General features: G+C 72.2%; 48 protein-coding genes and 1 pseudogene (1 of these 49 only partly in view). 26 read left to right on the forward strand and 23 right to left on the reverse strand.

What is annotated here, in order from left to right:
* Positions 1-148: 148 nt before the first annotated feature.
* Positions 149-1,549: a cation:dicarboxylate symporter family transporter gene (locus tag ACFWEE_RS21250; protein WP_386891167.1), complete on the reverse strand. Its 1,401-nt coding sequence runs from the start codon at positions 1,547-1,549 to the stop codon at positions 149-151.
* A gap of 297 nt (positions 1,550-1,846) precedes the next feature.
* Here ACFWEE_RS21250 and ACFWEE_RS21255 point away from each other — a divergent pair, with 297 nt between their 5' ends.
* Complete coding sequence (locus ACFWEE_RS21255; RefSeq protein ID WP_386891168.1) at positions 1,847-2,488, forward strand: GNAT family N-acetyltransferase; 642 nt, start codon at positions 1,847-1,849, stop codon at positions 2,486-2,488.
* Positions 2,489-2,530: 42 nt separating this feature from the next.
* On the opposite strand, the gene ACFWEE_RS21260 is transcribed toward ACFWEE_RS21255, so the two are convergent.
* Positions 2,531-3,244 carry an alpha/beta fold hydrolase gene (locus ACFWEE_RS21260; protein WP_386891170.1) on the reverse strand — a complete coding sequence of 238 codons (714 nt, stop codon included), beginning with the start codon at positions 3,242-3,244 and terminating at the stop codon, positions 2,531-2,533.
* Positions 3,245-3,361: 117 nt separating this feature from the next.
* On the opposite strand from ACFWEE_RS21260, the gene ACFWEE_RS21265 reads away from it, so the two are divergent.
* Positions 3,362-5,143 carry an ATP-binding protein gene (locus tag ACFWEE_RS21265; protein ID WP_386891172.1) on the forward strand — a complete coding sequence of 594 codons (1,782 nt, stop codon included), beginning with the start codon at positions 3,362-3,364 and terminating at the stop codon, positions 5,141-5,143.
* The gene (locus ACFWEE_RS21270) at positions 5,140-5,814 is read left to right on the forward strand and encodes a response regulator (RefSeq protein WP_386891174.1); all 675 of its coding nucleotides are present in this window, start codon (positions 5,140-5,142) and stop codon (positions 5,812-5,814) included. The genes ACFWEE_RS21265 and ACFWEE_RS21270 overlap by 4 nt, the downstream gene beginning before the upstream one ends.
* A gap of 109 nt (positions 5,815-5,923) precedes the next feature.
* Here the strand turns inward: ACFWEE_RS21270 and ACFWEE_RS21275 are convergent.
* A pseudogene (locus ACFWEE_RS21275) lies at positions 5,924-6,238 on the reverse strand (cellulose-binding protein); the annotation flags it as partial.
* 1,056 nt (positions 6,239-7,294) lie between these two features.
* On the opposite strand from ACFWEE_RS21275, the gene ACFWEE_RS21280 reads away from it, so the two are divergent.
* The gene (locus ACFWEE_RS21280; protein WP_386891176.1) at positions 7,295-7,471 is read left to right on the forward strand and encodes a hypothetical protein; all 177 of its coding nucleotides are present in this window, start codon (positions 7,295-7,297) and stop codon (positions 7,469-7,471) included.
* 167 nt (positions 7,472-7,638) lie between these two features.
* On the opposite strand, the gene ACFWEE_RS21285 is transcribed toward ACFWEE_RS21280, so the two are convergent.
* Complete coding sequence (locus tag ACFWEE_RS21285) at positions 7,639-8,664, reverse strand: ATP-dependent 6-phosphofructokinase (RefSeq protein WP_386891178.1); 1,026 nt, start codon at positions 8,662-8,664, stop codon at positions 7,639-7,641.
* Positions 8,665-9,089: 425 nt separating this feature from the next.
* Between ACFWEE_RS21285 and pta the strand changes: the two genes are divergently transcribed.
* The 3 genes from pta to pyk all read left to right on the forward strand — a co-directional run bounded on the left by pta (position 9,090) and on the right by pyk (position 14,015).
* Positions 9,090-11,162 carry a phosphate acetyltransferase gene (gene pta / locus ACFWEE_RS21290; RefSeq protein WP_386891179.1) on the forward strand — a complete coding sequence of 691 codons (2,073 nt, stop codon included), beginning with the start codon at positions 9,090-9,092 and terminating at the stop codon, positions 11,160-11,162.
* Positions 11,163-11,167: 5 nt separating this feature from the next.
* Complete coding sequence (locus ACFWEE_RS21295; protein ID WP_386891181.1) at positions 11,168-12,496, forward strand: acetate kinase; 1,329 nt, start codon at positions 11,168-11,170, stop codon at positions 12,494-12,496.
* An 88-nt stretch (positions 12,497-12,584) separates the two neighbouring features.
* Entirely contained in the window at positions 12,585-14,015 is a 1,431-nt protein-coding gene (gene pyk / locus ACFWEE_RS21300) for a pyruvate kinase (protein WP_386891183.1), read from the forward strand.
* A 212-nt stretch (positions 14,016-14,227) separates the two neighbouring features.
* Here the strand turns inward: pyk and ACFWEE_RS21305 are convergent, their stop codons facing one another.
* From ACFWEE_RS21305 to ACFWEE_RS21320, 4 genes are all read right to left on the reverse strand, one after another.
* Complete coding sequence (locus ACFWEE_RS21305; protein ID WP_386891185.1) at positions 14,228-15,589, reverse strand: hypothetical protein; 1,362 nt, start codon at positions 15,587-15,589, stop codon at positions 14,228-14,230.
* Positions 15,582-16,187 (reverse strand): DUF6114 domain-containing protein, encoded by a 606-nt coding sequence (locus ACFWEE_RS21310; RefSeq protein WP_386891187.1) that lies wholly within the window; start codon positions 16,185-16,187, stop codon positions 15,582-15,584. Before ACFWEE_RS21310 ends, ACFWEE_RS21305 begins: the two co-directional genes overlap by 8 nt.
* 94 nt (positions 16,188-16,281) lie before the next feature.
* A complete protein-coding gene (locus tag ACFWEE_RS21315; protein ID WP_386891189.1) occupies positions 16,282-16,908 on the reverse strand; it encodes a DUF6230 family protein in 627 nt (208 codons plus the stop codon).
* 651 nt (positions 16,909-17,559) lie between these two features.
* On the reverse strand, positions 17,560-18,531 hold the full coding sequence (locus ACFWEE_RS21320) for a tetratricopeptide repeat protein (RefSeq protein WP_386891190.1): 972 nt from the start codon (positions 18,529-18,531) through the stop codon (positions 17,560-17,562).
* Positions 18,532-18,892: 361 nt separating this feature from the next.
* On the opposite strand from ACFWEE_RS21320, the gene ACFWEE_RS21325 reads away from it, so the two are divergent.
* Positions 18,893-19,516 (forward strand): TetR/AcrR family transcriptional regulator, encoded by a 624-nt coding sequence (locus tag ACFWEE_RS21325; RefSeq protein WP_386891192.1) that lies wholly within the window; start codon positions 18,893-18,895, stop codon positions 19,514-19,516.
* A gap of 19 nt (positions 19,517-19,535) precedes the next feature.
* On the opposite strand, the gene ACFWEE_RS21330 is transcribed toward ACFWEE_RS21325, so the two are convergent.
* The 3 genes from ACFWEE_RS21330 to ACFWEE_RS21340 form a co-directional block, all read right to left on the reverse strand.
* Positions 19,536-21,236, reverse strand: a complete 1,701-nt coding sequence (locus ACFWEE_RS21330) for a methylmalonyl-CoA mutase (RefSeq protein ID WP_386891193.1) — start codon at positions 21,234-21,236, stop codon at positions 19,536-19,538.
* A 127-nt stretch (positions 21,237-21,363) separates the two neighbouring features.
* A complete protein-coding gene (locus ACFWEE_RS21335) occupies positions 21,364-21,723 on the reverse strand; it encodes a DUF3817 domain-containing protein (protein ID WP_386891195.1) in 360 nt (119 codons plus the stop codon).
* 98 nt (positions 21,724-21,821) lie between these two features.
* Positions 21,822-22,331, reverse strand: a complete 510-nt coding sequence (locus ACFWEE_RS21340) for a MarR family winged helix-turn-helix transcriptional regulator (RefSeq protein ID WP_386891197.1) — start codon at positions 22,329-22,331, stop codon at positions 21,822-21,824.
* A gap of 288 nt (positions 22,332-22,619) precedes the next feature.
* On the opposite strand from ACFWEE_RS21340, the gene ACFWEE_RS21345 reads away from it, so the two are divergent.
* A complete protein-coding gene (locus tag ACFWEE_RS21345; RefSeq protein ID WP_386891199.1) occupies positions 22,620-23,660 on the forward strand; it encodes a glycoside hydrolase family 6 protein in 1,041 nt (346 codons plus the stop codon).
* 72 nt (positions 23,661-23,732) lie between these two features.
* Here the strand turns inward: ACFWEE_RS21345 and ACFWEE_RS21350 are convergent, their stop codons facing one another.
* The 4 genes from ACFWEE_RS21350 to ACFWEE_RS21365 all read right to left on the reverse strand — a co-directional run bounded on the left by ACFWEE_RS21350 (position 23,733) and on the right by ACFWEE_RS21365 (position 28,415).
* Complete coding sequence (locus tag ACFWEE_RS21350; protein WP_386891201.1) at positions 23,733-25,691, reverse strand: galactose oxidase-like domain-containing protein; 1,959 nt, start codon at positions 25,689-25,691, stop codon at positions 23,733-23,735.
* 3 nt (positions 25,692-25,694) lie between these two features.
* Positions 25,695-27,569, reverse strand: coding sequence for a glycosyltransferase family 2 protein (locus ACFWEE_RS21355; protein ID WP_386891203.1), 1,875 nt, complete (start codon positions 27,567-27,569; stop codon positions 25,695-25,697).
* 205 nt (positions 27,570-27,774) lie between these two features.
* Positions 27,775-28,068, reverse strand: coding sequence for an MTH1187 family thiamine-binding protein (locus ACFWEE_RS21360; RefSeq protein WP_266709201.1), 294 nt, complete (start codon positions 28,066-28,068; stop codon positions 27,775-27,777).
* Complete coding sequence (locus ACFWEE_RS21365; RefSeq protein ID WP_386891204.1) at positions 28,065-28,415, reverse strand: DUF3817 domain-containing protein; 351 nt, start codon at positions 28,413-28,415, stop codon at positions 28,065-28,067. The genes ACFWEE_RS21360 and ACFWEE_RS21365 overlap by 4 nt, the downstream gene beginning before the upstream one ends.
* A 209-nt stretch (positions 28,416-28,624) precedes the next feature.
* Here ACFWEE_RS21365 and ACFWEE_RS21370 point away from each other — a divergent pair, with 209 nt between their 5' ends.
* From ACFWEE_RS21370 to ACFWEE_RS21385, 4 genes are all read left to right on the forward strand, one after another.
* Complete coding sequence (locus ACFWEE_RS21370) at positions 28,625-29,257, forward strand: AIM24 family protein (RefSeq protein ID WP_386891277.1); 633 nt, start codon at positions 28,625-28,627, stop codon at positions 29,255-29,257.
* Complete coding sequence (locus tag ACFWEE_RS21375; protein ID WP_327178021.1) at positions 29,257-29,907, forward strand: AIM24 family protein; 651 nt, start codon at positions 29,257-29,259, stop codon at positions 29,905-29,907. Before ACFWEE_RS21370 ends, ACFWEE_RS21375 begins: the two co-directional genes overlap by 1 nt.
* A complete protein-coding gene (locus tag ACFWEE_RS21380; protein ID WP_386891205.1) occupies positions 29,904-30,689 on the forward strand; it encodes an AIM24 family protein in 786 nt (261 codons plus the stop codon). Before ACFWEE_RS21375 ends, ACFWEE_RS21380 begins: the two co-directional genes overlap by 4 nt.
* 188 nt (positions 30,690-30,877) lie before the next feature.
* On the forward strand, positions 30,878-31,354 hold the full coding sequence (locus ACFWEE_RS21385) for a MarR family winged helix-turn-helix transcriptional regulator (RefSeq protein ID WP_386891206.1): 477 nt from the start codon (positions 30,878-30,880) through the stop codon (positions 31,352-31,354).
* Between the two features lie 54 nt (positions 31,355-31,408).
* On the opposite strand, the gene meaB is transcribed toward ACFWEE_RS21385, so the two are convergent.
* The gene (meaB, locus tag ACFWEE_RS21390; RefSeq protein WP_386891208.1) at positions 31,409-32,371 is read right to left on the reverse strand and encodes a methylmalonyl Co-A mutase-associated GTPase MeaB; all 963 of its coding nucleotides are present in this window, start codon (positions 32,369-32,371) and stop codon (positions 31,409-31,411) included.
* 61 nt (positions 32,372-32,432) lie between these two features.
* Positions 32,433-33,638 carry an acetyl-CoA C-acetyltransferase gene (locus ACFWEE_RS21395; protein WP_386891209.1) on the reverse strand — a complete coding sequence of 402 codons (1,206 nt, stop codon included), beginning with the start codon at positions 33,636-33,638 and terminating at the stop codon, positions 32,433-32,435.
* Positions 33,639-33,777: 139 nt separating this feature from the next.
* Between ACFWEE_RS21395 and mce the strand changes: the two genes are divergently transcribed.
* From mce to ACFWEE_RS21430, 7 genes are all read left to right on the forward strand, one after another.
* Positions 33,778-34,206, forward strand: a complete 429-nt coding sequence (gene mce / locus ACFWEE_RS21400; RefSeq protein WP_386891211.1) for a methylmalonyl-CoA epimerase — start codon at positions 33,778-33,780, stop codon at positions 34,204-34,206.
* 164 nt (positions 34,207-34,370) lie between these two features.
* Positions 34,371-38,171: a polarized growth protein Scy gene (gene scy / locus ACFWEE_RS21405; protein WP_386891212.1), complete on the forward strand. Its 3,801-nt coding sequence runs from the start codon at positions 34,371-34,373 to the stop codon at positions 38,169-38,171.
* A gap of 241 nt (positions 38,172-38,412) precedes the next feature.
* Complete coding sequence (locus ACFWEE_RS21410; protein ID WP_266709183.1) at positions 38,413-39,351, forward strand: cellulose-binding protein; 939 nt, start codon at positions 38,413-38,415, stop codon at positions 39,349-39,351.
* A gap of 88 nt (positions 39,352-39,439) precedes the next feature.
* Positions 39,440-40,483: an ATP-binding cassette domain-containing protein gene (locus ACFWEE_RS21415; protein ID WP_386891214.1), complete on the forward strand. Its 1,044-nt coding sequence runs from the start codon at positions 39,440-39,442 to the stop codon at positions 40,481-40,483.
* 3 nt (positions 40,484-40,486) lie between these two features.
* Positions 40,487-41,266: an ABC transporter permease gene (locus tag ACFWEE_RS21420; RefSeq protein ID WP_386891216.1), complete on the forward strand. Its 780-nt coding sequence runs from the start codon at positions 40,487-40,489 to the stop codon at positions 41,264-41,266.
* 203 nt (positions 41,267-41,469) lie between these two features.
* Positions 41,470-42,678, forward strand: a complete 1,209-nt coding sequence (locus ACFWEE_RS21425) for an ABC transporter ATP-binding protein (protein WP_386891217.1) — start codon at positions 41,470-41,472, stop codon at positions 42,676-42,678.
* Positions 42,675-43,565, forward strand: coding sequence for an ABC transporter permease subunit (locus ACFWEE_RS21430; protein ID WP_386891219.1), 891 nt, complete (start codon positions 42,675-42,677; stop codon positions 43,563-43,565). The genes ACFWEE_RS21425 and ACFWEE_RS21430 overlap by 4 nt, the downstream gene beginning before the upstream one ends.
* A 28-nt stretch (positions 43,566-43,593) precedes the next feature.
* Here the strand turns inward: ACFWEE_RS21430 and ACFWEE_RS21435 are convergent, their stop codons facing one another.
* Positions 43,594-43,923 carry an ATP/GTP-binding protein gene (locus ACFWEE_RS21435; protein ID WP_327178010.1) on the reverse strand — a complete coding sequence of 110 codons (330 nt, stop codon included), beginning with the start codon at positions 43,921-43,923 and terminating at the stop codon, positions 43,594-43,596.
* Between the two features lie 282 nt (positions 43,924-44,205).
* Between ACFWEE_RS21435 and ACFWEE_RS21440 the strand changes: the two genes are divergently transcribed.
* Positions 44,206-45,246, forward strand: coding sequence for an LLM class flavin-dependent oxidoreductase (locus ACFWEE_RS21440; RefSeq protein WP_386891220.1), 1,041 nt, complete (start codon positions 44,206-44,208; stop codon positions 45,244-45,246).
* Between the two features lie 107 nt (positions 45,247-45,353).
* On the opposite strand, the gene ACFWEE_RS21445 is transcribed toward ACFWEE_RS21440, so the two are convergent.
* Positions 45,354-45,746 (reverse strand): SCO5389 family protein, encoded by a 393-nt coding sequence (locus tag ACFWEE_RS21445; RefSeq protein ID WP_266709169.1) that lies wholly within the window; start codon positions 45,744-45,746, stop codon positions 45,354-45,356.
* Between the two features lie 262 nt (positions 45,747-46,008).
* On the opposite strand from ACFWEE_RS21445, the gene nucS reads away from it, so the two are divergent.
* Complete coding sequence (gene nucS / locus ACFWEE_RS21450; RefSeq protein ID WP_386891221.1) at positions 46,009-46,680, forward strand: endonuclease NucS; 672 nt, start codon at positions 46,009-46,011, stop codon at positions 46,678-46,680.
* A gap of 300 nt (positions 46,681-46,980) precedes the next feature.
* Here the strand turns inward: nucS and ACFWEE_RS21455 are convergent, their stop codons facing one another.
* The 3 genes from ACFWEE_RS21455 to ACFWEE_RS21465 form a co-directional block, all read right to left on the reverse strand.
* Entirely contained in the window at positions 46,981-49,566 is a 2,586-nt protein-coding gene (locus ACFWEE_RS21455; RefSeq protein ID WP_386891223.1) for an ATP-binding protein, read from the reverse strand.
* Between the two features lie 300 nt (positions 49,567-49,866).
* Positions 49,867-50,190, reverse strand: a complete 324-nt coding sequence (locus ACFWEE_RS21460; RefSeq protein ID WP_386891224.1) for an STAS domain-containing protein — start codon at positions 50,188-50,190, stop codon at positions 49,867-49,869.
* A 274-nt stretch (positions 50,191-50,464) separates the two neighbouring features.
* Positions 50,465-51,313: a 3-hydroxyacyl-CoA dehydrogenase family protein gene (locus ACFWEE_RS21465; RefSeq protein WP_386891225.1), complete on the reverse strand. Its 849-nt coding sequence runs from the start codon at positions 51,311-51,313 to the stop codon at positions 50,465-50,467.
* A gap of 253 nt (positions 51,314-51,566) precedes the next feature.
* Between ACFWEE_RS21465 and ACFWEE_RS21470 the strand changes: the two genes are divergently transcribed.
* Positions 51,567-52,139 (forward strand): cob(I)yrinic acid a,c-diamide adenosyltransferase, encoded by a 573-nt coding sequence (locus ACFWEE_RS21470; protein WP_386891226.1) that lies wholly within the window; start codon positions 51,567-51,569, stop codon positions 52,137-52,139.
* A 63-nt stretch (positions 52,140-52,202) separates the two neighbouring features.
* Here ACFWEE_RS21470 and ACFWEE_RS21475 read toward each other — a convergent pair whose 3' ends face one another.
* Positions 52,203-52,796 (reverse strand): hypothetical protein, encoded by a 594-nt coding sequence (locus ACFWEE_RS21475; protein WP_386891227.1) that lies wholly within the window; start codon positions 52,794-52,796, stop codon positions 52,203-52,205.
* Between the two features lie 212 nt (positions 52,797-53,008).
* On the opposite strand from ACFWEE_RS21475, the gene ACFWEE_RS21480 reads away from it, so the two are divergent.
* From ACFWEE_RS21480 to ACFWEE_RS21490, 3 genes are all read left to right on the forward strand, one after another.
* A complete protein-coding gene (locus ACFWEE_RS21480; protein WP_386891228.1) occupies positions 53,009-54,208 on the forward strand; it encodes a sensor histidine kinase in 1,200 nt (399 codons plus the stop codon).
* Positions 54,209-54,212: 4 nt separating this feature from the next.
* Positions 54,213-54,866, forward strand: a complete 654-nt coding sequence (locus tag ACFWEE_RS21485; RefSeq protein ID WP_386891230.1) for a response regulator — start codon at positions 54,213-54,215, stop codon at positions 54,864-54,866.
* 183 nt (positions 54,867-55,049) lie between these two features.
* Positions 55,050-56,664, forward strand: the 5' portion of a protein-coding gene (locus ACFWEE_RS21490) for a glycosyl hydrolase family 18 protein (protein WP_386891232.1). 266 nt of this gene lie beyond the right edge of the window; only the first 1,615 of its 1,881 coding nucleotides appear in the window; the start codon lies at positions 55,050-55,052; the stop codon falls past the right edge of the window.

Genomic DNA, 56,664 nt, shown 5'->3' on the forward strand with positions numbered 1-56,664 from the left:
CGCCCGCACCTCCCGGTGCGGGCGTTCCCGGCGAGACGGCCGAGGCAGTGGTGGGGAGCTCGGCGGAGGTCTCGAGTCCGTGGGGACTCCGGGCACGTCACGTCCTCGCGGGAACGCGCGGCCCGGAGCCGGTCGGCGTACCGCCGGGTCAGACCTTCGCCGGGACCCCGCCCCCGTCACGCTGGTCCGGCACCTCTTCGGCACCCGGATCTTCGGCCCCCGGAGAACCGGCCTTCGTGACCGGGTCGGACGGTGCGTCGTCCTCCAGCATCCGCTCGTCGAAGGGCAGGTTGCCGGCCAGGACCTCGTCCACGCGGGCCCGGTCGATCTCCTTCGTCCAGGTGCCGACGAGGATGGTGGCGACGGCGTTCCCGGCGAAGTTGGTCAGGGCGCGGGCCTCGCTCATGAAGCGGTCGATGCCGACGATCAGGCCGACGCCGTCCACGAGTCCGGGGCGGTGCGACTGGAGGCCGCCCGCGAGGGTGGCGAGTCCGGCGCCGGTGACTCCGGCGGCGCCCTTGGAGGCGATGACCATGAAGACGAGGAGGGAGATCTGCTCGCCCGCGCTCAGCGGGTCGCCCATGGCGTTGGCGATGAAGAGGGACGACATCGTGAGGTAGATGGCGGTGCCGTCGAGGTTGAAGGAGTAGCCGGTCGGCACGGTGATGCCGACGACCGGCTTGCTGACGCCGAGGTGCTCCATCTTCGCGATGAGGCGCGGCAGGGCGGACTCGGAGGACGAGGTGGAGAGGATCAGCAGGAATTCGCGGCCGAGGTACTTCAGCAGCAGGAAGAGGTTCACCCCGGCGACCAGGCGCAGGATGCTCCCGAGGACGACGATGACGAAGAGTCCGCAGGTGAGGTAGAAGCCGACCATGATGATGGCGAGCGACTTCAGCGCGTCCACGCCGGTCTCGCCGACGACCGCCGCCATCGCGCCGAACGCGCCGACCGGGGCCGCCCACATGATCATGGCGAGGATGCGGAAGACGAGCTTCTGGATGTGGCCGATGCCGCGCAGGACGGGTTCACCGGCGGAGCCCAGGGCCTGGACGGCGAAGCCCGCGAGCAGCGCGATCAGCAGGGTCTGGAGGACCTCGCCCTCGGTGAAGGCCGAGACCATGGTCTTCGGGATGATGCCGAGCAGGAAGTCCGCGGTGGACTCGCTCGCCCCCTCCGCCTGCTTCTCGCCCGCCGCGCGGACGGTCTCGGTGAGGTGCAGCCCGGAGCCGGGCTCCAGGATGTTGCCAACGATCAGGCCGATGGCGAGGGCGACGGTCGACATGACCAGGAAGTAGCCGAGAGCCAGCCCGCCCACCGCGCCGACCTTGGCGGCCTTGCGCACCGAGCCGACGCCCAGCACGATCGTGCAGAAGATGATCGGCGAGATCATCATCTTGATGAGGTTGACGAAGCCGGTGCCGATGGGCTTCAGCTCGACGGCGACCCCGGGGGCGGCGAAGCCCACGACGATGCCGAGCACCACGGCCCCGATGACGGCGAGGTACAGGTACTGGGTGCGGTCCCGCTGTCGGGCTGTCCCTGCCACGGGTGCCTCCTGGGTTCGGTCTCGGCTCGGTGGCGCACGAGTCCCGGACCCCGGGCGCGTACGAGTCACCCGGGCGGTGTCCGGGGCACGTACGGGTCCCGTCGTCGGGGCGCGTACCGGCCCCCGTCCCTGGGGGCCCCGGCGACTATCCACCGAGCGGTGACGCGGGTCACCCTTGCGTTCATAACGTTCATGCGCCCGGTGGCGTGCACACCGTTCCTGAGCGCGTGGCGCGGGCCAGAGCGGCGGGGCCGAAAACGCCTGGCCACCGGTGCGCGGCGCCATTAGCCTCCGCTCATGATCGAAACCGGAACAGCGACGGAAGCAGACGCGGCCGGCGCAGAGTCGGAGAACGGACACACCGAGCGGCTCCGGACCGTCTGCTGGCGGGGTCGGGGCGTCGCCTTCACGCCGCTGGACCCCGACGACGCCGAGCTGATCCACGCCTGGCGCTCCGACCCCGTCATCGCCCGCGAGGTCGGTACGTGGCCGCGTTCGCCGTCGGCGGTACGCGAGCGCGTCGAGAGCGACCAGGAAGACGGGGACCGCGACGATTTCCTCGTCCTGCTCCCCGACGGCACTCCCATCGGTCACATCGCCCTGACCGAACAGAACCTCATCGACGGATCGGCCGCGATCACGCTGATGCTGGACCCCGGTCACCGCGGGCAGGGGCACGGCACCGCCGCCGTGGACGCGCTGGTCGACCTCGGCTTCGGTGAACTGCCGCTGCACCGCGTCGAGGCGGAGACCCACACCACGAACACCGCGGCACTGGGCGCCCTGGCCGGGGCCGGTTTCGTCCACGAGGGGGTACGCCGCTCCACCTGCCTGCACCAGGGGCGTCGGCACGACCTGGCGGTGCACGCGCTGCTCCGGGAGGAGTGGGAGGCCCTCGACCGACCCCGGTCGTGGGACCTGCCGGCCGGCACCGGCTGAGGCCCGGACCGGAAGGGCGGCTCGCGCACACCGGGCCACGGGTCAGGCTCGCGGCCCGGGGTCCACTCCCTCCTCCGGCCACAGGAACTCCACGACGGTCCTCGTGAACTCCTCCGGCTCCGCCCGGTGGACCAGGTGCCCGGCCGGGATGGTGACGACCCGCCCGTGCGGGACGCGGCGGGCCAGTTCGGTCACGCCCTCCTGAGGTATGTGGCTGTCCGGTCCGCCCGCCACCACGAGGGTCTCGGCGGTGATCCGGTCGAGGCGCTCCAGCCATTTTGCTTCCGGGGTGTCGAGTTCCGGTTTGACGGCCAGGACCATGTCCCAGTCGAACGCCAACTCCCCCTCCGGTCTGGCCGGTACGGACCGCTCCCGGGAGCGCGGGGCGGGGACGTCCTCCAGGACGAGCCGGTGCACCCGCCGCGGGTGCTCCTCGGCGAGGAGGTAGGCGACGATCCCGCCCAGCGAGTGCCCCACCAGGTCCACCCGGTCGAGTGCCAGCGCGTCCAGGAAGCCGAGCACGTCGTCCCGCATCAGGCTCAGGGAGTAGGCGCCGGGCCACTCGCTCCGGCCGTGACCGCGCAGGTCGAGGGCGTGGACGCGTCTGCGCCGGGCGAGGGCGGGCGCCACGGCGTCCCAGTCCGAGGAGTCCATGCCGAGCGCGTGCAGCAGGACGAGTGGCGGGGCGTCCGGCGGCCCGGAGACCTGGTAGGCCAGGCGGATGCCGCCGACGTCGACGGTGCGGTGATCGTTCATACCGGGGATGTGTCCCGGCGCCCGCACCACGAAAACTTCTTTCGCCACTGGCCGAACCAACCCGTCGCCGCTCCCCTCACCGCACCCCCGCACCGCACCCCGGGCAGACTGGTCGCCATGCGTTCCTTCCGTCCCCGTCCCCGCAGCCTGGCCGGTCAGCTCTTCGCCATGCAGGTCGTCCTCATCGCCGCCGTGGTGGCCGGGGGCGCCTTCTTCGCGTACGTCTCCGGTTCGGCGCGGGCCGAGGAGACCGCGCGGCGGCAGGTGCGGGCGGCGGCGGTGGCCATCGCCGGGTCGCCCTCCGTACGGGAGGCGATCCGCACCCCGGACCCGTCCTCGGTGCTCCAGCCGTACGCGGAGCAGGTCCGCGCGGACACCGGGATCGCGTTCGTGACGATCATGGACCCGCGGGGCGTCCGCTGGACGCACCCGGACCGGTCGCGCATCGGCGAGACCTTCCTCGGGCACACCGCGCGGGCGCTGAGGGGCGAGACGTTCGAGGAGACGTACACGGGCACGCTCGGCCCGTCGATCCGCGTGGTCACCCCGGTCCGCGACGGGGGCCGGATCACCGGGCTGGTCAGCGCGGGCATCACGGTGGAACGGGTCTCCTCCCAGGTGCGGGCGCAGTTGCGGGCGCTGAGCCTGGGGGCGGCGGGCGCGCTGGCGCTCGGCGGGATCGGTACGTACGTGATCAACGCCCGGCTGCGCCGCCACACGCACGGGATGAACGCGGCCGAGCTGAGCCGGCTGCACGACTACCACGAGGCGGCCCTGCACGCCGTGCGCGAGGGGCTGCTGATGCTGGACGGGCAGCGGAGGATCGCGCTGATCAACGACGCGGGCCGGGAGCTGCTGGGGCTGGGGCCCGAGGCGGTCGGCCGGAAGGTGGACGCGCTGGCGCTGCCGCCCTCGCTGACCGGGGCGCTGCTGGCGTCCGAGCCGCGCGGGGACGAGCTCCATCTGACGGCGGACCGGGTGATCGTGCTGAACTCCCGTCCGGTGGTGGGCGGTGAGCAGCGGGGCACCGTGGTGACCTTGCGGGACCACACCGAACTACAGGCTTTGTCGGGCGAGTTGGACTCGGAGCGTGGTTTCTCGCAGGCGCTCCGCGCGCAGGCGCACGAGGCGGCGAACCGGCTGCACACGGTGGTGTCGCTCATCGAACTCGGCCGCGCCGAGGAGGCGGTGGGCTTCGCGACCGCCGAGCTGGAGCTCGCCCAGGTGCTGACGGACCGGGTGGTGGGCGCGGTCGCCGAACCGGTGCTCGCGGCGCTGCTGCTCGGCAAGGCGGCCCAGGCGAACGAGCGCGGGGTGGAGCTGGTGCTGGCCGAGGACAGCCGGATCGACGACGGGGTGCTGCCCGACACCCTGGCGCAGCGGGATCTGGTGACGGTGCTGGGCAATCTGATCGACAACGCGATGGACGCGGCGGCCGAGGGCCCCGGCGCCCCGGTTGCCGTCGCTCCCTCCCCCGACGGCGGGCCGATGGCCGCGCACGCACCCGCCCGCCCCCGGGTCACGGTGACGGCCGTCGCCGAGGCCGACGCCCGGGAGCTGCTGCTGAAGGTGGCGGACAACGGCCCCGGCATCGGGCGGGACGACGCCGAGGCGGTGTTCCGTACCGGCTGGTCGACGCACGGCAGCGGGCGGGGGCTCGGCCTCGCGCTGGTCCGCCAGACCGTGCGGCGCAACGGCGGGACGGTGGAGCTGGGGCGGGGTCCGGACGGGGGCGCGGAGTTCTCCGTACGCCTGCCGATCGGGGACCGTACGGGCCGCGGAAACGGCGCCACGCGCGCTACGGGCGCCACCGGCACGGGAGCCGGCACGAGCACCGCGGCCACCACCAGCACCACGGGCACGAGGACCACCGCGAGCACGACAGGAGAGCGCGCATGATCCGGGTCCTGGTGGTGGAGGACGACCCGGTGGCCGCCGACGCCCACCGGATGTACGTGTCGCGGGTGGAGGGCTTCGAGGTGGCGGCGGTGGCGCACACCCGGGCGGAGGCGGTACGGGCGCTGGACCGGGAGCCCGTCGATCTGCTGCTGCTCGACCTCTACCTCCCCGACGGCCACGGGCTCCAGCTGTTGCGCGCGCTGCGGGCGGCCGGGCACGGCGCCGACGTGATCGCGGTGACCTCGGCGAGGGACCTCGCGGTGGTGCGGGAGGGTGTCTCGCTGGGGGTGGTGCAGTACGTGCTGAAGCCGTTCACCTACCCGACGCTGCGGGACCGGCTGGTGCGGTACGCGGAGTTCCGGGCGGCGGCCGGGGAGGCGAGCGGCCAGGAGGAGGTGGACCGGGCGCTCGGGGTGCTGCGCGCCCCGCACCCGGCCGCGCTGCCGAAGGGGCTGAGCGCGCCGACGCTGGAGGCGGTCACCCGTGAGCTGCGCGGGGCGCCGGACGGGGTGACGGCGGCGGCCACCGGCGAGGCGCTGGGCATCTCCCGCATCACCGCGCGGCGTTACCTCGAACATCTCGTCGGCCTCGGCCGGGCCGCCCGCCGGCCGCACTACGGCCAGGTCGGACGGCCGGAGCTGCACTACCGGTGGGTGCCGGAGGCGCACTGAGGGTTCCTTCCCCGTCCGCGTCGTCGGCGCGGGTGCGGGACCGTCTTCCGTCCGGTACCGGGAATCAGAACGGCTCGACGGCACCGAGGGCCGAGGTCCCCGGCCCGCCGCGGATGCGGTCGGCCTTGGCGTTCGCGTCGGCCACGATGTCCTCGGACTGGCGCTGCGCGGTCTCCAGCGTCTGACGGGCCCGGCGTTCGGAATCCGTGCGGAGCTTCTCGGCCTCCAGGCGGAGCTGCTCGGCGCGGTGCTCGATCTCCGCCAGGCGCTTCTCGGCCTTGGCCTGACGGGACGCGAGGTCGCGCTCCGACTGCTCGCGGCGCTCCGCCAGGTTGGTCTCGAAGTCCGCGGCGGCCCGGGCGGCCTTGGCGCGGGTCTCCTCAAAGAGGGCGTCCGCCTCCTCGCGCTTCTGCTGCGCTTCGTGGACGGCCTTGTCCCGGAGGAGCTGGGCCTGATCCGCCGCGTCCTGCAACTCCTTGAGGCGGTCCTCGGCGAGCCCGGAAGCCGCCGTCATCTCCTGCCGCGCTTCTCTGGCCCTCGCTTCGAGTGCCTCGCGCTCGGCCCCCTCCTCGACCTCGGCGATCTCCGCCTCCAGCTCGACGCAGCGGGCCCGGGCCTCGTCACGATCGCGCTCCGCCTCGCCGAGTTCCGCTTCGAGCCGGTCGATCTCCTCACGCAGTTCGTCGCACTGCTCCTCCAGATCGCGTTCCCTTCCGCGATAGACCTCGATCTCCGCCGCCGACCGCCCCCGCTCGAAGGCGGCCTGGCGCTCGATCTCGCGCTTCTGCCGCTCGAGGCCGCTCAGTCGGTGTTTCTGGTCGGAAACACTCAGTCGCAGATCGCGAAGCTGGAGCTCGGCCTGTTCCCGTTCGAGAATCGCGTCCTCAAGTCTGTCGCTGGCCATCTGCAGCCGGTAGCGGCCCGGCTGCTGGGCGAGGAGCGCCTCGCGATGCAGCCGGTAGGCGTAGCCCTGCACGTCGGGGGTGAGGTCGACGTCGTGAGCCTTGCAGGCGGATTTCAGCAGAGCGTCGATGAAGTGCTTGTCGGGGATGCGTTTCCCGCTCAGGTAGCGGGAGACCGAAGGCGCGCTGATGTGGTGGTAGGCCGAGAATTGGCGGAGCGACTTGCCGGTCGCCTTGAACAGGCCGCGCAACGCCTTGACGAAATCGAGGACTTCGGGCAGGAGATCGCCTGCCAGGGGGCCGAGACCGGCCACGTCCTCCGCTTCCTCGAACGGTGTTCCGCCAGGGCCTTCCCGACCGGACCGGCTTTCCTCTTCCCGCATGTGGCCTCCTCGCACCGGACATCCCCCGTGACGTCCACTGTGACGGTCCGTCGCGGCGCCGGGACACCTTTGGGCGAGAAATCTGTTGCCACCTGCGGAAACGGGCACTGTTTCCGTTCCGCAACACGTCGCGTCGCCCGGAAGCTGCGAGAGGGCTGCGGAAGGCAGCCGCCTGGACCTCTCCGAGGAGTCGAAGTGAACGATCCGTTGCTGTCGTTGCGCGCGGCATTCATTCTGTTGCTGGGCCTGCTCGTCGGCCTGGGGGCCGGATTGCTGACCTCACTGGCCGGGGCGGTTGCGGCCCAGGCGGTCCTAGCGGGGGCCGCCGCCTTCGCCGTCGCGGTTCCGTTCCTCGACCGCCTCATCGACTGACCGGCTCCGGCGCCCCCGGTCCGGCGAGGGGGCGCACCGGACCCGGACGGTGGGAGTTGCCGGAGCGGCACACCGAGAGGCCGCGTCCGCCTGGTCACAGCGCCGGACGCGGCCCGAGGGCGCCGACGCCGCCCTCCGGGCGGACGGCGCCACTTTCACCACACGCCCTAGAACACCGACTCCGCTTCGAACATCCGGTCCGCCGGTACGGTCTTCAGCTGGGTCACCGCGTCGGCGAGCGGCACCATCTCGATGGTGGTCCCGCGCAGGGCGGTCATGTTGCCGAACTCGCCGCGGTGCACGGCCTCCACGGCGTGCCAGCCGAAGCGGGTCGCGAGGACGCGGTCGTACGCGGTCGGGGTACCGCCGCGCTGGACGTGGCCGAGGATGACCGGGCGGGCCTCCTTGCCGAGGCGGCGCTCCAGTTCGACGGCGAGGCGGTTGCCGATGCCCTGGAAGCGCTCGTGGCCGAACTGGTCGATCTCGCCCTTGGCGTACGCCATGGAGCCCTCTGCGGGGTGCGCGCCTTCGGCGACGCAGATGACCGCGAACTTCTTGCCGCGGGCGAAGCGTTCCTCGACCATCTTGACCAGGTCGTCGACCTGGAAGGGGCGTTCGGGCAGGCAGATGCCGTGCGCGCCGCCGCCCATGCCGGACTCCAGGGCGATCCAGCCGGCGTGACGGCCCATCACCTCGACGACCATGACGCGCTGGTGGGACTCGGCGGTGGTCTTGAGACGGTCTATGGCCTCCGTCGCGACGCCCACCGCGGTGTCGAAACCGAAGGTGCGGTCGGTGGCGGAGATGTCGTTGTCGATGGTCTTGGGGACACCGACGACGGGCATGCCGGCCTCGGAGAGCATCCGGGCCGCCGTGAGGGTGCCCTCGCCGCCGATGGGGATGAGGGCGTCTATGCCGTAACGGCGGGACAGCTCCTCGCAGTTCTCGGCGGCCTCGCGGAGCCGGTCGCGCTCCAGGCGGGCGGAGCCGAGGATGGTGCCGCCGCGGGCCAGGATGCCGCTGACGGCGTTCAGGTCCAGCGGGCGGTAGTGGCCGTCCAGGAGGCCCTTGAAGCCGTCCTCGAAGCCGATGACCTCGTCGCCGTGACCCACCACTGCGCGGTGCACGACCGAACGGATCACTGCGTTCAGGCCGGGGCAGTCGCCGCCTGCGGTGAGAATTCCGATGCGCATCGTGCGTTGTCTCCTGCTCGCTAGTACCGGACTGTTCGGGGCCTTGGTGAGCGGCCCCCGCGCCGTGAGCCTTCCCGATTCTCCCACGGCAGGGGTACACCCCGCGCTTTCGGCTGCTCCGGCGCACGAACAGGGGGCGAAAATCCGGGTAACAGGTCCGGAAGCTGCCTCCGGTCCCACGTTACGTGGGGCCTCATGGCTACCGGGGACCCGGGGCGGGGAAGCAATGCCCCCGGGTGTACGCGTGCACACACGCACGCACCGGCAACGGTGCGGCCCCGCACGGAAAAGCGGGAAGGGGTCTCCGGCGGGCGGCCCTGCGGCCCCCGCGGGTATCGTCGGAAATAATGCAAGCCAATGCCACCCCTACCGGGATATCACCGCCCGTATCGGGCGAACAGCCGCACCAGGACGGGAGACCACGCGTGACGCGCAGCGTGTACGTGACCGGGATCGACCGGGGAGACGGCCGTCAGGTCGTCGAACTCGGGGTCATGGAGCTACTGACACGGCAGGTGGACCGCGTCGGCGTCTTCCGGCCGCTGGTCCACGACGGTCCCGACCGGCTGTTCGAGTTGCTGCGCGCCCGCTACCGGCTCTCCCAGAACCCGGAGACGGTCTACGGCCTCGACTACCACGAGGCGTCGGCGATCCAGGCGGAGCAGGGTACCGACGAACTCGTCTCCCGGCTCGTCGAGCGCTTCCACCAGGTCTCGCGCGCGTACGAGGTCGTGCTGGTGCTCGGCACCGACTACGCGGACACCCAGCTCCCCGACGAGCTGGCGCTCAACGCCCGCCTCGCCAACGAGTTCGGGGCCTCCGTCATCGCGGTGGTCGGCGGCAAGGACCAGCCCGCCGAGTCGGTGCGGGCCGAGACCCACAACGCGTACCGCGCCTACGCCGGGCTCGGCTGCGACGTGCTGGCGATGGTGGTCAACCGGGTCGCGCCCGAGGACCGGGACACCCTCGCCGAGCGCATCGTGGCGCGGCTGACCGTCCCGGTCTACGTGCTGCCCGACGAGCCCGCGCTCTCGGCGCCCACGGTCGCGCAGGTCACCGCCGCACTGGGCGGCACGGTGCTGCTCGGCGACGACGCGGGCCTCGCGCGGGACGCGCTCGACTTCGTGTTCGGCGGGGCCATGCTGCCGAGGTTCCTCCAGGCGCTGACGCCCGGCTGCATGGTCGTCACCCCGGGCGACCGGGCCGACCTGGTGGTGGGCTCGCTCGCCGCGCACAGTGCCGGTACCCCGCCCATCGCGGGGGTGCTGCTGACGCTGGACGAGCGTCCCGGTGAGGAGATCCTCCAGCTGGCGGCCCGGCTCGCGCCCGGGACCCCGGTGATCTCGGTGCCGGGGGGCTCCTTCCCCACCGCCGGTGAACTCTTCGCCCTCGAAGGCAAGCTGAACGCGGCCACGCCCCGCAAGGCGGAGACCGCGCTCGGCCTCTTCGAGCGCCATGTGGACACCGCCGCGCTCCTGGAGCGGGTCTCGGTGGCCCGTACCGGACGCGTCACGCCGATGATGTTCGAGCACGACCTGCTGGAACAGGCGCGTGCCGACCGGCGCCGGGTGGTGCTGCCGGAGGGCTCCGAGGAGCGCGTGCTGCGCGCCGCGGACGTGCTGCTCCGGCGCGACGTGTGCGAACTGACGCTCCTCGGCGACGTGGACCTGATCCGCAAGAAGGCGGCCGACCTCGGCATCGACCTCGCGGACACCCAGCTCATCGACCCCCAGACCTCCGAACTGCGCCAGGCCTTCGCGGAGCGGTACGCCCAGCTGCGCGCGCACCGCGGGGTCACGGTGGAGCTGGCGTACGACGTGGTCTCCGACGTGAACTACTTCGGCACCCTGATGGTCCAGGAGGGCCTGGCGCACGGCATGGTCTCCGGTTCCGTGCACTCCACGGCGGCGACGATCCGGCCGGCCTTCGAGATCATCAAGACGAAGCCCGACGCGCGCATCGTCTCCTCGGTCTTCTTCATGTGTCTCGCCGACAAGGTGCTGGTGTACGGCGACTGCGCGGTCAACCCGGACCCGGACGCCGAACAGCTCTCGGACATCGCGGTCCAGTCGGCGGCGACGGCGGCCCGTTTCGGGGTGGACCCGCGGATCGCGATGCTGTCGTACTCGACCGGGACCTCGGGTTCCGGCGCGGACGTGGAGAAGGTGCGGGAGGCGACGGACCGGGTCCGCTCGGCACGGCCCGACCTGCTCATCGAGGGCCCGATCCAGTACGACGCGGCGGTCGAGCCGACCGTCGCGGCGACGAAGATGCCCGAGTCGCCGGTGGCGGGCCAGGCCACCGTGCTGATCTTCCCGGACCTCAACACCGGCAACAACACCTACAAGGCCGTACAGCGCTCGGCGGGCGCGGTCGCGGTGGGCCCGGTCCTCCAGGGGCTGCGCAAGCCGGTCAACGACCTGTCGCGCGGTGCTCTCGTCCAGGACATCGTCAACACCGTGGCCATTACAGCTATCCAGGCGCAGGGCGAGGAGTGACCCGCATGACCCACACGACGACCGACGCGACGACCGAACGGGACGGGGCGGGTGCGGCGCCCTCCGGCGCGTACCGGGTGCTCGTGCTCAACTCCGGCTCCTCGTCGGTGAAGTACCAGCTGCTGGACATGCGCGACCACACCCGGCTCGCCTCCGGGCTGGTGGAGCGCATCGGTGAGGAAACCTCCCGGCTCGTGCACACCCCGCGTCCGGGCGACGGCGGCGAGACCCGTGAGCGCACCGGCCGGATCGCCGACCACACGGCGGCCCTGAAGGCCGCGGCCGAGGAGCTGGCGGCCGACGGGCTGGGGCTCGACTCCCCCGAGCTGGCGGCGATCGGGCACCGGGTGGTGCACGGCGGGCTCCGGTTCACCGAGCCGACCGTGGTCACCGACGACGTGCTCAAGGAGATCGAGCGGCTGGTTCCGGTCGCCCCGCTGCACAACCCGGCGAACATCACCGGCATCCGTACGGCCCAGGAGCTGCGGCCGGACCTGCCGCAGGTCGCGGTCTTCGACACGGCGTTCCACACGACGATGCCCGAGCACGCGGCCCGGTACGCGATCGACGTGGAGACCGCCGACGCCCACCGGGTGCGCCGGTACGGCTTCCACGGCACCTCGCACGCGTACGTCTCCCGCCGGACGGCGAAGCTGCTGGGCCGGCCGGTCGAGGACCTCAACATCATCGTGCTGCACCTCGGCAACGGCGCCTCGGCGTCCGCCGTGGCGGGCGGGCGGTGCGTGGACACCTCGATGGGCCTGACCCCGCTGGAGGGCCTCGTCATGGGGACCCGCTCCGGGGACATCGACCCGGCGGTCACCTTCCACCTGAAGCGGGTGGCGGGGATGTCGGCCGACGAGATCGACGAGCTGCTGAACAAGAAGAGCGGCCTGGTCGGCCTCTGCGGCGACAACGACATGCGGGAGATCCGCCGCCGCGTGGACGAGGGCGACGAGCGTGCCGCCCTCGCCTTCGACATCTACATCCACCGGCTGAAGAAGTACATCGGCGCCTACACGGCCGTCCTCGGCCGGGTGGACGCGGTGGCCTTCACGGCGGGGGTCGGCGAGAACTCGGCCCCGGTGCGGGAGGCCGCCGTCGCCGGTCTGGAGGAGCTGGGCATGGCGGTGGACGGCGATCTGAACGCCGTACGGTCGCCCCAGCCCCGGCTGATCTCCCCCGAGTACGCCCGGGTCGCGGTCGCCGTGGTGCCGACGGACGAGGAGCTGGAGATCGCCGGACAGACGTTCGCGCTGGTCGGACGGGCCGCCGGGGACGGCGGCGACGGAAGCGCGACCGAGCCCGAGGAGCCCGGGACGACGCACCCGTAGAGGCCCACAACTGAGCGCCCCCACGCCCCTTTGTACTTTCCACCAGACGGAATATTCCGCAGTGAAACAAACCGATAGGATCCGCCCCATGCGCCGTTCCAAAATCGTCTGCACCCTCGGTCCCGCCGTCGACTCCCACGAGAAGCTGGTCGCTCTGATCGAGGCCGGCATGAGCGTGGCCCGATTCAACTTCAGCCACGGCACCCACGAAGAGCACCAGGGCCGGTACGACCGCGTCCGCAAGGCTGCCGCCGAGACCGGGCGGGCGGTGGGCGTGCTCGCCGACCTCCAGGGCCCGAAGATCCGCCTCGCGAAGTTCGCCGAGGGCCCCGTCGAGCTGGTCCGCGGTGACGAGTTCACCATCACCGCCGAGGACGTCCCGGGCGACAAGTCGATCTGCGGCACGACCTACAAGGGTCTGCCCGGCGACGTCGCCAAGGGCGACCCGATCCTCATCAACGACGGCAACGTCGAGCTGAAGGTGATCTCGGTCGAGGGCCCCCGGGTCAAGACCATCGTCATCGAGGGCGGTGTCATCTCCGACCACAAGGGCATCAACCTGCCCGGCGCGGCGGTCAACGTCCCCGCGCTGTCCGAGAAGGACGTGGAGGACCTCCGGTTCGCCCTGCGGATGGGCTGCGACATGGTCGCCCTCTCCTTCGTCCGTGACGCCGAGGACGTCAAGGACGTCCACAAGGTGATGGACGAGGAGGGCCGCCGGGTCCCCGTCATCGCCAAGGTGGAGAAGCCGCAGGCGGTCGAGCACATGGAGGGCGTCGTCCTGGCGTTCGACGGTGTGATGGTGGCCCGTGGCGACCTCGCCGTCGAGTACCCGCTGGAGAAGGTCCCGATGGTGCAGAAGCGCCTCGTGGAGCTCTGCCGGCGCAACGCCAAGCCGGTGATCGTGGCGACCCAGATGATGGAGTCGATGATCACCAACTCGCGTCCGACCCGCGCCGAGGCGTCCGACGTCGCCAACGCGATCCTGGACGGTGCGGACGCGGTCATGCTGTCCGCCGAGTCCTCGGTCGGCGCGTACCCGATCGAGACGGTCAAGACGATGGCGAAGATCGTCGTCGCCGCCGAGGAGGAGCTCCTCTCCAAGGGCCTCCAGCCGCTGGTCCCGGGCAAGAAGCCGCGCACCCAGGGTGGTGCGGTCGCCCGCGCCGCCACGGAGATCGCGGACTTCCTGGACGGCAAGGCGCTGGTCGCGTTCACCAAGTCCGGTGACACCGCCCGTCGTCTGTCCCGCTACCGCGCCGCGCAGCCGGTGCTCGCGTTCACCACGGACGAGTCCACCCGCAACCAGCTCACGCTGAGCTGGGGCGTCGAGGCCCACGTCGTGCCGCACGTGGAGACCACCGACGCGATGGTCGACATGGTCGACGCCGAGCTGCTGAAGCTCGGTCGCTACAACGAGGGCGACACGATGATCATCACCGCCGGTTCGCCCCCCGGCATCCCCGGCACCACCAACATGGTCCGCGTCCACCACGTGGGCGGCGGCGACCGCGCCTGACGGCGCACGCCACCGGCACAGCGACGGCCGTGGGCCGCACACTCCGGCGAGAGCCGGGGGGTGCGGCCCACGGCCGTTCTGCCGTACGGGGTCGCGCAGCGCCGTACGGGAGAGGCAAGCACGGACACGCCTGTGGCCCGCCTCCCCGGTCAACAGGGGTGCGGGCCACAGGTGTTGTGCGGCTCCCGGACTGGTCTGGGGTGCGGCTGGTGTCAGCTCGCGTTCTTGGTGAGGTAGTTGTGCAGCCCCGGCACCGTGAGCGACCCGCCGAACTGGCCGGCCTGGGTGACCTTGACGTTCGTGAAGAACGCGAAGGGCACGTTGATCGGGGGCGGCGCGGTGGGGCTGAAGGTGATCGGGATGATGCCGAAGAGGTTGCCCTTCAGCTCCTCCGTGTACATCGTCACCTTGCCGCCGCGGATGGTGGACGTGGAGCCGTCCCGGGCCTGGACGTGCATGGTGGTGCCGTCCGGGCCGACCGCCGTCTGGTGCAGGTCCTTGATGTCGATGGAGTCGGCGGTGAACTTCAGCACCTTCTTGACCGCGCCGTCCGCCGTCTTCACCTCCACGATGCCCGCGTAGTCCAGCCCCGCGAGGGTGAGCAGCGAGGACTGCAGGATCCACGGGTCGGTCGGGAGCAGGGGCACGCCCGGCTCCAGCTCGGCCGCCGCGAGGGCTTCCGGGTCCTCGGTCGGGCACGGGAACGGCTGCTTGGCGCCGTCCGGGATGTCCTCGTCCTTCTTCGCGTCGAGGCCCTTGGCGTCCTCGTCCAGCTCCTCGACCGTCTGACCGGCCTCGGCCGCCGCGGCGCGGATGGCGGCCTCGGTCTTCTTGGCCTCGGCGGCAGCCGCGTCCTTCACGGCGTCGGCTTCCTTCGCCGCTCCGGCCGGGGATGTGTCGGTGTCATCGGTGGACGACGCGGCGGACTTCTCCGCACCGGCGGTTCCGGAGCCGGTGGTCTCCTCGGCCTTCGGCGCCTCGGTGGTGGCGCTCGGGGACGGGGTCGCCTTGTTCGGGTCGAGGCTGTCGAAGAAGCCCTTGATCGCGTCGCCGACACCCAGCGGGTCGAGCGGGTTGGTGCTCTTCGTCGCGGTGGGTGTGGGCTCGGCGGTGGGCTCGGCCCCGGCGGCTACGCCCGCGGTGTCGTCGGCGGCGGGCGCGTCCGACGTCGCGGAGGGGGACGGAGTCGTGGTCGGTGCGGGGCCGGAGTCCTCGCCCTTGTCCGTACCCGCGTCCCCGTCCTTGCCCGCCGAAGCGGAGTCGGAGGCGGAGGCCGAGGGCGACGGTGAGGCGGACGTCGACGGCTCCGGCGACTCGCTCGGCTCGTCGGACCGGGTGACGCACGGGCCGGGCGCGAACGGGATGTCCGAGGCGTCGTCCGCCATGGCGAGCTTGGGCGTGAGGCTCATGCCCACGAAGACCGCCGTCGGCATCGCGGCGAGCGCGAACGCCTTCTTCCCGGAAGGCAGGTTGAGCTTCATCAGCAGCGACTTGCGGGGAGCCGCGTGACGCGGGCCCCTCCGCTCGCGGGCGGCTTCGCCCGCGAACGTGTCGGAGTACCCGTCCTCACGCACGGTGCCTCCCGCCGTCCGCGTCGGCGTCGGCCGCCGGGTCGACGTCGGCGGGCAGCTGCGCGGGGAAGGTGGTGATGCCGTGCGGCTCCTCCGAGAGCGGCCCGTACGCGAACGCGGGCTTGTCGGTGCCGAAGGCAGCAGGGCCCATCTGCGTGTTCTCGGACCGCGCGAGACCCTCCGTGGTTTCGGTGTCTGTCTGTGGCTGTCCCGGGGCCCAGGAAACGGAAAGCGCGCCGCCGAGCAGCGCGAGGACGAAGCCCATCACGAACCCGCCGAAGTTGGCCACGGGTATGGAGATCAGCCCGAGCAGGATCGCCGCCACTCCCGCGAAGACGCGAACGATGTGGTGGAACCACATCGTCAGGCCCAGCGTGACGAGCAGAACCCCGATGATCAGTGAACCGGCTCCGGCGGTGGTGGACATCGCCAGAGTGACGTTGCCGAGGTGCATGTTGGCGTACGGGAAGTAGGCGATGGGTATACCGCCCGCCATGGTGAACAGGCCTGCCCAGAACGGCCTGCTCCCCCGCCAGGAGCGGAAACCCCGCCGAGAGGTGGTGAGGTAGTGCTCGTTCTGCCCTGTGGACTCGGGGCTCATGGAAAACAGCTCCCTGGAACCGGTACTGCTGTGAGAAAGGGAGGGTGGGCGGCCGGAGCCCGCGTGCACGGCTCCGGCCGCCCGAACTGAATGCCTACTCGCACTCGTTCGCGTCGTGGTTCAGGCGCAGGCTGAGGTTGCTCAGCTTGAAGGTGCCGGCCGTGGTGGCCCAGGCCCTCTGCGAGACGTTGGTCAGCGTCGCCGTCTTGGCGCGCTGGCCGAAGCCGTTGGCGTTCGCCCCGGTGGTCTTCGGCTGGATGCCGAAGCCCGACTCCTTGCCGAGGTCTCCCGCCGCGACACCGATGTCGATGTTCTCGAAGTAGGCGTCTGCGTCGAGCTGGGAGACGTCCAGGTACAGGTCCGTCGCCACGACCGGCTTCTTGTCGGCGGTGCCTGCCGTCAGCTTCAGCGTCCAGGTGCCGAGACCCGGGATCGGCGTCACGACCGACTGGCACATGTTCGTGATTTCCGCGTAGCTGAAGCCGGAGACCGCGACCGGGTGGTTGCCCGCGCCGCCGGTGGCGACGTTGCCGTACTGGACGAAGTCATTGCCCTTGAGCTGGTCGGCCGTGACCTTGAAGTCCTGCCCCGAGATGCTGAACGAGGCGGCCAGCGCGCCCTGCGCCAGCCCCACGCCCACCGCCGCCGTCGCGACGACGCTCGGCACCATGACCAGGGCGAAGCGCTTCCATCTGGTTCCACCGCGGATCTGGGAACTCATATATTTCCTCCTTCTCGGACGTACATCTCCGGCCGGGCCGTTGCCCGTCCCGGGATGGGAGAAGTGCTACGTCCTCGGGAAGGAGAGCGCCCGTTCCGGAGGCTGTACCGCATCCGATGCACCGGCGATCACCCCCGAGCGACAAACCACTGACCGCGCGTTCCGCGCAGCCGGTCGGACAGGCCCCGCCCTCGGGCAGGAACCCCCCTGTCCTCGGCCGGCGCCCATGGAGCCGGCCCGCCCGGTGGGGACCAACTGCCCCCGGCGCCGACTGGCGGTCGGGCCGGCGGTGATTGGACCGAGCGTGGCCGATCGTGGTGCATTCGGGGCCGGTGCACAAGGGGTGTCGTTACTCGCTAGTAACGGGCTGATAACCACCCCGCGACGCCATGGCATGAACCGGCCACGCAGGGTGGCACGAAAGGGACGTCCAAACCGGCGGAAAACAGGGTGCAAACAGACAGAGACCCCGATCCGATTTACTGCGAGTAACAGCAGCCCGTCAGGTCAAGATTTGGCAAAGCGGAGCCACGGAACGCCCCGAGTTGTCGCCCGGACGCGAAAACGGCCGTGCCGCCCGGCGGGCGGCACGGCCGTCTTGTCACATCGGAACAAGTCGCGTCGGGACAAGTCCCGCCAGAACGGCTCGCATCAGAACAGCACCCGCGCGAGCGCCGTACGGGCCGAGGCAACCCGGGGGTCCTCCGGGCCGATGACCTCGAAGAGTTCGAGCAGCCGCACCCGCACGGCGTCGCGGTCGTCGCCGAACGTACGGCGGACCGTCTCCACGAGCCGCCCGAAGGCGTCCTCCACATGCCCCCCGACGAGGTCGAGGTCGGCGGCGTCGATCTGGGCGGCGACGTCGGCCGGACCGGCGGCGGCCTTCTCCCGGACCTCCTGCGGGTTCATCTTCTGCACCCGGCCGAGGAGTTCGGCCTGCGCGAGGCCCAACTTGGCCTCCGGGTTGGCCGGGTCGTCGGAGAGGACGTTGCGGTACGCCTGCACCGCGCCCGGGAAGTCGTTGGAGTCCAGCGCCCGGGAGGCGGCTTCCAGCAACGCGTCGTACGGGCCGGCCGGGATCTCGGCGGGGGTCGCGGCGGCGCCCTCCGCGTCCGGGTCGACGACGATCCCGGTGAGGCCGAAGCGCTCCTCGCCGACCTGGATCAGCTGGTCCAGGGTCTCGCGGATCTGGGCCTCGGGCGCGGCGCCCTGGAAGAGCGGGAGGGCCTGGCCCGCGACGACGGCGAAGACCGCCGGGATGCCCTGGATGCCGAACTGCTGCATCAGCATCTGGTTGGCGTCGACGTCGACCTTGGCGAGCAGGAAGCGGCCGTTGTACGCGACGGCCAGCCGCTCCAGAAGGGGGCCGAGCTGCTTGCAGGGCTCGCACCACTCGGCCCAGAAGTCGATGACGACGGGTACTTCGGCGGAGCGCTGGAGGACGTCGCGCTCGAATCCGGCTTCGTCGACGTCGATCACCAGGGCGGACGGCGCGACGGCGCCGGTGCCCCCCTTGCGGGCGGCCTCGGCACGGGCCTGCTCCGCCTTGGCCTTCGCCTCTCCGGCCGCCTTGACAGCGGCGAGGTCGACGACGCCGCTCATGGACATGTTCCTAGGCTGCATACGTACATCCTCCCCCCTGTGCCCGCCGTTCCGGAAAGCGATCGGTCAACCGGGTCCTGCCGCGGCCCCGGCCGGTGTGCGGGGCGGGCGGACGGACACGGTTCGGGGGGCCTGAACCCCCCGGTCGCGGCGCCGGATCCCCGTCCCGCGCCGCTCGGTCGGCGCCGGATCCCCATCCGTCGCCCCCACAGTGGCTGTCGCTCTTTCGTGGCGAGGGCCAACGGGCGGCTGCCCGGGGGTCCTTACGCTACGACCCGTAGCGTAACTGGCGAGTAGCCCTCCTGAACAGGACACCTCGGTGATCTGTCTCACCCGCACCGGGGGCGCACCCTCGTACCTACTCGCGGGTAAGGTCGCCCCCATGCCGAGCCGCAACGACCCCCCGTCCGCCCGTCCCGGCCGCCCGCGCAGCGTCGACGCCGACGCCGCGATCCTGGAGGCGACCCGGGCGTCCCTGGTCGAACTCGGCTGGTCGAAGCTGACGATGGGGGACGTGGCGACGCGCGCCGGGGTCGCCAAGACGACGCTCTACCGGCGGTGGGCCGGCAAGAACGAGCTGGTCGTGGATGCCGTCGCCGTCCTCTTCGACGAGCTCGAACTCCCCGACCTCGGCAGCCTCGCCGCCGACGTGGAGGGCGTGGTGCTCCAGTTCGCGGAGCTGCTGGAGCGGCCGGAGACCCGGACGGCGCTGATGGCGGTGGTCGCCGAGGCGACGCGCGACGCCGCGCTGCGCACGCGCATCCAGGACTCGATCGTGAACCGCCAGAAGCGGCTGGTGGTCCTGGGCCGCCGACGGGCCCAGGAGCGCGGCGAGCTGCCGCCCGAGCCGGAGGGCCGGACGGCCGGGCCGACGGCGGACCTGATCTTCGACGTGATCGCGGGCGCGGTGGTGCACCGGGCGCTGGTCAGCGCCGAGCCCGTCGACGCCGACTGGGCCCGGCGCTTCACCGCCCTGCTGCTCTCCGGACTGGGCGCGGTGGCGTGACACCGCGCCGGGGGGAGGCTCAGAACCCCGGCGGCTCCGTGTAGACGCCCCACTCCTCGCGCAGCGCCCCGCAGATCTCGCCGAGGGTCGCCTCGGCGCGTACCGCGTCCAGCATCGGGGCGATCATGTTCGAGCCGTCCCGGGCGGCGGCGAGCATGGCGTCCAGCGAGCCGCGCACCTTCGCCTCGTCGCGGGCCGCCCGACGGGCGCCGAGGGCGCGGACCTGCTCGCGCTCGACCTCGTGGCTGACCCGCAGGATCTCCAGGTCGCCGGTGACCGAGCCGTGGTGGACGTTGACGCCGACGACCCGCTTGTCGCCCTTCTCCAGGGAGCGCTGGTACTGGAAGGCGGAGTCGGCGATCTCCCCGGTGAACCAGCCGTCCTCGATGCCGCGCAGGATGCCCGAGGTGAGGGGGCCGATGGGGTGGCGCCCGTCGGGGTGGGCGCGGGTGCCGCGCTCCCGGATCTGCTCGAAGATCTTCTCCGCGTCGGCCTCGATCCGGTCGGTGAGCTGTTCGACGTACCAGGAGCCGCCGAGCGGGTCGGCCACGTTGGCGACGCCGGTCTCCTCCATCAGCACCTGCTGGGTGCGGAGCGCGATCTCGGCGGCCTGCTCGGAGGGGAGGGCCAGGGTCTCGTCGAGGGCGTTGGTGTGCAGCGAGCTGGTGCCGCCGAGGACGGCGGAGAGGGCTTCGACGGCGGTGCGCACGACGTTGTTGTACGGCTGCTGGGCGGTGAGGGAGACCCCGGCGGTCTGGGTGTGGAAGCGGAGCCACTGGGCCTTGTCGGTCCGCGCGCCGTACGTCTCCTTCATCCAGCGGGCCCAGATGCGGCGGGCGGCGCGGAACTTGGCGATCTCCTCGAAGAAGTCGAGGTGGGCGTCGAAGAAGAAGGAGAGTCCGGGCGCGAAGGTGTCCACGTCGAGCCCCCGGGAGAGGCCCAGCTCCACGTATCCGAAGCCGTCGGCGAGGGTGTAGGCGAGCTCCTGCGCGGCCGTGGCCCCGGCCTCCCGGATGTGGTAGCCGGAGACGGAGAGCGGTTTGTACGCGGGGATGGCGCGGGCGCAGTGCTCCATCAGGTCGCCGATGAGCCGCAGGTGCGGTTCGGGCTGGAAGAGCCATTCCTTCTGGGCGATGTACTCCTTGAAGATGTCGGTCTGCAGGGTGCCGTTGAGCACCGCGGGGTCGACGCCCTGGCGTTCGGCGGCGACGAGGTACATGCAGAAGACGGGGACGGCGGGTCCGCTGATCGTCATGGAGGTGGTGACCTCGCCGAGCGGGATGTCCCGGAAGAGGACCTCCATGTCGGCGGCGGAGTCGATGGCGACCCCGCAGTGCCCGACCTCGCCGAGCGAACGGGGCTCGTCGGAGTCCCGGCCCATCAGGGTCGGCATGTCGAAGGCCACACTGAGCCCGCCGCCGCCCGCGGCGAGGATCATCTTGTACCGCTCGTTGGTCTGCTCGGCGTTGCCGAAGCCGGCGAACTGGCGGATGGTCCAGGTACGGCCCCGGTAGCCGGTCGGGTGGAGGCCCCGGGTGAACGGGTACTCGCCGGGCCAGCCGATCCGCTCGAACCCGTCGTACGTGTCGCCGGGGCGGGGCCCGTACACCGGGTCGACCGGGTCGCCGGACAGGGTGGTGAAGTCCGCGTCGCGCGTGCGGGCCTTGTCGTAACGGGCCTGCCAGCGTCGGCGGCCCTCCTCGATCGCGTCAGCGTCCATGTTGGCGAATTTACTAGGACGTCCTACTACCTGTCGATGACAAACCGCCCGGCACTCGGACGGAGTCCGGTGCGGGGCGGTTCGTGGTCCCGCGAGTCCCGCGTCCTGCGGGGCGTGCGGCCGGAGGTCAGCCGTTCTTGACGGCGGCCTGCTCGGAGCGGTCGGCGGCGGCCGGAGCGGCGCCCGCGATCAGCGGCTCGACCTCCCGGACGACCGTGCGCTCCACGAAGAACGCGGCGGTCGGGATGGTGCCGGCGATCAGCACCCAGAGGAGCTTGCCGATCGGCCACTTCGCCTTGGAGCCGAGGTCGAAGGCGAAGAGCAGATAGACGATGTAGAGCACGCCGTGGATCTGGGAGACGACGAGCGTCAGGCCCTCGCCCTTGTCGAATCCGTACTTGAAGACCATGCAGAGGCAGAGGATCAACAACATGACGGCGGTGACGTAGGCCATCACCCGATAGCGGGTCAGCACGCTGCGTTTCATGACATCGAGGTTAGCCGGAGCCCGGGGGCGATCTTGCGGCGGGCACCCCCCGCGGACGGGGGGCCGGGCCGGCCCCGGGCGCACCGCCCGGGGTTCGCTCAGGCGTCCTCGAAGTCCCGCGCGGCGACCCGCAGCGGCCGGAGCATGGCGAAGATCTCCCCGCACTCCTCGGCGTCGTACGCGCCCAGCCCGAAGTCCATCGCCATCAGCTCCTCGGTGGCCGCCTCGACCACCTCGCGCCCCTTCTCCGTGATGGAGGCGAGCGTGCCGCGGCCGTCGTTGGGGTTGGGGCGCTTGTCGACCAGGCCCGACTTCACCAGCCGGTCCACGGTGTTGGTGACCGACGTCGGGTGCACCATCAGGCGCTCGCCGATCTTCGACATCGGCAGCTCGCCCTCCTTGGAGAAGGTCAGCAGCACCAGCGCCTCGTACCGGGCGAACGTCAGCCCGTACGGTTTCACCACCGCGTCGACCTCCGCGAGGAGGATCTGCTGCGCCCTCATGATCGAGGTGATCGCCTGCATGGAGGGCACGGGTCCCCAGCGCTGCTGCCAGAGCTCGTCGGCGCGGGCGATGGGGTCGAAGGGAAGGCTGAGCGGCTTCGGCACAGCCCCGACCTTACCCACTGGTCACATCGCGGCGGGCGCCGTCTCGGAGTTCGGTACCGAATATGCGTACGGAAAGATCCGACCGCCCGCGAACGCCCGAACGGGGACGGTTCGCGACGCGCGCGGTTGACGCGCGAGGGCGGCCGGTGTGGCAGCACCACGCTCCGTGACCGATATGCCAGGATTGATCACATCTCTGTATCTCGTGGCGCCGCCGCACGGGCGCGCCTCGCACGTGTGTCCCGCTTCGTGCCCCGTACCCGTTGAGCCACCGTCCGAGGGGGCTGGATGTCCGGCCGCAGGATCTTGCCCGTCGTCTCCGCCGCCGTGGCCGTGTCGGCCGCCCTCGCGGTGGGCTGCTCGTCCCCGGGGACACCGTCCGGGGGCGGCGAGGAACCCACCGCGAGCGCGGTGGACGCCGTCCGGGGCGGCTCGGCTCCCGGCACCGCGTCCCCTCCCTACTGGGTCGACCCGGAGAGCGACGCCGCCCGCCAGGTCCGCGCCTGGAAGGAGGCGGGGCGGCTGAAGGACGCGAAGCTGCTGGAGCGGATCTCCACCCACCCGGTGGCCGACTGGCCCGCGGGCGACGACCCGGAACCGGACGTCCGCACCGCGATCGAGGGCGCCTCGGCCTCGCACGAGAGCGTGCTGTTCGTCGCGTACAACATCCCGCACCGCGACTGCGGCGCCTACTCGGCGGGCGGGGCGCCCGACGCGCAGGCGTACCGGGCGTGGACGGAGCGGTTCGCGGGGGCGATCGGGGACGCCCCGGCCACGGTGGTCCTGGAACCCGACGCCGTCGCGCACGTCGTGGACGGGTGCACCCCGCCGGAGAACCACGCCGAACGGCTCGACCTGCTGGCCGGGGCCGTGGACACCTTCAAGGCCCGGCCGGGGACCAAGGTCTACCTGGACGCCGGGAACCCGGACTGGCTCGCCGACCCCGCCAAGCTGGTGGAACCGCTCCACCGGGCGGGCGTCGACCGGGCCGACGGCTTCTCGCTCAACGTCTCCAACTTCCAGACCGACGAGACGGTGAAGGCGTACGGGGACCGGCTCTCCGCCCTCCTCGGCGGCGCGCACTACGTGATCGACAGCAGCCGCAACGGCCGCGGCCCGCTCGTAGGCGGCCGGTCGGAGGCCTGGTGCAACCCGCCGGGCCGGGCCCTGGGCACTCCCCCGACCACCGACACCGGGGACGAGCGGCTGGACGCCTACCTCTGGATCAAGCGGCCGGGCGACTCCGACGGCCCCTGCCGGGGCGGCCCGGCGGCCGGCACCTGGTGGCCGGGCTACGCCCTCGGCCTGGCCCGCGCCGCCGGATCCTGAACGGTCCCGGACGCGCCCGCGCCTCCCGTACGGCCAGGAAGTCGGCCCGTACGGGAGGCGCGGGCGGGGCTCTCAGCCGACCTTGACCCACTTCGCCACCGACGAGATGCCGTCGGTGTCCGTGACGAAGAGCATGTACCAGCCAGGCGGCACCAGGGTGCTGTCCCCGGGCACCGTCACGGTGATCCGGCCCTCCTCCCTGCGCAGGTCCAGCGCGATCGACCGCTGCTCGACGTCGGTGGTGTGGGTGACGGCGCTCGGCCGCATCAGCCGGGCCGTCGCCGGACGGCCGCCGCCGGTCAGCGCGTACGTGGCGCTGCCCCCGCGCTCCACCTTCTCGGGCCCGGCTCCGATCACCGGCCGGTCGCCGCCCGCGCGGTGCAGCACGGCCGGGGTGAAGACCTCCATCCGCTGCTCGAACGTGCCCAGTTTGGTGTTGGCCTTGTCTCCGTAGAGCGAGTCGGAGCCGAAGGTCGCCACCCGCCCGTCGGGCAGCAGCAGCGCCTCCGAGTGGTAGTTCCGGCCGACGGTGGGAGCCGCCGCCTCGGTGAACTCGCCGGTCTTCGGGTCGTACGTCTGGGCCTTGAGGATGTTGCTGTCGCCGCGCCCCCGGTAGTCGCTCGATCCGCCGGTGGTGAAGACGGTGTCGTCCGGCATGATCACGCTGTTGAGGTAGCGGGTGCCCTGCGGCAGGTCGGGGCCCGGCGCGAAGACCGGGTTCTTCGCCTTGAGGTCCACGACCGCGGTGCGGGCGGTCGACACCGCGGACTCCCCCACCCCGCCGCCGCCGAGGATCATCACCTTCTGGTCCTGGACCGGGGGCAGCATCAGCGAGGAGGCGGTCTCCGTGGCGTCGAAGTCCTTCAGCCCGCCGACCGCCTTGAAGGTGTTCTTCCGCAGGTCCCAGAGCCCGGCGGCGCGCCCCTTGTCCGCCGGGCCGTAACCGGCGTTGGCGCCCGGGTAGAAGAGCCTGCCGCCCTTGGTGAGGAAGAGGGCGGGGTAGGTCGGGAAGTAGCGGAACGGGCCCTTGGACCACTTCCGGGTCGCCTGGTCGTAGATCTCGGTGTCGCCCGAGATGATCTCGCCGACGTCGTCGAGGCCCGAGACGGCGAGCACCCGCCCGTCGCCGAGCCCGACGAGCGTCGGGTACCAGCGGGCCTGCTTCATCGGGTCGACCCTGATGTACTTCTCGGCCACCGCGTCGAACTCGTACGCCGACCGGATGCCCTGGAAGTCCTGCTTCCGCGTGGTGAGCGCCTCGGCGAGGCCGTAGGAGTTGTCGGCGTCCTTGCCGGTGAGCCCTTCGATCTCGTACTGGGCGGACTCGGCGGTGACCGAGTCGGGGCCCGTCTCCACCGCCTCCACGAAGACGCGCTCCTCCCCGGCGGTCACCTTGCTCTTCCACGGCTTCATCCCGCCGTCCGCCCAGTACGTGACGGCGAAGCCGCGCTTGACGGCCCGGGGCACCGTCACGTCGAAGAGCGAGCGGTACTCGACGCCGGAGGGGGAGCGGAAGAGCGTGCCCTTCCTCAGGAACAGCGCCTTGTCCGGGTTCTCGTTCTTCACCCGCATCCCGCCGCCCGCCCGTCGCACCTCGCCGTCGAGCACCTCGTAGCGGGCGGTGCCGCCGGCCACCAGCAGGCGGCCGTCGGGGAGCGCCGCGTGGCCGCCGCAGAAGAAGTCCACCGGGGTGGGGACCTTCTCGAAGGTGTTGGCCACCGGGTCCCACAGGACCGTGTCGAAGGTGCCCGCGTCGAAGTGCCGCTGGTTGTTGCCCGAGCCCGCGATGATCAGCACCTTGCCGGTGTGGAGCAGCGCCGCGTGGATGGCGTTGGTCCGGTACTTCTCCGGGATGTCGACCCGCTGCCAGGAGCCGTACCGCGCCTGGTAGCCGGGCTGGGCGATCTTGTACGCGTGGTAGTGGTCCTGGGCGAACGAGAGCGCCGCGGGGGCGTTGAGCCCCGCGAGCACCACGACGGCCCCGCCGCCGAGGACCGCCCTCCTGATCCGTCTGGTGGGCCGGTGGGCCATGGGTCAGTTCCCTCCTGCGGTGCTGCGCGCCGTCGTCCCGGCGGCGCTGTGGACGGGTTCGGCCGGGGTGGGGGCCGCGGCCCCGGTGGTGGGGGCGGCGGTGCCGGGCCCGGTGGCCGAGGTGGTGGTCGTGGTGATGAAGGTCGTGCCGTCCGGCAGCGGGTGCGGGGCGGGGCGCCGGGCGGTCCGCCGGGGCCGCGCGGGGCGCCCCGCCCGCTGCCGGGTGTACGACCACACCGCGACCGGGGAGAGCGCGACGGCCAGCGCCAGCACGGCCCAGGTGCGCATCGCCGCGTGCGTGTGGTGCAGGGGCACGGACGCGGCGAGCGAGGCCAGCAGCACGGCGGCCCAGAAGAGGTGGACGCGGAAGGTGAGGAGCCGGTCGGGGCTGGTGGCGCCCCCCTTGGGCGTGACGACGAAGCGCCCGTCGGTCCGCAGCACGGCGGCGCCGAGCGACTTCAGGTAGATCGGCGCGCAGAGGGCGGACATGGCCATGCCGGCGATGCCGCCGGAGCCCTCGGGTTCGTGCGGGGAGACGTTGTGGCGCCGGTTCCAGAGGTAGAGGCCGATCTGGAGGGCCGCCGCGTCGCTGTAGAGCATCAGCCAGAGGGAGGCGGAGACCTCGGTGCCGGAGGCGCCGAGCCAGAGGAAGAGCACGCAGCTGAAGATCCCGAGCAGCCAGTTGACGGCGGTCATCGGGTAGTAGACGAGCATCAGGGTGTAGCTGAGGAGCCGGCCCGGCGGGAGCCGGAACAGCCCCTTCGGGTACTGCCGCAGCAGCGTCTCGTACGTCCCGCGCGACCAGCGCAGCTGCTGGGTGAAGAAGTCGGTCCAGGACGACGGGCCCTCGCCGACGGCCAGCACGTCCGGGGTGTAGACGGACCGCCAGTGGCGTCCGGTGAGGGGGTTGCGGCGGCGGTGGATCTCGAAGCCGGTCGCCATGTCCTCGGTGATCGAGTCGTACAGTCCGCCGGCCTGCCGCAGCGCGGCGACGCGGACGACGTTGTTGGTGCCGACGAACATGGGCGCCCCGTAGCGGTTCCCGGCGCGCTGGATCAGGGCGTGGAAGAGGAACTGCTGCGATTCGGCGGCCTTGGTGACGGCCGCGTCGTAGTTCCCGTAGACCTGCGGGCCCACGACGAAGGCGGTGTCGGGGTCGCGGAACCAGCCCAGCATCCGCTCCAGGAAGTCGGGCAGCGGCACGTGGTCGGTGTCGACGGAGGCGAAGAAGTCGTAGGCGTCGCCGTGCGCGTCGAGCCAGGCGTTGTAGTTGCCGTGCTTGGTCTTCGCCCGGTGGGTCCCCTTCGGGCGGTTCCACTCGGGGACGCCGCGCCGGGTGAAGTGGCGGACGCCGAGTTCCGCGCAGAGCGCCCGGGCCGCCGGGTCGTCGCCCTCGTCGAGCAGCCAGACGTCGAGCGGTCCGTCGTGCCGGATCCGCACGGCGCCCCGGAGGGTGGCGCGGACCATGGAGAGGGGTTCCTTGCCCGGTACGTACGTGGTGACGAAGGCGACCCGGGTGCCGGGTTCGGGGACGACGGGCACCGGGTCCCGGGCGACCATCGTGGCGTGCGCGATGGAGACGACGTTGACGAGCATGAAGAGTTCGATCAGCGCGATGGAGACGAGCATCGCGGTGTCGGCGGCGACGAGCCACCACTCGCCGTTCTCGCGGCGGGTCCAGTGCGTCGGCCAGACGAGGTAGAGCAGCAGCGCCCCGGTGAGCACCGGGGCGAGGGTCATCAGGAGGAGGGCCCGGGTGCGCCGCTCCTCCGCCGCGAGGAGGCTCCGGTACCGCACCCGGTACGCCGGTCCCTCCGGTTCGGTGAGCGGACCCGCGAGCCGGCTGTGGGAGTCGTAGTCGTAGACCTCCGACCGCACCCTGCCTCCTATGTCGAACCGGTGTGTCTCCCCACATAAATGGATCTTCCGGACCGGGGCGACTCGGCAGGGCCGAGTGAGCGGTCGCGGCACGGGGGCACCGGCGCGTCGCGGGCGTCCGGGGCCGGAACGCGGGGAGCCCCCCGCCGTGTTGTGGCGGGGGGCTCCCGGAGAGTGCGGGGCGGTACGGGGACCGGACGGGGCGTCAGGTGGCCAAGTACCGTTCCACGGTCTCGACCTTGGAGGTGAGTCCGTCGGTGACGCCGGGTCGGATGTCGGCCTTCAGCACGAGGGAGACGCGTCCGGCGCGGGCCTCGACGGCGGCGACGGCGCGCTTGACGACGTCCATCACCTCGTCCCACTCACCTTCGATCGAGGTGAACATGGCGTCGGTGCGGTTGGGCAGTCCGGACTCGCGGACGACGCGGACGGCGTCGGCCACGTACTCGCCGACGTCCTCGCCGACGCCCAGCGGGGAGACCGAGAAGGCGACGATCACGCGTTCACCGTGCCTTCCCGGCGGGCGCGGGCGGCGATCACGCCGTCCGCCTCGTACCGCTTGAGGAGCTTGTCGCCGTAGAGCCCGCCGAACGGCAGGAGGCAGAGCACGAAGAAGAGGGCGACGCGCTTGACGGGCCACTTCGCCTTGATCCACACGTCCAGCAGGAAGAGGACGTAGATCACGAAGAGGAGGCCGTGCAGGGCGCCCAGCGGCGGCATCAGGAAGTCGATGTCGGAGACCCGGCTGAGGATCGATCCGAAGATGATCAGGGCCGGGAAGGAGAGCGCCTCGGGAATCGAGATGAGGCGCAGCCGGTGCAGGGCGGTAGCGGTCTTGATGTCCACGGGGGCACCTTCGGTGGGAGGGTCGTCACGGCTTGTGAACGCGAGCACAAGCCGCACCCATTGTGGCACCGCCCGCCCCCTCCTCCTGCCCCGGGGGCGCGGGGGACGGGTGGGGCACGAGGGTCGCCGCGGGCACCGGCGGCGGTCTGTGATCCTTCCCCGGACACTGGCCCGCGCGCCGCGCGGGCGGCTACCGTCGGTCCGTGGCGATGTTCCGACTCCAAGGCAGCAAGACGCTCGCCGTCGATCTGACGGGCGATGCCGTCAAGGCGAAGAACGGCTCGATGGTCGCGTACGACGGCCGGATGGCGTTCAAGAAACTCTCCGGCGGCGGTGAGGGCCTGCGCGGCATGGTGACCCGCCGGCTGACCGGCGAGCAGATGACGGTGATGGAGGTGCAGGGACAGGGCACCTGCTATTTCGCCGACCGCGCGAGCGAGATCAACCTCGTCTCGCTGCGGGGCGAGAAGCTGTGGGTGGAGGCGAGCAACCTGCTCTGCACGGACGCCGCCCTGCGCACCGGCACCAGCTTCACCGGGCTGCGCGGCGGAGCCACCGGCAACGGCCTGTTCACCACCACGGTGGAGGGCACCGGGCAGGCGGCGATCATGTCGGACGGTTCGGCGGTGGTGCTCCGGGTGACCCCGCAGTACCCGCTGAACGTCGACCCCGGTGCCTACATCGCCCACCAGGGCAACCTCCAGCAGCACTTCCAGTCCGGGGTGAGCTTCCGCACGTTCATGGGCGAGGGTTCCGGGGAGTCGTTCCAGATCCGCTTCGAGGGCGACGGACTCGTGTACGTGCAGCCCAGCGAGCGGAACACGATCGGGGGCGACGTCTGATGCCGTTCCGCGAGATCAACTCGAAGATGGTCGAGGCCACGGTCGTCCCCGGTCAGAAGATGTACAGCCAGCGCGGCGCGATGCTCGCCTACCGGGGCGAGGTCTCCTTCACCCCGAACATCCAGGGCGGCCAGGGCGGGCTGATGTCGATGATCGGCCGGCGGGTGGCGAACGAGGCGACCCCGCTGATGACGGTGGAGGGCAGCGGCACCGTGATGTTCGGCCACGGCGGCCACCACATCCAGGTGATCAACCTCGCGGGCGACACCCTCTACGTCGAGGCCGACCGGCTGCTGGCGTTCGACGGGACGCTGCAGCAGGGCACGATGTTCATGGGATCGCAGGGCGGGGTCATGGGGATGGTGCGCGGCCAGGTGACCGGACAGGGCCTGTTCACCACGACCCTCAAGGGCCACGGCGCGGTGGCGGTGATGGCCCACGGCGGGGTGATCGAGCTGCCGATCACGCCCGGCCGCGAGGTGCACGTGGACCCGCAGGCGTATGTCGCGCACCACGGGGACGTACGGAACAAGCTCTCCACCGCGCTCGGCTGGCGCGACATGGTGGGGCGCGGCTCGGGCGAGGCGTTCCAGCTGGAGCTGAGCGGCAGTGGTGCGGTGTACGTCCAGGCGTCGGAGGAGAAGCTGTGAGCACGCCCGTGGTCTTCGATCCGATGACGCTGCCGTCGGACGACAACGTCAACCCCTACACCTTCTGCGTGGAGCTGAAGGGTGGTCAGTGGTTCCTCCAGAAGGGGAAGATGATCGCCTACTACGGGCGCATCGACTTCGACGGGGTGGGCAACGGCCGCTTCGACCGGCTGCTGCGGACGAGCTTCCACTCGCCGATGCACGCGAGCGACTGGGTGGTGGCCGAGGGCAGCGGCAAGATGCTCCTCGCGGACCGGGCCTTCGACGTCAACTCGTACGACCTCGACGAGGGCAACCTGACGATCCGCTCCGGCAACCTGCTGGCCTTCCAGCCGTCGCTGGCGCTGAAGCAGTCGATCGTGCCGGGGTTCCTCACGCTGATCGGTACGGGGAAGTTCGTGGCGGCCTCGAACGGGCCGGTGGTCTTCATGGAGCCGCCTCTGCGGGTGGACCCGCAGGCGCTGGTCGGCTGGGCCGACTGCCCTTCCCCGTGCCACCACTACGACCACGGGTACATGCGGGGCGTGATGGGCGGGCTGCGGTCGCTGACCGGGATCGGCGGGACGTCCGGCGAGGAGCACCAGTTCGAGTTCGTGGGCGCGGGGACGGTGCTGCTGCAGTCGACCGAGGTGCTGATGGCGGAGCAGTCGGTGGGCGCGGTGCCGGTGGAGGCGGGGGTGCCGGGCGGGGGACGTCCGGGCGTCCACGGCGGGGGTCAACCTGGGTCCGCACCCCGCCTCCCCGGCCAGCTGGGGGATCTCCAGCGTCGGTTCGGTCTGTGAGCGGTACTCTGCGGAGCGTGATTCCCAGGGGTACGCCCCGGGCCCGGTCCTCCGCGTGCCCGGAACGCCGTGCGGGCCGCGCGCGGCCCGGCCGCCGCCGGTGAGCGCCGACGGGAGCACCGGCGGGGAGTGCCCGGGGTCACACTCCCACTTCGTCCGGCTTTCAACTTCTTAGGTAGAATCCATATATGGAGACCGAGACGGCCACACGCTGGCTGAGCGACACGGAGCAGCGTGCCTGGCGCACCCACCTGGACGTCAGCAGACTGCTCACGCACCAGCTGGAGAGAGACCTCCAGCCGTTCGGCCTGACCATGAACGACTACGAAATCCTCGTCAACCTCTCCGAGGCCGAGGAGCAGCGCCTGCGGATGAGCGACCTCGCGTCGCTCACCCTGCAGTCCAAGAGCAGGCTCTCGCACCAGATCACCCGGATGGAGAGCGCCGGACTGGTCAAGCGCGAGAACTGCGAGTCGGACCGGCGCGGGCTCTTCGCGGTCCTCACGGACCTCGGCGGCGAGACGATGCGGAAGGTGGCGCCGTACCACGTCGCCTCCGTCCGCAAGCACTTCATGGACCTGCTGTCCCCCGAGGCGCTGGCCGAACTGCACGCGGCCCTCACCCCGATCGCGGACCATCTGCGCGGACGGCGCGGCAGGCCGTAGCGGTACGGGTGTGCCCGGAACGGCCCGCACGCCGCCCCGGGCACCACCACCCCCTCAGCGCGCGCCCGCGGTGACCCCCGCCACCAGTTCGTCGGCCGCGCCGTACGGGTCGAGCCGGCCCGCCACGATGCGTTCCGCCAGCGCTTCGAGCCGGCGGTCGCCGTGCAGGTCGGCGATCCGCTCGCGCAGGGCGGTCACCGCGATCGTCTCCACCTCCCGGGCCGCCCGCGCGGTGCGCCGGGCCGCCAGCACCCCGTGCTCCTCCATCCACGCCCGGTGCTTCTCCAGCGCCCCGACCAGCTCGTCCACGCCCTCGCCCCGGGCGGCCACCGTCTTCACGATCGGGGGCCGCCAGTCGTCGGGGCCCCGGGACTCGCCGAGTCCGAGCATGTGGTTCAGCTCCCGGGCGGTGGCGTCCGCGCCGTCCCGGTCCGCCTTGTTGACCACGTACACGTCGCCGATCTCCAGGATCCCGGCCTTCGCCGCCTGGATGCCGTCGCCCATGCCCGGCGCGAGCATCACCACGGAGGTGTCGGCCTGCGAGGCGATCTCCACCTCGGACTGGCCCACCCCGACCGTCTCCACCAGGACCACGTCGCACCCGGCCGCGTCCAGCACCCGTACGGCCTGCGGCGCCGAGCGGGCGAGGCCGCCCAGATGGCCGCGGGTCGCCATGGACCGGATGTAGACGCCGGGGTCGGAGGCGTGGTCCGACATCCGCACCCGGTCGCCGAGCAGCGCCCCGCCGGAGAAGGGCGACGACGGGTCGACCGCGAGCACGCCGACCCGCTTCCCCGCCTTCCGGTAGGCGGCGACCAGCGCCGAGGTGGAGGTGGACTTGCCGACCCCCGGCGAACCGGTCAGCCCGACGACGTACGCGTGCCCCGCCAGCGGGGCCAGCGCGGCCATCACCTCGCGCAGCTGCGGCGAGCCCCCCTCCACCAGCGAGATGAGCCGGGCGACGGCCCGGGGCCTGCCCTGCCGTGCCTGTCCGACCAGGGTGGGGACGTCCACCATCACCGCTCCGTTCCTTCTCACCGCGCGTGCCCTGCCGCCTGCCGGTCCCCCGTACGAGGGACTATGCGCCCGGTACGCGGATGATCAGCGCGTCGCCCTGACCGCCGCCGCCGCAGAGCGCCGCCGCACCGGTACCGCCGCCGCGCCGCTTCAGCTCCAGCGCCAGGTGCAGCACCACGCGCGCGCCGGACATCCCGATGGGGTGGCCGAGCGCGATGGCACCGCCGTTGACGTTGACCTTCTCCGAGGTGATGCCGAGGTCCTTCATGGACTGCACGGCGACCGCCGCGAACGCCTCGTTGATCTCCACGAGGTCCAGGTCGCCAACGGTGAGCCCGTCCTTCTTCAGGGCGTGCCGGATGGCGTTGGACGGCTGGGACTGGAGCGAGTTGTCCGGGCCGGCCACATTGCCGTGGGCGCCGATCTCGGCGAGCCAGTCGAGCCCCAGCTCCTGGGCCTTCGCCTTGCTCATCACCACGACCGCCGCGGCGCCGTCCGAGATCTGCGAGGAGGAGCCGGCGGTGATCGTGCCGTCCTTGGCGAAGGCGGGGCGGAGCTTGCCGAGCGACTCGGCGGTCGTCTCGGGGCGGATGCCCTCGTCCTCGGAGAAGAGCACCGGGTCGCCCTTGCGCTGCGGGATCTCGACCGGGGTGATCTCGGCCTCGAAGAGACCGTTCTTCCGGGCCGCGGCGGCGCGCTGGTGGGAGAGGGCGGCGACCGCGTCCTGCTCGGCGCGCTCCAGACCGAGGCGGGTGTTGTGCTTCTCGGTCGACTCCCCCATCGCGATGTTCTCGAAGGCGTCGGTCAGACCGTCGTACGCCATCGCGTCGAGCATCTCGATCGCGCCGTACTTGTACCCCTCGCGGGACTTCGGCAGCAGGTGCGGGGCGTTGGTCATCGACTCCTGGCCGCCGGCCACCACCACGTCGAACTCACCGGCGCGGATCAGCTGGTCCGCCAGCGCGATGGCGTCGAGCCCGGAGAGGCACACCTTGTTGACGGTGAGCGCGGGGACGTTCATCGGGATGCCCGCCTTGACGGCCGCCTGCCGGGCCGGGATCTGGCCCGCACCGGCCTGGAGCACCTGGCCCATGATCACGTACTCGACCTGGTCGCCGCCGATCCCGGCCCGGTCCAGCGCCGCCTTGATGGCGAAGCCGCCGAGGTCCGCGCCGGAGAAGCTCTTCAGGGAGCCGAGCAGCCGGCCCATGGGCGTACGGGCGCCCGCGACGATCACTGAGGTGGTGGTACCTGTCGTTCCTGACATGGGCGCGGCCCCTAAGAGGTGAGGGTGTTGTTTACGAGGGTTAACCCGAATGTACTGAGCACCCCACGCCCCGTCATCCGGCAGCGCGTGTGATCGCGCGCACCTTGCCAATACCCCGCCCGGACGCTGCACTGGACCCATGCTGACGCGAATCGACCACATCGGGATCGCCTGTTTCGACCTGGACACGACGGTGGAGTTCTACCGCTCCACGTACGGCTTCGAAGTCCACCACTCGGAGGTCAACGAGGAGCAGGGCGTACGCGAGGCCATGCTGCGGATCAACGGCACCTCCGACGGCGGGGCCTCCTACCTCCAGCTGCTGGAACCGACCCGGCCCGACTCGGCCGTCGGCAAGTGGCTGGCGAAGAACGGCGAGGGCGTCCACCACATCGCCTTCGGCACCGAGGACGTGGACCAGGACTCCTCGGACATCCGCGAGAAGGGGGTCCGGGTCCTCTACGACGAGCCCCGCACCGGCTCCATGGGCTCCCGGATCACCTTCCTCCACCCGAAGGACTGCCACGGGGTCCTCACCGAACTGGTCACGTCCCGGACGGAGCACTGACCGCCGGATACCCGGCCCGGTAGAGTGGGCCGTTCCGGGCCGGGGCCGGGTCGGGGCCGTCATGACGTCCCTGTCGTTTGTCTGTCACCATTCCCCGGGGGACCGCTCGCCGGCGGGCGGTCCTGTATGGAGAGTTGCGACCAGGGGACGGATGGGACCGCGCAGTGCGGGGCTACGAACGCCAGGAGAGCCACCGAGCTGAAGACGACCACCTCTCGCGGTTCGAAGCCGAGATGGACCGGCTGAAGACCGACCGGGAGAAGGCCGTCCAGCACGCCGAGGACCTCGGTTACCAGGTCGAGGTCTTGCGAGCCAAGCTGCACGAGGCGCGGCGCAGTCTCGCGACGCGTCCCGCCTACGGCGGCGCGGACCTGGGGTACCAGGCCGAGCAACTGCTCCGGGACGCCCAGGCCCAGGCCGAGCAACTGCGCGCCGACGCCGAACGCGAGCTCCGCGAAGCGCGGGCGCAGACCCAGCGCATCCTCCAGGAGCACGCGGAGCACCAGGCCCGGCTCCAGGCCGAACTCCACAACGAGGCGGTCCAGCGCCGCCAGCGCCTCGACCAGGAACTGGCCGAGCGCCGGCAGACCGTCGAGGCCCACGTCAACGAGAACGTCGCCTGGGCCGAGCAGTTGCGCGCCCGTACGGAGTCCCAGGCCCGCCGGCTCATGGAGGAGTCGCGCGCCGAGGCCGAGCAGTCCGTGAACGCCGCCCGCAACGAGGCCGCCCGGGTCGCCGAGGAGACCCGCCAGCGGCTCGGCTCCGAGGCCGAGACCTCCCGCGCCGAGGCCGAAGCGATCCTGCTGCGCGCCCGACGGGACGCCGAGCGGATGCTGAGCACCGCCGCGGGCCAGGCCCAGGAGGCCACCCAGCACGCCGAGAACCTGCGGTCCACCACCACCGCCGAGGCCGACCAGACCCGTCGGCAGGCCACCGAACTCCAGCGCGCGGCCGAGCAGCACGCCCAGGAGGCCGAGACCCGGCTGCGCGAGGCGCGGCTGGAGGCGGAGAAGCTGCTCTCCGAGGCGAAGGAGTCCGCGTCGAAGACGCTGGCCGGCGCCGAGTCGCAGAACGAACAGCGCACCCGCACCGCCAAGTCGGAGATCGCCCGCCTCGTCGGCGAGGCCACCAAGAACGCCGAGACGCTGAAGGAAGAGGCCGAGCAGTCCCTCGCCGACGCCCGCGCCGAGGCCGAGCGGCTCCTCGCGGAGGCGGCCGAGAAGGCGCGTACGGCGGCGGCCGAGGACACCGCCGCCCAGCTCGCCAAGGCCGCCCGCAGCGCCGAGGAGGTGCTGACCAAGGCGTCCGAGGACGCGTCGTCCACCACCCGCGCCGCCGCCGAGGAGGCCGAGCGCATCCGCCGCGAGGCCGAGGCCGAGGCGGACCGGCTGCGCGGCGAGGCCGCCGAACAGGCCGACCAGCTCAAGGGCGCCGCCGAGGAGGGCACCAAGGAGTACCGGGCCAAGACGGTCGAACTCCAGGAGGAGGCCCGGCGGCTGCGCGGCGAGGCCGAGCAGCTGCGCTCCGAGGCGGTCGCCGAGGGCGAGCGCATCCGGGGCGAGGCCCGCCGGGAGGCCGTCCAGCAGATCGAGGAGGGCGCCCGCACCGCCGAGGAACTGCTGACCAAGGCGCGGACGGACGCCGAGGAGCTGCGCGCCTCCGCCACCACCGAGAGCGACCGGGTCCGCGCCGAGGCGGGCGAGCGCGCCACGGCCGTGCGCAAGCAGGCCGAGGAGTCGCTGGAGCGCGCCCGTACCGAGGCCGAGACCCTGCGCACCGAGGCCGAGGAGCAGGCGGAGTCCACCAGGACGACGGCCGAGGAGGCCGCAGCCTCGCTCCGCGCCGAGACCGAGCGCCAGGTGGCCGCCCGCGCCGAGGAGGCCGCGGCGGAGCTGGACCGGCTGCGCACCGACGCCGAGACCCGGGTCGCCTCCGCCGAGGAGGCCCTCGGCACGGCCCGTACGGAGGCGGAGCGCATCCGCCGCGAGACGGCCGAGGAGTCCGAGCGGCTGCGCGGCGAGTCCGCCGAGCGGCTGCGCACCCTCCAGGAGCAGGCCGAGGCGGAGGCGCAGCGGCTGCGCGACGAGGCCGCGGCCGACGCGGCGCAGTCGCGTGCGGAGGGCGAGACCGTCGCCGTACGGCTGCGCAGCGAGGCGGCCACCGAGGCGGAGCGCCTCAAGTCCGAGGCGCAGGAGACGGCCGACCGGGTGCGGGCCGAGGCGGCTGCCGCCGCCGAGCGCGTCGCCACCGAGGCGGCCGAGGCGCTGGAGGCCGCCCAGGAGGAGGCCAACAGGCGCCGCCGCACGGCCGAGGAGACCCTGGAGGCCGCGCGGTCCGAGGCCGGTCAGGAACGCGAGCGGGCCCGGGAGCAGAGCGAGGAGCTCCTCGCGTCCGCCCGTACGCGGGTCGAGGAGGCGCAGACCGAGGCACAGCGGCTCGTCGGGGAGGCGGAGAGCCGGTCGGCGGAGCTGGTCGCCGCCGCCGAGCAGACCGCCCAGCAGGTGCGCGACGCGGTCGCCGGGCTGCACGAGCAGGCCGAGACGGAGATCGCCGCGCAGCGCGCCGCCGCCGAGCAGGAGGCGACGCGGACCCGGACCGAGGCACAGGAGGAGGCGGACCGGCTGCGCGCCGACGCCGCCGCCGAGCGGGAGCGGGCCGGGGAGGACGCCAACCGCGTCCGCCGGGTCGCGGCCGAGGAGTCGGACGCGGCGAAGGCGCTCGCCGAACGGACCGTCACCGACGCGATCGCGGAGGCCGAGCGGCTGCGCTCGGAGGCCGCGGAGTACAGCCAGCGGGTGCGTACGGAGGCGTCCGACGCCCTCGCCGCCGCCGAGCGCGACGCCGCGCGGTCGCGTGCGGAGGCCCGCGAGGACGCCAACCGCATGCGGTCGGACGCGGCGGCGCAGGCCGACCGGCTGGTCGCGGAGGCGACGGCCGAGGGCGAGCGCATCTGCCAGGAGGCGACCGACTCGTCGAACCAGCTCGTCGGCGAGGCCACGAAGGAGGCCGAGCGGCGGCGTTCGGAGGCGGCGAAGACCCTGGCCTCGGCGCAGGAGAACGCGGCCCGCACCCGCGAGGAGGCCGCGAAGGCGCGGACCGACGCGGAGGAGGCGTCCGAGAAGCTGCTGGGCGACGCCCGCGAGGAGGCCGACCGCGCGCTGGACGAGGCGCGCCAGGCGGCGGCCAAGCGCCGGGCGGACGCGGCCGAGCAGGCGGACCAGCTGATCAACAAGGCGCGCGAGGAGGCGCTGCGGACGGCCACCGAGTCGGAGGCGCAGGCCGACACCATGGTCGACGCCGCCCGCAAGGAGGCCGTCCGGATCACCTCGGAGGCCACCGTCGAGGGCAACACCCTGGTGGAGCGGGCGCGTACGGACGCCGACGAGCTGCTGGTCGGCGCGCGGCGCGACGCCACCGCCACCCGGGAGCGCGCGGAGGAGCAGCGCGCCCGCACGGAGGCCGAGATCGAGGAGCTGCACGAGCGGGCCCGCCGGGAGACCTCCGAGCAGATGAAGACGGCCGGCGAGCGGGTCGACCATCTGATGAAGGTGGCGACCGAGCAGCGCGACGAGGCCGAGAAGAAGGCCAAGGAGCTGCTGTCGGACGCGAATTCGGAGGCCGGCAAGGTCCGGATCGCGGCGGTCAAGCGCGCGGAGTCCCTGCTCAAGGAGGCGGAGGCCAAGAAGGCCGAGCTCATCCGCGAGGCCGAGAAGCTGCGGGCCGAGGCCGAGGCCGAGGCGAAGCGTACGGTGGACGAGGGACAGCGCGAACTCGACGTCCTCGTGCGCAGGCGCGCGGACATCAATACGGAGATCTCCCGTGTCCAGGACGTGCTGGAGGCGTTGGAGTCTTTCGAGGTCCCGGCAGGGGGCGGGAAGAGCCCCGGCGGAGGCACCCTCGGGGCGGGCATCAAGGCCGCCGCGGGCGCGGGCACCCGGGCGGGCGGCAAGCAGACCGAGGGCTGAGGGACGTTCCCGGCGGCACGCGCCGGGAACGACGGGGAGGGTCGCGGGAGGAGGCATCCGGGCCGGGCGCACGGGCCCGGACAGTGATTCCGCCGTACCGGGGAGTGATCACCGCTCCACGGACCGGCCACCCGAAAGAGGTGTCATTCTCCAGATCAAACTGGTATCTCCACGCTGACACGCCGCTTTGGCCCCTAGGATTCCCTCTATCACCTCACCGGTCTCATTCGACAGGAAACCCATGAGCGACCCCTCTTCCCCCTTCGGCTTCGAGCTCGTGCGACGTGGTTACGACCGCGGTCAGGTGGACGACCGCATCACCAAGCTCGTCGCCGACCGTGACAGTGCGCTGGCGCGCATCACCTCCCTGGAGAAGCGCATCGAGGAGCTCCACCTCGAGACGCAGAACGCCCAGGCCCAGGTGAGCGACGCCGAGCCCTCGTACGCCGGCCTCGGTGCCCGCGTCGAGAAGATCCTCCGCCTCGCCGAGGAGGAGGCCAAGGACCTGCGTGAAGAGGCCCGCCGCGCGGCCGAGCAGCACCGCGAGCTGGCCGAGTCGGCCGCCCAGCAGGTGCGCAACGACGCGGAGAACTTCGCCGCCGAGCGGAAGGCGAAGGCGGAGGACGACGGGGTCCGCATCGTCGACAAGGCCAAGGGCGAGGCGACCACGCTGCGCACCGAGGCGCAGAAGGACGCGCAGCAGAAGCGCGAGGAGGCGGACGCCCTCTTCGAGGAGACCCGCGCCAAGGCCGCCCAGGCCGCCGCGGACTTCGAGACCAACCTGGCGAAGCGCCGCGACCAGTCGGAGCGCGACCTCGCGTCCCGTCAGGCCAAGGCCGAGAAGCGCCTGGCGGAGATCGAGCACCGCGCCGAGCAGCTGCGCCTGGAGGCCGAGAAGCTCCGCACGGACGCCGAGCGCCGGGCCCGTCAGACGGTGGAGACCGCGCAGCGCCAGTCCGAGGACATCGTGGCCGACGCGAACGCCAAGGCCGACCGCATCCGCAGCGAGTCGGAGCGCGAGCTGGCGGCGCTCACCAACCGCCGCGACTCGATCAACGCCCAGCTGACCAACGTCCGCGAGATGCTGGCGACGCTGACCGGCGCGGCCGTGGCCGCCGCCTCGTCCCCGGTGGACGACGAGCCCGCCACGCGTGGTGTCCCGGCCCAGCAGACCCGCTGACGCCCTCTCACACCTCCGGCCCACCTCCGTGCGCCCGGTTCCGCCTTTGTGGTGGCGCCGGGCGCGCGGCCGTTCTAGCGTGAACCGCATGATCGAGCTCGAAGGACTGTCCAAGCGCTACGGCCAGAAGGTCGCCGTCGACGCGTTGTCCTGCCGGATCAGACCGGGGATGGTCACCGGTTTCCTCGGCCCGAACGGCGCGGGCAAATCCACCACGATGCGGATGATGCTCGATCTGGACAACCCGACCAGCGGTTCGGTGCGCATCGACGGCCGGCGGTACCGGGAGCTGGACGAGCCGCTGAAGTACATCGGGGCGCTGCTCGACGCGAAGTCGATGCACGGCGGCCGGAGCGCGTACAACAACCTGCTCTGCCTGGCCCAGAGCAACCGCATCCCCTCGTCGCGGGTGGCGGAGGTGCTGGACACGGTCGGGCTGAGCGCGGTGGCGAAGAAGAAGTCGAAGGGCTTCTCCCTCGGCATGGGCCAGCGGCTCGGCATCGCCTCGGCGCTGCTGGGCGATCCGCAGATCCTGATGTTCGACGAACCGGTGAACGGTCTCGATCCCGAGGGCATCCACTGGATCCGGAACCTGATGCGTTCGCTCGCCGCCGAGGGCCGGACGATCTTCGTCTCCTCGCACCTGATGAGCGAGATGGCGCTGACCGCGGACCATCTGATCGTGATCGGCCAGGGGCGGCTGCTCGCCGACACCTCGATGGCGGACTTCATCCACCAGAACTCGCGGAGTTTCGTCCGGCTGCGCTCTCCGGAGCAGGAGCGGCTGCGCGACGTGCTCGCCGCCGGGGGCTTCACCCCCGTGGAGGCGGGGAACGGCACCCTGGAGGTCGACGGCGCGACCAGCGAGCAGCTCGGTGAGCTGGCCGCCCGCCATCAACTCGTCCTCCACGAACTGAGCCCGCAACGGGCCTCGCTGGAGGAGGCGTTCATGCAGATGACGGCGGGCTCGGTGGAGTACCACGCGCACGGCGACGTCGACGGCGTGCTCGGCGGGGGCGTGGTACCCCCCGCGGCGGCCGGCGGGGACGGCCGGGCCCCCGGCGGCTGGGGCGCCGGCTGGAACGATCCCGCCGGGGGCGCCGGTTCCCGTACCGACGGCAAGGGGGTGTGACCGATGGCATCGGTCCCCGCGGTCCTGACCTCCGAGTGGACGAAGATCCGTACGGTCTCCTCCACCACCTGGACGCTCATCTCGGCGTTCGTCGTCACGGTGGCCATGGGGGCCGCCCTGAGCGCGCTCTTCAAGTCGCGGTTCGACGATCTCTCGGTCACCGAACGGGCCACCTTCGACCCGACCTTCGTCAGCTTCTCCGGGATGATCCTCGGTCAGCTCGCGATGGTCGTCTTCGGCGTGCTGGTGGTCGGTACGGAGTACAGCTCCGGGATGATCCGCACCTCGCTGGCGGCCGTGCCCCGGCGCGGCACGCTGCTCTTCAGCAAGATCGCCGTGGCCGGGGCGCTGGCCCTGGTCGTCGGGCTGGTCACCAGCTTCCTCACCTTCCTCCTCGGGCAGGCGCTCCTCGGCGACCACGGCACGGACCTCGGCGCGGACAACGTGCTGCGCGCGGTGGTCGGCGGCGGCCTCTACATGGGGCTCATCGCGGTCTTCTCGATGGGCGTGGCCGCGATGCTGCGGAGCTCGATGCTCTCGCTGGGCATCCTGATGCCGTTCTTCTTCCTCGTCTCGCAGATCCTCTCGTCGGTGCCGGGCGCCAAGACGGTGGCCCGGTACTTCCCGGACCAGGCGGGTTCCAAGATCATGCAGGTGGTGCCGGACGCGATGGGCAGCGACAAGGCGCCGTACGGGCCGTGGGGCGGGCTCGGCATCATGGTGATCTGGGTGGTCGCGGCGCTGGTGGGCGGCTACCTCGTGCTCAGGGAGCGGGACGCGTAGACCGTGTGGTGAAAGTCCCGCCGGGCGGGCGGCGCGCGGGGCCGGACACGGATCCGTGCTTTCGTCCGGATCGTCCCCGGGGTGGCGCGGATCTGCGGCGCCTTCGCCGGAACCGTCCGGGCCTGGTTATCCTCCTCACTCATACGGGGGCGTGCGGCCGAGCGGGCCGGGCCCCGACGACGGATGAGTCGATGGGGCTGGGAATGATCGAGGCAGTCGGCCTGACCAAGCGTTACGGCGCGCAGACGGCCGTGGAGGACCTCTCCTTCCGGATCAGGCCGGGGATGGTCACGGGCTTCCTCGGCCCCAACGGATCGGGCAAGTCCACCACCATGCGGATGATGCTCGGGCTCGACCGGCCGACCGCGGGCCATGTGACGATCGGCGGCCACCCCTACCCGAGCCTGCCGAACGCGCCGCGCCAGGTGGGCGCGCTGCTGGACGCGAAGGCGGTGCACGGCGGGCGCAGCGCCCGCAACCACCTGCTGTCGCTGGCCCAGCTGGCGGGCATCCCGGCCGCGCGGGTCGACGAGGTGCTCGGCGTGGTGGGTCTGCGGGAGGTGGCCGGGCGGCGCTCCAGGGGCTACTCGCTGGGGATGGGGCAGCGGCTCGGCATCGCCGCGGCGCTGCTGGGCGATCCGCAGGTGCTGCTCTTCGACGAACCGGTCAACGGCCTCGACCCGGAGGGCATCCTCTGGGTCCGCAATCTGATGAAGACGCTGGCCGCCGAGGGCCGTACGGTCTTCGTCTCCAGCCACCTGATGAGTGAGATGGCGCTGACGGCGGACCATCTGATCGTCATCGGGCGGGGCAGGCTCCTCTCCGACATGAGCGTCAAGGAGTTCATCTCCGTGAATTCTGCGGACTTCGCGCGGATCAGGGTGGCCGAGGACGCGCCGGAGCCGCGCGAGAAGCTGACCGCCGCGCTGGCGGAGGCCGGCGGGCGGGTGCTCTCCGAGCCGGACGGGGCGCTGCGGGTGACCGGTCTGCCGCTGCCGAGGATCAGCGACCTCGCGCACGGGGCGGACGTGCGGCTCTGGGAGCTGTCGCCGCACCAGGCGTCCCTGGAGGAGGCGTACATGCGGATGACGCAGCACGTCGTGGACTACCGTTCGACGGATGACGCGAAGGCGGGGCTCCGGCCGCCCGCGCCCCCGTACACCGTCCCCCAGCCCGACCCGGGCGCCGCCCCGTACGGCCGGCAGCCGCAGGGGTGGGCGCAGCAGTGGTACGCACCGGCGCCGCCCGGCCAGAACCCGTACGCCTCCGGTCAGGCGGCCACGCCCACCGCCCCTGCCCCCGCCCCGGCCGCCCCAGCTCCGGGCGCCGCACCCGCACAGGCCGTGCCCGCGCCCGCCGCCCCGCCCGCCTCCGCCGAGCACGAGCAGAAGACCAGCGAGGACTCCCGATGACGACGCCGCTCCCCCAGGCCCAGCCGCAGCCCGAGCCGGGTCCTGCCGTCCACGCGGCGCCCGCACCGGGCGGGACGCCGCGGCTCTCCCACTACGTCTCGCCGATCCCGGTCCGCCCGGCCACCTTCGGCGACGCGCTCGCCTCCGAGTGGACGAAGATCCGTTCGGTGCGCTCCACGATGTGGACGCTCGGCACGATGGTCGCGCTGCTGATGGGCATCGGGATGCTCGTCGCCCTCGGGGTGAACGCGGCGGGCGACACCTCCTCCGAGGCCGACTCGGACGTGCTGGCGCTCGGCTTCTTCGGGGTGCTGCTCGGCTCGATCTGCGTGATCACGCTCGGCGTGCTGACCATCGCGTCGGAGTTCGGCACCGGCATGATCCGTACGACGCTGACCGCGTGCCCGAGCCGGAGCCGGGTGCTCACGGCGAAGGCGGTCGTCTTCTTCCTGCTGGTCTTCGTGCTCACCACGGTGACGACGACCGTCGTCGCCATGCTCCAGACGGCCGTGCTCGGCGGTGGCTCCGCCGCCTCGGGCGCCGACTGGCTGCGGGCCACGGTCGGGGTCGGCCTCTACACCGGGCTGCTGGGGCTGCTCTCGCTCGCGGTCGGCACGATCGTCCGGCACTCGGCGGGAGCGATCACCATCATGATCGGGGTGGTGCTGCTGCCCCTGGTGCTGGCCCTGTTCATGGCGGTGGAGCAGCTGAACCGGCTCCGGGAGTTCCTCTTCGAGTACTCCATCCCCAGCCAGATCGCCGCGCTCTACGACTCCTCGGTCTCCGACTCCGGCCCGTCCGGATGGGACTCGGTGGCGATCATGTTCCTGCTGACCGCCGTCGTCTTCGGCGGCGCCCACCTGGCGCTCGAACGCCGCGACGTCTGACGCACCGCCGCCACGCGCCCCCCGGGAGTCAGTGGCGCGGGGCGTTCCGGGACCGCTGCACCCGTGTGGTGCGGCGGTCCTTCGCGTTCCAGCACGCCTTGTGCCAGTGCCGCCGGTCGTCGATGCCGCCGTATTCGGGCCACGCCACCAGATGCGGGACGCCGGACGGGATCTCCTGGTCGCAGCCGGGGCAGCGGTACCGCTTGCCCTGCGCGCTCGCCCCGGCCACCGGGCGCACCGACCACTCCTCGCCCTGCCACTCCTCGGTGGCCGCGCCGCCGCCGTACCGGTCCCCCGTCACGCTCGCATCGGTGGACGGGCTCTCGCCGCCCTTGGGGCGGTTGCGGCGCGGGGACACGGAACACCTCACGGGGGTGTGCGGGGACAGGGACTTCCAGCCTAGAGCCAGCGCGGCGAGGGGTCGCGCGCGGTGTGCGGGGGTCGCGCGTGGACCCTGTGCGGACCGGGCAGGTGCGCGCGAGCGGCCGGAGCGCCCGTGGGGCACCGGCCCGAACGGGGTCCACCGGAGGCGGTTACCGGAAAATCGCAACAATTTCTCCCGTGGCCCGTGCCTTTGGCACGTGTCAGGCGTTGATGCCGGTAGGGGAAAACCGCGTCGGCCGCAAGGAGGCAGAAGGCGATGCGCGTGGGAACGTTCGTACTGGCAGCACAGTTCCCGGGTCAGGGACAGGGCGAGGCCCTGCACCGGGCGATCCGGTCCGCCGAGGTGGCGGAGGAGTCGGGGCTCGACTCCGTGTGGCTGGCGGAGCACCATTTCGTGCCGTACGGGGTCTGCCCCTCGGCCGTGACGCTGGCCGCGCTGCTGCTCGGCCGCACCTCCAGAATCCGGGTCGGCACGGCGGTGAGCGTGCTGCCGACCCAGCACCCCGTGGCCCTGGGCGAACAGGCGGCGCTGCTCCACCTGACGACCGGTGGCCGGTTCAGCCTCGGCGTGGGCCGGGGCGGGCCGTGGGTGGACCTGGAGGTTTTCGGCGCGGGCCTGGAGGCGTACGACAGCGGCTTCCCCGAATCCCTGGACTTGCTGCTCGACTGGCTGCGCGAGCCGCGGGTGGCCGGGCGCGGCAGCCGCTATCCCTTCCGCGAGGTGGCGGTGGTGCCGCGCGCGGACGAACTGCTCGACGCGGACGGGGCGCCGAAGCCCGGCCCGGAGGTGATCGTGGCGTGCACCTCGCCGAAGACGGTGCGCCTCGCCGCGGAGAAGGCCCTGCCGATGCTGCTCGGGATGCACTGCGGCGACGAGGAGAAGGCGGAGATGGTCGCGTTGTGGCGCCGCAGCGCCCGGGAAGCCGGTCATCCGCCGGAGGTCGTCGCGGGGGCCGAACACGTCTCGGCGGGCGTGGCCCAGATCGGGGACTGCCAGGAGGACGCCGTGCAGACGCTGGTGAAGGCGATGCCGGAGTGGCTGCGGGACGGCCTGGGCAAGCACGTGACCGTCGACGGCCGCTACCGCGCGATGCGCGACCCCGTGGAGTACACCGAACTGCTCTGCGGGCTGCACCCGGTCGGGCCGCCCCGGTTCGCCGCCGACCGGCTCGCGGCCACGGCCGAGCGTACGGGCATCGCCCGCTTCGCGCTCCTCTCCGAGGGGTCCGGGGACCTCGCGGCGACGGAGGAGAACCTGCGCCGGCTGGGCACCGAGGTGCTGCCGCTGCTGGTGTGAGGGACGCGGCGAGGACCTGCCGGTGCGGGGGCACGGGACGCCGCCGCTCCGGAGCGGGACCGTCTCCCGGGGGCGCCGGCCCCGGCCCGGAGCGGCGGCGGAGATGGTCAGCAGTCCCGGAGTTCGGGCGACTGGTTGAGCAACTGGCCTCTCACCGAAGTGAACTTGGCCAGCCGGTCGTCGACCGACGGGTCGAGCGGGAAGACCGCGACGCGGTGGCAGTTCTGGAATGCCAGTCGCACTCCGAAGTGCCGCTGCAGGGCACCACGAATCGCGTCACTCGCGAGCGCGCGCAGCAGCTGACCACGTGCCTGCTCGTTGGGCGGCGGCGTCTGGTTGTCGGCGAACTGTCCGCCGTCCACCTTCAGCTGGGCCACCAGCGAGCTGATCATCTCCCATGCGTAGGGCAGGGAGGTCCGGACGCAGTCGACGAAGTCGGCTTCGTCGACCTCGCCTCGCTCGGCCTGTTCCAAGAGGGCCGGTGAGACGTCGAGCGACATGGGTTCTCCTCTCGCGACCCCGGCGGGTGACCGGGGCCTTACGGGCACGGCAGAAGGACGGCGACGCAGCGTGCACACCCGGCGACCTCCTGCTTCCACGGTAAGGGCGCGGTCCTGGTCGCACCAGGAGATTGGGAACACAACCGGCCAACAACGAACCCGAGCAAAGAGGGGCAAGACCCTGTGCGCTCCGGCAGGGGCTGGAGTGGCCCAAGGGGTGCGAATCGCGCCGACCGCCCGTTGTCGAGTAGCGTTGCCGACCATGCGTCTCGTCATCGCCCGTTGCTCCGTCGACTACGCGGGCCGGCTCACCGCCCACCTGCCCTCCGCCCCCCGTCTGATCCTGGTGAAGGCGGACGGCAGCGTCTCGATCCATGCCGACGACCGGGCGTACAAACCGCTCAACTGGATGTCTCCGCCCTGCACCCTGAAGGAGGGCTCCGGCGAAGACCAGGGCGTCTGGACCGTGGTGAACAAGGCGGGCGAGAAACTGATCATCACGATGGAGGAGATCCTCCACGACTCCTCGCACGAGCTCGGTGTCGACCCCGGCCTGATCAAGGACGGTGTGGAAGCGCACCTCCAGGAGCTGCTCGCCGACCGGATCGAGATCCTGGGCGAGGGCTACACCCTGATCCGCCGCGAATACCCCACCGCCATCGGCCCCGTGGACATCCTCTGCCGGGACGCCGAGGGTGCGACCGTGGCCGTGGAACTCAAGCGGCGCGGTGACATCGACGGCGTGGAACAGCTCACCCGTTACCTGGAACTGCTCAACCGCGATCCCCACCTGGCGCCGGTACGCGGGGTCTTCGCGGCGCAGGAGATCAAGCCGCAGGCGCGGGTTCTGGCCACCGACCGCAAGATCGGCTGCGTGGTCCTGGACTACGACGCGATGCGCGGCATCGAGGACGACAAACTGCGACTGTTCTGATTTTCCAGCCGCCCGTGCGGGGCGCTGACGACCGGACGGCTTGATCGACAAGCCGTCCGGTTATCGATGTTTCGGGCGGCGCCGACTGTCCGGAAAACGCCATGTCGTCCGGAAATCGACATCTCAGGTTCCGGGCGGGGCAGTTCGGGTTCCGACCGCCCCGCGAGGGCGGTTCGCACCCGGCTCCGGCTGGCGGAACGGGCACGCCCCGACAGCCCGCAGGCCCCGGAGAAACCGCAGGCCCCGCAGGCCCCCCAGGCCCCATCCGTCAGGACCCGCAGGACCCGTACGACGTGCGGCTCAGGCCCCGGCCGGGGTGGCCGTCGCGGTGCCGGGGCTCCCCCACGGGCTCGCCTCGGCGGTACCGGACGCCGTGGCCGTGGCCTCGCCGCCCTCACCGGTCCCGGTCCCCTCTCCGCTCCCGCCGTCGTCGCCCCCGGGAGTCGTGTCGCCGGTCGGCGTGTCCGAGGGCGACGCGGAGGGTGACGCGCTGTCGTCGCCGCCGGCCGAGGGGGCCGGGCTGGAGCTCGTGGGGCCCGTGGGCGTGGCCGGGGCGGATCCGCCGGCCGGCGGCGTCGGCACCGAACTGCCGGAGTCGCCCGCGGCGGGCGAGCCGGCGTCCGGGGACGGGCTCTCGGCGGTACCGCTGCTGCCGGGGGCGGGTGTACCGGTGCTGTCCGGGGAGGGCGTGCCGGACGGGCCGGGCGGGGCGGAGGTGCCGGCGCTCGGCGCGGCGCCGCCCGTCCCCTCGTCCTGGGCCGGGGTGTCCTCGTCCGGGACCGTGCTCTCCTGGTCGCCGTCCTCGGCGGAGTGCCCCGGGTTGACGCTCCGGTTGCCCGTGTCCTCGCTGCCCGCGGTGGCGCCGAGCGTCACGACGGTACCGAGCACCGCGACCAGCAGCGTGCCCGCGCCCACGGCCACCAGGTTGCGCCGGGCCCCCGCGACGACGTTCCGGCCCAGGGCCTTCACCCCGGCCGGGCGTCCGCCCTTGCCCGGGGGCGCCACCGCGCGCGTCACCACCGTCGGCTCCTCCACCACCAGCGTCTGCCGCGGCAGGGCGGGCAGCGGGGGCAGGGCCGGCAGGATCTCCGTCACCGCGTTGTCGCTCCGGGCACCCGCGGCGGCGTTCCCACCCGTCCCGGGGAGGAGCGCGGCCGGTACGGCTCCGGAGGGCAGGGCGCCGGACCGGTCCGTGACCAGGGCGAGCGCCCGGCGGCCGGCGACGGTGCCGGACCGGTCGGCGAGCGCGCCGCGCAGCCCGATCGACGCCTCCAGCTCGGCCCGCGCCCGGTCCAGGTGCCCGGCACAGAGCGCGACAATGCCCAACTCGTGGTGGAAGTAGGCCTCTTCGGCGACTTCACCGGCCAGCCGGGACGCCTCCTGGCCGACCCGCAGGGCCTTCTCCCAGGCACCCCACTGGAGGGCGGCGGCGAAGGCGGGCCCGGCGCTCCGGGCGAGCCGCACGACGGTCGGTGCCGCCTCCGGGCCGCCGGGGAGCAGGGCGGCCATCGCCGCGAGGACGGCGTCGGCCTCGGCGACCGCGCGGGCCGGGGTGACCGAGGGGTGCTTGACCCACCAGGCGTAGTGGTCGGCGGCGGTACGGGCGCGGCTCTCGGCGTCCTCGGCGTAGCCGCCGAGCTCCAGCTGGGTCTGCGCGCCGGCGGCCAGCCGGTAGCGGGAGCCGGCCGGGGAGAGGAGCCCGCATCCGGCGAGCTCGCCGAGCGCGGCATCGGCGTGGGTGTGCCCGATCAGCGCCGGAAGGTGTGCCTGGTGCGGCACTTCGCCGCCGAGCGCCACGGCGAACCGCAGGGCCTCGCGGGCGGCCTCGCTGAGGCGCGAGGCGAGCAGCGGGGCGGGTGCGGCGGCCTCGCCGATGCTGGGCAACGGCACCTCGTCGAGGGCCGGGACGAACGGGACGGGCAGGGACCCGGCGGGGCGCTCCTCGAACGCGCCGTACTCGTCGAAGTCCTCCGGGACCTCCCGGAGCTGGTCGCGCTGGCGCAGCAGGGCGCCCGCCTGGACGAACCGGAGCGGCAGCCCCTCGGACTCGAACCAGAGGTCGCCCGACCAGTTCGCCTCCTCGTCGGTGAGCGGCCGTCCGGCCACCCGGCCGAGCAGGTCCGTCGCGGCGGCGCGGCTCAGCCCGGCGAGGGAGACCTCGTCGAGTCCGGCGTCGGCGGCCACGTCGGGGGTCGTTCCGAAGAGGAAGGCGCACTCGGGTGTGGCGTCGAGGAGTTCGTCCAGGGCGGCGCCCTCGATCTCCAGGTCGTCCACGACGACGACCGCGCCGATCCCGGAGAGGGCGGTCAGCAGTTCGTCGTGTCCCGGCCGGTGCAGCGGGGCGTCGTACACGGTCTCGTAGAGCGCCTGGAGCAGGTCGGGGGCGGTGCGGCGGTGGCCGGAGAGCCGGACGACACCGTCGGGCGCGAGGTCCGCGCAGTCGGCGGCGACGGCGTCCAGCAGGGCCGTGCGGCCGGATCCGGAGGGGCCGCTGAGGCGGGCCGAGCGGCCCCGGGTGAGGAGCCGTACGAGCCGTCCGCGCTCCTCCTGACGCTCCAGCAGCGGCAGCTGCGGGGCCGGCGGGCCCGGCGGTACGGGGGGTTCCGCGGCGCGCTCGCGGGCGGCGCGGTCCTCGGCGGTGCGCCTCGACGGCGCGGCCGGCCGTGCGCCGGGCGGGCAGGGTTCGGCCTCGCTGCCGTCCACGGGGTTGACCGTGATCAGGAGGTCGCCGGATATGAGCTGGACGACGCGGGCCTTGGCCCCCGTGTGGGGGGCGAGTTCGGCCGGCAGGACGTCGCGGGACGGCCGGCGCCGGGCAGGTGCCTCGGCGTTCCCGTCGGTGTCGCGACCGCCGTGCCGCTCCGGGTCCCGTGGTGTCGGATGCATCGTCCAAGTCCCCCAGACGCGTCGCGCTGCTGCCCGTCCGGCGCGCACGTACCGCTGTTGCTCGTGGTGTCCGCCCGTGGGTTCGGTCGACCGGCGGACGGCCGAACCCTAATCGCTCGTCCGCTCCGCCGCGTCGGCGGGGGTGGACGCCGCCCGGGACGTCACGGTCTCAGGTGTATTGCCCGGTTCGGCGGCCGGTCATGCCGGACCGCCGACGACTCGGCGGGACAGGTGGACACGGCCCGGACGGCCCCCGCCCCGGGACACCCGGCGGGCCCCGGCGGTTCCCCCGACGGCCCCTCAGACGCGCGGCAGCGATTCCGCGACGATCCCGCCCTCGATGGCCAGGATGCGGTGCAGCCGGGTCGCCACCAGCAGGCGCTGCATCTGCGGGGGTACGCCGCGCAGCACCAGGCGGCGTCCGGCACGGCCCGCCCTGCGGTGCGCTCCCATGATGACGCCGAGTCCGGTGGCGTCCCAGGAGTCCAGCTCGGTCAGGTCGAGCACGAGGTCGCCGACGCCGTCGTCGACGGCGGCGTGCAGAGCCGTACGGGCGTCCGCCGCGCTTCGGACGTCGAGGCGGCCCCCGACGACCAGCTCGGCGTGGTCGCCCCTGATGTGCATATGCGCTCCCCGGTGTCGCTTCGTACAAGAGTCCGTGTGGCCGCCCCGCTTCTGCCACAACTGACTGCGGCTGGAGCGGGGAAGTTGCCACCTGTGAGCGAACCGATACCGAATTCACCCTGTGGGGTGATGTCGGTCCGCTGGTCCCGCACCGCTTCCGGTGCGACTTCCCCCGGGGCCGGACAGGTCCGCCCCCGCGTGTCCCGGGCGCCCCGGGGCCCGGGCGACGGCGCGGGGCGCGGCGCGAGGACCCCCGGGGGGACCGGGGTGGTGCTCAGTAGGTGTAGAAGCCCTGCCCGCTCTTGCGGCCGATGTCACCCGCGTCGACCATCCGGCGCATCAGCTCCGGGGCGGCGAACTTCTCGTCCTGCGACTCCGTGTAGATGTTGGACGTCGCGTGCAGGAGGATGTCGACGCCGGTCAGGTCGGCGGTCGCGAGGGGGCCCATGGCGTGGCCGAAGCCGAGCTTGCAGGCGGTGTCGATGTCCTCGGCGGTGGCGACGCCCGACTCGTAGAGCTTCGCCGCCTCGACCACGAGCGCGGAGATGAGGCGGGTGGTGACGAACCCCGCGACGTCCCGGTTGACGACGATGCAGGTCTTGCCGACCGACTCGGCGAACTGCCGTGCGGTGGCGAGGGTTTCGTCGCTCGTCTTGTAGCCCCGGACGAGTTCGCAGAGCTGCATCATCGGCACCGGCGAGAAGAAGTGCACCCCGACCACCCGCTCCGGGCGCTCCGTCACGGCCGCGATCTTGGTGATCGGGATGGCGGAGGTGTTGGAGGCGAGGACGGTGTCCTCGCGCACGACCTTGTCGAGGGTGCGGAAGATCTCGTGCTTGACCTCCAGCTTCTCGAACACGGCCTCGACCACCACGTCGACGTCGGTGACGGCGTCGAGGTCGGTGGTGGTGGTGATGCGGGCGAGCGCGGCCCCCGCGTCGTCCGCCGTCAGCTTGCCCTTGGCGACGAACTTCTCGTACGACGCCTTCACCGAGTCCAGTCCGCGGTTCAGGGCCTGATCGGTGACGTCCCTCAGCACGACGTCCCAGCCGGCCTGGGCGGCGACCTGTGCGATACCGGACCCCATGAGTCCGGCCCCGATGACGGCGAGCTTCCCGGCCACGTCACACCCCTTTGGTCTTGTCACCCGTGCGGCAGTTTCTGACGCACTCTCTCCGACTGTCCTTCATGTGCTCCTCGGCGGAGATTAGTACCCGTGAGGGGCGGTGTGACCGCTTAGAGATGCGCGTCACGTCTCACATGACGGACATCACACCGGCCGGCGTCACCCGGTGGCGCTCCGGGGGCAGTTGCCGTGACCACGGCCACGCGCGGAAGGCGCGGAAGAGGTCCCGCGCTCCGCATAGCCTGGTCGCATGGTCAATCTGACGCGCATCTACACCCGTACCGGCGACACGGGCACGACCGCCCTCGGCGACATGAGCCGTACCGCCAAGACCGATCTGCGGATCTCGGCGTACGCGGACGCCAACGAGGCCAACGCGGTCATCGGGACGGCGGTGGCGCTCGGGCAGCTCTCGGAGGACGTGGTGAAGGTCCTCGTCCGGGTGCAGAACGACCTCTTCGACGTGGGCGCCGACCTGTCGACGCCGGTGGTGGAGAACCCGAAGTACCCGCCGCTGCGGGTGGAGCAGAGTTACGTCGACAAGCTGGAGGCCGACTGCGACCGCTTCCTGGAGGACCTGGAGAAGCTGAGGAGCTTCATCCTTCCGGGTGGCACGCTGGGGGCGGCGCTGCTCCACCAGGCGTGCACGGTGGTCCGGCGCGCGGAACGCTCCACGTGGGCGGCGCTGGAGGTGCACGGCGAGGTGATGAACCCGCTGACGGCCACGTACCTCAACCGCCTCTCCGACCTGCTGTTCATCCTGGCGAGGACGGCGAACAAGGAGGTCGGGGACGTGCTCTGGGTGCCGGGCGGGGACCGCTGAAGCGTGTCGCGCGCGTAGCGCCGTCCGCCGGGCGGCACCCGGCGGACGGCGGTTCGAGGGCTCTCAGCTCCTGCGCTCCGGCTCCCTCCCCGGTGCGCCGCGCCGTACCTCCTCCGGTGCCTGCCCTTCCGGTGCCCGCTTGGGGAACACCGTGTAGGACCCGGCGACGACCAGGTTGATCCCGACCACCCAGACCATCCGCAGCTGCCACGCCCGCAGCGGGTCGGCGTTCTGGTCGCCGACGTACCAGACGGCCGCCTGGAGCAGTGCGACGGCGATCCCCGCGGCCAGGATCCAGCGGGCGGCGACGCGCCACTCGTGGGCGGCTCGGGGCCACCCGTACTTCGGCGGCTTCACCGGCTTCGGGCCTCCGGCGTACCGGTGGGCGACCCGCGCGTCGACCCATCCGATGGTGGAGCGGCCGAGTCCCAGGGTGAAGCCGATGTAGACGGCGGCCAGTCCGTGCTTCCAGTCGGGCTCGGCGCCGTTCTTCAGGTCGATCGCCGTCACCACGAGCAGGACCACTTCGAGCAGTGGTTCGCAGAGCAGGACGGCCGCACCGAGGCGGGGCCGACGGGCCGCGTAACGCAGGGCGAGTCCGGCGGCCAGCAGCACCCAGAAGGCGATCTCGCAGATGACGATCAGAGTGACGATCATGGTGCGCTCCTCCCACGTCCCTTCCAGGGTCCCGCCCGGACGGGTCCGGGTCGTCGTCACCGGTGAGGAATCACGACTGCATCCTTCGATGTAGGCCGTGCCGAGAATCCCGGGAGGCGAGGACGGGGAACGGGAGGAGAACGCGTCGAGCGATCCGGGCGGCTCGGCCGGAGTACGTCCCCCGGGACCTCCCGTCCGTGTTGGATGGCGGGGTGGAACCCGTCGCGCGCCCGCACCGCCATGACGTCCTGATCGCTGTCCTCGGGCTGTCGGGCGGCCTGCTGCTGGGGCTGCTGGGGCTGCACCTGCAGAACGGCCGCCCCTTCACCGCGCTCTGGACCGCGTTCGTGCCGCTGGTACCAATGGCGGGAGCGGAGCTGTTGCGCCGCACCCGGCCGGGGACGGCACTCGCCCTCGCGACCACGCTCCTGATCGCGGATCAGCTCACCCCGGGGAACGTGGCCACGGTCCTGATGTACACCGACGTGGTCTACGCGGCCGTGGTGTACGGGTCCCCGGCGGCGGCCCGGCGCGTCCCGGTGGCGTCGCTGCTGTGCACGGTGGCGCTCACGCTCGGTCTGCTGACTCGGCTGCCCCCGGCCGAAGCCGTGCTGGCGGGGGTCCTGGCCGGGCTGGTCTCCTTCGTACCGGCGATCACCGGGGTCAGTGTGCGCGGCCACCGCGACGCCGCCGACGCGGCCCGGCTGCGGGCCGAACAGACCGCGCTGCTGGCGGAGACGGACCGGAAGCTGGCGGTGGCCGCGGAGCGTTCCCGGATGGCGCGCGAGCTGCACGACATGGTCGCCGGTCATCTCTCGGCCATCGCCATCCACTCCACGGCCGCGCTCTCCATCGACGAGCCGGGGACCTCCCGCGAGGCGCTGGAGGTCATCCGGGAGAACTCCGTCGACGGACTCGCCGAGATGCGCCGTCTGATCGGCCTCCTGCGCCGGGGCGGCGATCCGGACGTGCCGGGCGCCGCGCCCCGGCTCTCGGCCCTGGACGCACTGATCGAGCAGTCCCGTGCCCACGCGTCCTCCAGCGGCCTGACCTGTGTGCTGGAGGACACGCGCGACGCCGGGGAGACGCTGCCCGCACCGGTCGAACTGGCCGCCTACCGCATCGTCCAGGAGGCCCTGACGAACGCGCTCAAGCACGCGGCGCCGGGCATCGTGCGGGTCCGGCTGGCCCGGCCGGGCCGCGTCCTGACGGTCGAGGTGACCAGCGTGTACGGGGAACGGCCGGGCCCCCGGGCGCCGGGCTCGGGTGCGGGGCTGATCGGCATGCGGGAACGGGTCGATCTGCTCGGCGGGACGATCCGGGCGGGCGCGGAGCGGGCGGAGCAAGGCGCCGCGGTCTGGCGGGTGCGGGCCGAACTCCCGCTCCCGGAAAGGACGGAGAAGGGACGATGAACCGATGACGATCCGAGTGCTGGTGGCCGAGGACCAGTCGGCCGTGCGCGCGGGACTGGTGCTGATCCTGCGGAGCGCGCCGGACATCGAGGTGGCGGGCGAGGCGGCGGACGGCGAGGAGGCGGTACGGCTCGCCCGGGAGCTGCGCCCCGACGTCGTCCTGATGGACCTGTCGATGCCGCGCCTGGACGGCGTGGCGGCGACGGAGCGGCTGGTGTCCGAGGGGACGGCGGACGTGCTGGTGCTGACCACGTTCGACCTGGACAGCTACGTCTTCGGGGCGCTGCGGGCCGGGGCGTCGGGCTTTCTGCTCAAGAACACCGAGGCCCGCGACCTGCTGGAGGCGGTCCGCGCGGTCGCCCGGGGCGAGGGTCTGATCGCCCCCGCGGTGACGCGCCGGCTGATCGCGGAGTTCGCGGGGGCCACGGCTTCCGCGGCGCGCGGCGACGAGGCCGGCCGGGCAGCCGTCGAGGCGCTCACCCGGCGGGAACGGGAAGTGCTCGGATGCCTCGCGGCGGGCCTTTCCAACGCGGAGATCGCGGATCGGCTCTCGATGGCGGAGGCGACGGCGAAGACGCACGTCAGCAGGGTGCTGGCCAAGCTGGAGCTGCGCAGTCGCGCCCAGGCTGCCGTGCTGGCAAGGGAGTTGGGCCTGTGACGAGATCCACTACTGCCGAGTACTTCCCCTGGTCCAGACCTCTTGACGATTGGTCCAGACCTTCCTAGTCTCACCGCAACACACTGCGATGAGCGCGCACATGACAAAGCGTGTTCAGGGCGGCGCAGGGTCTGCAGTCCACGAACCACCCCCCGTTTGTCGGACCTCACCCGAGGAGCACCGTTGAGCACCGCAACCCCCGAACGCCGGACCAGATTCGGCTGGGCGCTCAGAAGAAGCGCCAGGACCAAGGCGATAGCGGGCTTCTCCGCGCTGTTGCTGCCGATCGCCGCGATGGTCGGCCTCGCCACTCCCGCGTCGGCGGCCACCTCGGCCACCGCCACCTACGTCAAGAAGACCGACTGGGGCACCGGCTTCGAGGGCCAGTGGACGGTGAAGAACACCGGCACCACCGCGCTCTCCTCGTGGACCATCGAGTGGGACTTCCCCTCCGGCACCTCGGTCACCTCCGCCTGGGACGCCACGGTCACCAGCTCCGGCACCCACTGGACCGCCAAGAACCTCGGCTGGAACGGCTCCCTCGCCGCCGGCGCGAGCATCAGCTTCGGCTTCAACGGCGCGGGCACCGGCTCCCCCAGCAGCTGCAAGCTGAACGGCGCCTCCTGTGACGGCGGCACCACCGTGCCCGGCAACAGCGCCCCGTCCGCCCCCGGCACGCCCACCGCGAGCGCCATCACCAACACCTCGGCGAAGCTCACCTGGACCGCCGCGACCGACGACGCGGGCATCAAGAACTACGACGTGCTGCGCGACGGGGCGAAGGTCGCCACCGTCACCACCACGACCTACACCGACAGCGCGCTGACGGCCGGCACCAGCTACTCGTACACCGTGCAGGCGCGCGACACCTCCGACGTGACCGGCCCGGTCTCCGGCGCCGTGAGCGTCACCACCACCGGCGGCGGCACCACCACCCCGCCCACCACGGGCAGCAAGATCAACCTCGGCTACTTCACCGAGTGGGGCGTCTACGGCCGCAACTACCACGTGAAGAACCTGGTCACCTCGGGCTCCGCCGAGCAGATCACGCACATCAACTACGCCTTCGGCAACGTCACCAACGGCCAGTGCGCCATCGGTGACTCCTACGCCGACTACGACAAGGCGTACACCGCCGACCAGGCCGTCGACGGGGTCGCCGACACCTGGGACCAGCCGCTGCGCGGCAACTTCAACCAGCTCCGCAAGCTGAAGGCCAAGTACCCGAACATCAAGGTCCTCTGGTCCTTCGGCGGCTGGACCTGGTCCGGCGGCTTCGCCCAGGCCGCGCAGAACCCGGCCGCGTTCGCCCAGTCCTGCTACAACCTGGTCGAGGACCCGCGCTGGGCCGATGTCTTCGACGGCATCGACATCGACTGGGAGTACCCCAACGGCTGCGGTCTGACCTGTGACACCAGCGGCCCGGCGGCCCTGAAGAACCTCACCTCCGCGCTGCGCACCAAGTTCGGCTCCTCCGCCCTGGTCACCGCCGCCATCACGGCGGACGGCTCGGCCGGCGGCAAGATCGACGCGGCCGACTACGCGGGCGCCTCGGCGAGCCTCAACTGGTACAACGTCATGACGTACGACTTCTTCGGCGCCTGGGCGAACACCGGCCCGACGGCCCCGCACTCGCCGCTGACCTCGTACTCCGGCATCCCGACGGCCGGCTTCACCAGCGCCGACGCCATCGCCAAGCTCAAGGCACAGGGCGTCCCGGCGTCCAAGCTGCTCCTCGGCATCGGCTTCTACGGACGCGGCTGGACCGGCGTCACCCAGGACGCGCCCGGCGGCACCG

Source organism: Streptomyces sp. NPDC060184, assembly GCF_042728795.1.
In the GTDB taxonomy this organism is placed as follows: domain Bacteria; phylum Actinomycetota; class Actinomycetes; order Streptomycetales; family Streptomycetaceae; genus Streptomyces.

Excerpts from the sequence above, each read along its gene's own strand:
- ACFWEE_RS21345 (WP_386891199.1), top strand. The coding sequence starts at position 22,620 with ATGTCCGGCCGCAGGATCTTGCCCGTCGTCTCCGCCGCCGTGGCCGTG.
- ACFWEE_RS21310 (WP_386891187.1), bottom strand. The coding sequence starts at position 16,187 with ATGAGCCCCGAGTCCACAGGGCAGAACGAGCACTACCTCACCACCTCT.
- ACFWEE_RS21315 (WP_386891189.1), bottom strand. The coding sequence starts at position 16,908 with ATGAGTTCCCAGATCCGCGGTGGAACCAGATGGAAGCGCTTCGCCCTG.
- ACFWEE_RS21330 (WP_386891193.1), bottom strand. The coding sequence starts at position 21,236 with ATGGACGCTGACGCGATCGAGGAGGGCCGCCGACGCTGGCAGGCCCGT.
- ACFWEE_RS21475 (WP_386891227.1), bottom strand. The coding sequence starts at position 52,796 with ATGATCGTCACTCTGATCGTCATCTGCGAGATCGCCTTCTGGGTGCTG.
- ACFWEE_RS21370 (WP_386891277.1), top strand. The coding sequence starts at position 28,625 with ATGTTCCGACTCCAAGGCAGCAAGACGCTCGCCGTCGATCTGACGGGC.
- ACFWEE_RS21430 (WP_386891219.1), top strand. The coding sequence starts at position 42,675 with ATGACGACGCCGCTCCCCCAGGCCCAGCCGCAGCCCGAGCCGGGTCCT.
- ACFWEE_RS21295 (WP_386891181.1), top strand. The coding sequence starts at position 11,168 with ATGACCCACACGACGACCGACGCGACGACCGAACGGGACGGGGCGGGT.
- ACFWEE_RS21375 (WP_327178021.1), top strand. The coding sequence starts at position 29,257 with ATGCCGTTCCGCGAGATCAACTCGAAGATGGTCGAGGCCACGGTCGTC.
- ACFWEE_RS21325 (WP_386891192.1), top strand. The coding sequence starts at position 18,893 with ATGCCGAGCCGCAACGACCCCCCGTCCGCCCGTCCCGGCCGCCCGCGC.
- ACFWEE_RS21255 (WP_386891168.1), top strand. The coding sequence starts at position 1,847 with ATGATCGAAACCGGAACAGCGACGGAAGCAGACGCGGCCGGCGCAGAG.
- ACFWEE_RS21270 (WP_386891174.1), top strand. The coding sequence starts at position 5,140 with ATGATCCGGGTCCTGGTGGTGGAGGACGACCCGGTGGCCGCCGACGCC.
- ACFWEE_RS21485 (WP_386891230.1), top strand. The coding sequence starts at position 54,213 with ATGACGATCCGAGTGCTGGTGGCCGAGGACCAGTCGGCCGTGCGCGCG.
- meaB (WP_386891208.1), bottom strand. The coding sequence starts at position 32,371 with ATGGTGGACGTCCCCACCCTGGTCGGACAGGCACGGCAGGGCAGGCCC.
- ACFWEE_RS21265 (WP_386891172.1), top strand. The coding sequence starts at position 3,362 with ATGCGTTCCTTCCGTCCCCGTCCCCGCAGCCTGGCCGGTCAGCTCTTC.
- ACFWEE_RS21285 (WP_386891178.1), bottom strand. The coding sequence starts at position 8,664 with ATGCGCATCGGAATTCTCACCGCAGGCGGCGACTGCCCCGGCCTGAAC.
- ACFWEE_RS21415 (WP_386891214.1), top strand. The coding sequence starts at position 39,440 with ATGATCGAGCTCGAAGGACTGTCCAAGCGCTACGGCCAGAAGGTCGCC.
- ACFWEE_RS21410 (WP_266709183.1), top strand. The coding sequence starts at position 38,413 with ATGAGCGACCCCTCTTCCCCCTTCGGCTTCGAGCTCGTGCGACGTGGT.
- ACFWEE_RS21320 (WP_386891190.1), bottom strand. The coding sequence starts at position 18,531 with ATGCAGCCTAGGAACATGTCCATGAGCGGCGTCGTCGACCTCGCCGCT.
- ACFWEE_RS21385 (WP_386891206.1), top strand. The coding sequence starts at position 30,878 with ATGGAGACCGAGACGGCCACACGCTGGCTGAGCGACACGGAGCAGCGT.
- ACFWEE_RS21470 (WP_386891226.1), top strand. The coding sequence starts at position 51,567 with ATGGTCAATCTGACGCGCATCTACACCCGTACCGGCGACACGGGCACG.
- nucS (WP_386891221.1), top strand. The coding sequence starts at position 46,009 with ATGCGTCTCGTCATCGCCCGTTGCTCCGTCGACTACGCGGGCCGGCTC.
- ACFWEE_RS21440 (WP_386891220.1), top strand. The coding sequence starts at position 44,206 with ATGCGCGTGGGAACGTTCGTACTGGCAGCACAGTTCCCGGGTCAGGGA.
- mce (WP_386891211.1), top strand. The coding sequence starts at position 33,778 with ATGCTGACGCGAATCGACCACATCGGGATCGCCTGTTTCGACCTGGAC.
- ACFWEE_RS21445 (WP_266709169.1), bottom strand. The coding sequence starts at position 45,746 with ATGTCGCTCGACGTCTCACCGGCCCTCTTGGAACAGGCCGAGCGAGGC.
- ACFWEE_RS21455 (WP_386891223.1), bottom strand. The coding sequence starts at position 49,566 with ATGCATCCGACACCACGGGACCCGGAGCGGCACGGCGGTCGCGACACC.
- ACFWEE_RS21395 (WP_386891209.1), bottom strand. The coding sequence starts at position 33,638 with ATGTCAGGAACGACAGGTACCACCACCTCAGTGATCGTCGCGGGCGCC.
- ACFWEE_RS21260 (WP_386891170.1), bottom strand. The coding sequence starts at position 3,244 with ATGAACGATCACCGCACCGTCGACGTCGGCGGCATCCGCCTGGCCTAC.
- ACFWEE_RS21425 (WP_386891217.1), top strand. The coding sequence starts at position 41,470 with ATGATCGAGGCAGTCGGCCTGACCAAGCGTTACGGCGCGCAGACGGCC.
- ACFWEE_RS21335 (WP_386891195.1), bottom strand. The coding sequence starts at position 21,723 with ATGAAACGCAGCGTGCTGACCCGCTATCGGGTGATGGCCTACGTCACC.
- ACFWEE_RS21460 (WP_386891224.1), bottom strand. The coding sequence starts at position 50,190 with ATGCACATCAGGGGCGACCACGCCGAGCTGGTCGTCGGGGGCCGCCTC.
- ACFWEE_RS21350 (WP_386891201.1), bottom strand. The coding sequence starts at position 25,691 with ATGGCCCACCGGCCCACCAGACGGATCAGGAGGGCGGTCCTCGGCGGC.
- ACFWEE_RS21420 (WP_386891216.1), top strand. The coding sequence starts at position 40,487 with ATGGCATCGGTCCCCGCGGTCCTGACCTCCGAGTGGACGAAGATCCGT.
- pyk (WP_386891183.1), top strand. The coding sequence starts at position 12,585 with ATGCGCCGTTCCAAAATCGTCTGCACCCTCGGTCCCGCCGTCGACTCC.